The organism is Paenibacillus aceris (genome assembly GCF_017874035.1).
In the GTDB taxonomy this organism is placed as follows: domain Bacteria; phylum Bacillota; class Bacilli; order Paenibacillales; family NBRC-103111; genus Paenibacillus_E; species Paenibacillus_E aceris.
Window position 1 is genome coordinate 1 of sequence record NZ_JAGGKV010000007.1, and the last position, 57,671, is coordinate 57,671.

Sequence of the window (57,671 nt, forward strand, 5' to 3'; positions counted from 1 at the left end):
CCAGGATCAAACTCTCCATAATAGAAAAGCTTAATTGTACTCATTGACTTGCTAGCGAGATTATACAATCTCATTTATAGTCGATTGCTCGACTGCGCTTTACTCACTCGTTGTTCAGTTTTCAAAGATCAATTTCTTCCTTATTCATCCATCGCTTCAAAAGCGACCTGATCAATATACCACATCAGCCTATTCGATTGCAAGAACTTTTTTTCAATTTCTTTTGTTCTTTCGTTCGACCGCCGAAGCGACAAGGAGTAATATAACAAATCTAGAAACAGAATGCAAGCATTTTCTTATATTCTTTTTCAAAATAAGAAAACCCCCTTATTCAGAGGGGGTCATAGCATTTTATATATGTCCGATAACTTCTTGAATAAACAAGCTTCTATCGACAATTAAATTAACGATCGTTCCATTAACGTTCACCCAGGGCCTTGTCGGATGTGAGCGGTCCGAGAATACAATCTCTCCGATACGATTATCGCTGAGTTTAACGAGTGTTCCATTGCTGATTTGCGTAGACTTGTTTATAAAGACCTGAACCAAGGTGGGATCTACTTTACCGAAGGACTCCGTGAAAAGCTGCTCCAGTACGATATAGGGAGACAATGCTGTTTTGTGGAAGCGTTCGTTCGTCATCGCAGTATAGATGTCCGCGATCGCTACTATTTTGGCATACATATGGATCTTGTCGCTTTTGACTCCTAATGGATAACCTGAACCATCTTCACGTTCGTGATGCTGAACGGCAGTTAATTTCACACCTTCATTGATCCCTGAAATATTTTTCAGAATCTGATAACCAATTAGCGTGTGTTGCTTGATCTCCTCCATCTCGAACTCCATCAAGCGGCCCTTTTTCTCCAGAATAGATGAATCCACCTTGGAAATGCCGATGTCATGTAAGAGGCCGGCTAGTGCGATTTGCATTAAATCTTTTTGAGGAAGCCCATGCCATCTGGCTAATGAATAGGAGGTCAAGCTAACCATAATGCTCTTGTGATAAATGTAATCTTGGAGGTTGCGGTTTTTGGGAGTGAAAGTGAGTACTTTGTATGTGTCGATATGCTGAATTAGTGCTTCAAGTCCGTTACGAATATCTAGGATCGGTAATGGTTGTCCACCATTGGCAAGTAAGAAAACGCGTTTTAGAAGCTTTAACATATTCTGATACTCTACGTAAAAAGGAGGAACTGAATGAATCTCTCTCGCCTTCGTTTCCTCCATCGCTTCCGGCTCGATGCCGTTCTTCGAATCAATAAAAACAGAAGGAATGAGAAATGCTTTGAGAACCTCAATATCTCTATCATTGATGACTTTACCTTTATTAAAAAGGACATTCCCCAATTTCGTTACTACATTATCGCCTAGTTTTTCACCATGTTTTAATTGAGAAACGGCAACTGTCGGCACTATCGCTCACTCACCTTACTTTGTCTTATACATCCTATTGTAAATTAAAAGGGATGGGTTTGTAAGCCCATCCCTGCAATTTATTATTCTGTATCCGTTGATTCAGACTCAGTTTCTTCCCAATCGCCGTCTTCCTCATTCTCGGATTGTTCTTCGCTCTTCTGTACCCGAGCCAAGGTTCCAACTTCATCGTCTTCACGAATATTGATGAGGCGTACACCTTGCGTATTACGGCCCATCACTGAAATACCGTCCATACTTGTCCGGATGACAGTACCGGAAGCCGTAATAATCATGAGATCCTCGTCTTCCTGTACAACTTTGAGACCAACAACAGGACCGTTTTTATCCGTGACGTTCAAGGTTTTAATCCCTTTACCACCACGTGATTGGATACGGTACTCGGAAACAGGTGTTCTTTTACCGAAGCCTTTGGACGTTACTATCAATACACTATTATCCTCGTGTACAACGTCCATATCAATTACAGCATCATCCTCATCGAGTTGGATACCTTTTACCCCAGTAGCCGATCTACCCATCGAACGCACATCTTGTTCCGGGAAATGAATCGACATGCCGAGTTTGGTCCCCATAATGATACCTTGATTGCCGTCTGTTAATTTTACGCCAATGAGATCATCGTCATCACGTAAATTGATAGCGATTAGACCGCCTTTACGAATATTCGAGTAATCGTCAATTGGTGTTTTCTTCACAACACCCTGCTTCGTTGCGAAGAACAAATACTGATCCGTTTCGAAGCTTTCAACCGGGATCACCGCATTGATCGTTTCACCTTGCTCGATCTGAATCAAGTTAATGATCGGAGTTCCACGGGCCGTCCGGCTCAAATCTGGAATCTCATAAGCTTTCAACCGGTACACTTTCCCCTTATTCGTAAAGAACATGAGGTAATGGTGTGTATTGGTTACGAACAAATGTTCCACAAAATCGTCGTCTTTGGTTCCCATACCGACAATACCGCGTCCTCCACGCTTCTGGTTCTTATACGTGGTGACAGGAAGACGTTTAATATAGCCAGTATGCGTAATCGTAATTACGACATCTTCACGTGGGATGAGGTCTTCATCTTCGATGCTTTCCTCGCCAATCGTAATTTCAGAGCGGCGATCGTCGCCGAATTTCTCTTTAATTTCATTGAGTTCTTCGCTAATGATTGCTAGAATCAGCTGCTCATCGGCGAGAATCGCTTTAAGTTCAGCGATTTTCTTCATGAGCTCTGCGTATTCAGCTTCAATCTTCTCGCGCTCTAATCCGGTTAAGCGCTGTAGGCGCATATCCAGAATCGCTTGAGCCTGATCGTAGCTTAAATTAAACGTGTTCATGAGGACATCTCTAGCTTCTTCCGTTGTCCGGGAAGCACGGATCAAAGCAATAACTTGATCCAGATGGTCCAGTGCGATCCGCAAGCCTTCCAAAATGTGAGCGCGCGCTTCTGCTTTGCGCAAATCATATTCCGTTCTGCGGCGGATAACTTCCTGTTGGTGCTTAAGGTAGTATTGCAGCATCTCACGAAGATTCAATACTCTTGGTTGGCCGTTAACGAGCGCAAGCATAATAATACCGAAATTAGACTGCATAGCCGTCTGCTTAAACAAGTTATTCAGAACGACATTCGGATTGACGTCACGTCGCAGTTCAATGACGACACGCATCCCGTTGCGGTCGGACTCGTCCCGGAGATCCGTGATGCCATCGATCTTTTTCTCGCGAACGAGCTCTGCAATTTTCTCAACCAATCTTGCTTTATTCACTTGATAAGGCAGTTCATTAACAATGATTCTAGCCTTGTTGTTGTTTTCTTCAATGACGGTTCTTGCCCGCATTGTGACAGAGCCTCTACCCGTGGAATAGGCTTGTCTAATTCCCTCGCGACCTAGAATAAATCCGGCTGTCGGGAAATCCGGTCCTTTGATAGCCTGCATTAAATCCATAGGGGTAACATCAGGATTTTCAATCAGCATTTGGATGCCGTCAATGACTTCTCGAAGGTTATGAGGAGGAATGTTCGTTGCCATCCCTACCGCAATACCTGAGCTCCCGTTCACGAGCAAATTCGGAAAACGCGATGGAAGAACAACAGGTTCTTGTTCTTCACCATCGTAGTTTGGCGCATAATCAATCGTTTCTTTATTGATATCGCGAAGAAGTTCCATCGCAATTTTGGACAAACGAGCTTCCGTATAACGCATGGCTGCTGCCATATCGCCGTCGATCGACCCAAAGTTACCGTGCCCATCAACAAGCATGTAACGAAGGGAGAAGTCTTGCGCCATACGAACCATCGTTTCATAAACGGCTGAATCTCCATGAGGGTGATACTTACCGATAACTTCGCCGACGATTCTCGCGGATTTCTTATATGGTTTATCTGGAGACATGCCTAGTTCAGACATCGCAAAGAGGATACGACGATGAACCGGCTTCAGACCGTCTCTTACATCTGGGAGTGCACGACTGACAATGATACTCATCGCATAGTCTAAGAAGGATGTACGCATTTCGGTAGAAATGTCAATTTCTTTGACTTGCGAACGTAATTCTTCGCTCATGAATGTTCCTCCTGAAAGCTTACATCGTTAACAACGTCTAAGACGTTTAGACATCTAGATTTTTCACGTAAATTGCGTGTTCCTCGATGAAATCTCTTCTAGGCTCTACATTATCACCCATCAAAGAGTCAAAGAGTGTATCCGCTTCAATCGCATCTTCGATCGTCACTTGCAGCAAGGTACGGCTTTCCGGGTCCATTGTGGTTTCCCATAATTGTTCAGGATTCATTTCACCAAGTCCTTTGTAACGCTGTACATTGACTTTGGCACCCTCGCCGAACTCTTGCATAATCGCTTCTCTTTGCTTTTCATTGTAGGCATAACGTACGGTTTTATTTCTCTCCAATTTGAAAAGGGGAGGCTGTGCAATATATACATAACCGGATTCAATCAGCTTTTTCATGTATCTGTAGAAGAACGTAAGAAGGAGTGTACGAATATGCGCTCCGTCGACGTCGGCATCTGTCATGATAATAATTTTGTGATAACGGGCCTTATTGATATCGAAATCATCACTGATCCCTGTACCAAAGGCTGTAATCATCGCCCGAATCTCCGTATTGGACAAAATACGATCTAATCTGGCTTTCTCAACGTTCAAAATCTTTCCGCGAAGCGGAAGAATCGCTTGGAAGTGACGATCACGTCCTTGTTTAGCAGATCCGCCTGCAGAGTCACCTTCTACGATGTAAATCTCACTGATGGAAGCATCTTTGGAGGAGCAATCTGCTAGTTTACCTGGCAGAGCGCTTACTTCCAGCGCACTTTTACGACGAGTCAATTCTCTCGCTTTACGTGCCGCTTCTCTGGCTCTTGCCGCTTGAATCCCTTTTTCAAGGATGCGCTTTGCAACCGCCGGGTTTTCTTCCATGAAAGTTTGCAGTTTCTCAGCAAATAAAGACTCGACAATACCGCGAACTTCGCTGTTTCCTAATTTCGTTTTCGTTTGCCCCTCGAATTGAGGCTCCGGAATTTTCACGGAAATAATCGCAGCAAGCCCCTCACGGACATCATCCCCTGAAAGGTTAGAGTCGCTTTCTTTCAGTGAGTTCGATTTACGGGCATAATCATTCAAGATCCGCGTAAGCGCGCTTTTAAACCCGGATTCGTGCGTACCGCCCTCATGCGTATTGATGTTATTGGCGAAAGAATAAATATTCTCTGTATAGCTATCGTTGTATTGAAGAGCAATCTCAATGGAGATGTTATCCTTTGCGCCTTCTACGTAGATCGGCATCTCATTGACGACTTCCCGATTTCGATTCAAATGTTGAACGAAGGATATAATCCCGCCCTCGTACATATGGGTTGTTACCGTATCCGTGCGTTCGTCGATTAGATTAATCTCAATTCCTTTGTTCAGGAATGCAAGCTCACGAATCCTGGACTGGAGAATATCGAAATCATATTCCGTCGTTTCTTTGAAAATTTCGGGATCCGGCTGGAACGTTACCTGAGTTCCCGTTTCTTCCGTTTCACCAATAACTTTCACGTCATACTGAGGCGCACCGCGGCGATATTCTTGCTGATGAATTTGGCCTTCACGCTTAACTTGAACGGTAAGATGCTCAGACAATGCATTAACAACAGAAATACCTACTCCGTGCAAACCACCTGACACTTTATAACCCGAATCATCTCCACCGAACTTACCGCCGGCATGAAGAACCGTAAGTACTACTTCCAATGTCGGACGCTTTAGCTTCGCATTTTCACCGACGGGAATTCCACGGCCATTATCAATAACGGTAACGCTATTATTCTTATGAACTATGACATCAATCTTGGTACAGAAGCCGGCCAATGCCTCATCAATACTATTATCGACAACTTCCCATACGAGATGGTGAAGTCCACGGGCGCTTGTCGAGCCAATGTACATGCCCGGCCGTTTTCGTACGGCCTCTAAACCTTCAAGTACCTGAATCTGACTGTCATCGTACGCATTTTGATTCACGGACATGTTAATCTCCACCTGCTTTTTTATAGTGAGATAAACCTCTTATACTCTCTTATGTGAACAACAAAAGGTTAGTTCGTTAACAAAAGATGCGCTCTTTTCTTGAGCGTGGTAGAGGAGATCGGGGAATAATACACCTTACTCTTCGTAACAACGAGTGATTTGCATTCTTCCTCACCGATTTTTTCTGTTTTTTTATCCTTAACAGCTTGTTGAATGAATTGTTTCGATATCTTAGAAGATTTCTCTATCGAGATATCGAATATAGCAATCAGTTCGGAAGCTCTAATAATTTTTTCTCCACCCAAATGAATAAACATGCTCCTCAGCTCCTGCCACTTACATTTCCTTTCAAAACATGAAACACGGAAGCATGGTTCAGCTGGTCCAAATGGACACTCTCTAGACCCGTCGTGGTAATAAACGTTTGGACTTTTTCTTGGAACGTGCGGATCAACTGCGTCTGCCTATATTCATCAAGCTCTGAAAGCACATCATCAAGCAATAAAAGAGGATATTCGCCAACTTCCTCATGGATGAGTTCAATCTCTGCCAGCTTAAGGGAGAGTGCAGTTGTTCGCTGCTGCCCCTGAGAGCCGTAGGTTTGGACTTCTTTGTCGTTGATGTAAAAAAGAAGATCGTCGCGATGAGGGCCCACGAGTGTAACGCCTCTTCGGAATTCCTGATCTCTGACCAATGATAACTTTATCATAAATTGGTTTAATAAAACAGATTCATCTTCAAACGGGCCAATGTCAAAAGAAGGGGAATAGCGGATCAGCAGCTCTTCACTGTCATTCGTAATCCCTCGATGAATCGTTTCCGCCCATTGTTGCAGCTTCTTAATAAAGTTTTGACGCTTTTTCATAATTTTAACACCATACAGTGCTAATTGTTCGTTCCAAATGTCCAACATGGCGTCTGGCGAGCCTTTTCCAGCAAAATTTTGCTTTAAATAATTGTTACGCTGCAGCAAAATTTTCTGATATTGCGACAGATCATAGAGATAGGATGGCTGCACTTGGCCAATTTCCATATCCAGAAACCGGCGTCTTACACCAGGCGTTCCTTTGACAATTTCCAAATCTTCCGGCGCAAACATCACGACATTGAGCGCACCGATAAAATTACTGAGTTTCTTTTGCTCGAGACCGTTTATCTTCGCTTTCTTACCTTTGGACGAGATAGTGAGATCGAGCTGGCAAGTTCCGTACCGCTTTTGAATTTGAGCGTGCAGCTGTGTTTGGTCACCGTTCCAGCCAATCAGTTCTTTATCTTGATGGGTACGGTGAGATTTGGTCATAGCCATGACATAAATGGATTCCAGTAAATTCGTTTTTCCCTGTGCGTTAGGCCCTACAAATATATTTACATTGCTATCCGTAGTCAACTCGATCTGATCGTAATTCCGGTAAGACTTAAGCGCGAGTCTGTTCAAAAACATGTTTACTCATCCCCCCGGCTTGGCCCAATCAGGAGCTAACGACTTCGAATTGTCCGAAACCCTCCACGGTAACGATATCCTTCGGAACGAGTTTCCGTCCTCTGCGATTTTCTGCTTGCCCGTTCACTTCAATTTTTGTATCCACAACGAAAAATTTCGCTTGTCCACCTGTGGATATGCAGTCCGATAATTTTAGAAACTGTCCGAGTGTGATGTAGTCCGTGTTAATTGCTATTTGCTTCATTGGTGCACCCCTTAATTCGTTGTTCGATATGGCAAGATCAGCTGTAAAATGTTTGTCGAATCTTGCGGTTTCATGATGATAGGCTGCATAGCTCCAGTAAATCCAATATGAATAAACTCAGAGTCGAGAACTTTAAGCGCATCAAGCATATATTTGGAGTTAAAAGAGATTTTTAATAAATCACCGGCAATATGCTGCAGGTTAATTTGTTCGGTTACTTTGCCTAGCTCGGAGGAGCTGGATGAAATTTCGATCGTTTGGTCTTCCAGCATCATCATTTTTACAATATTCGTCTTATCTTCTTTGGACAAGAGGTAAGCGCGATCGATGGCTTCAGCCAATTCTTTTGTCGGAACGACCATTTCGGTTTGAAAAGACTGTGGAATAAGCTTCGATGTGTCGGGATACGTACCGTCCAAGATGCGTGAATAAAATAAAATGGAATGAATTTTGAATAAAACTTGATTGTCCGAAATAACTATATCAATAAGCGAATTTTGATCTGGCAAAATTTTGCTTAATTCATTCAATGTTCGGCCGGAGATAACAATGTTCGGCAAATTATGCGCGTTATCGTTATCAACGGTCACTTCTCTGGAGGCTAGGCGATGACGGTCACAAGCAATGAATTTCAGTTTATCACCGGTGATATTCCAAAGTACTCCTGTAAGAATCGGCGTTGATTCATTCGTAGATACCGCATAGGAGGTTTGCTTAATCATCGTTTTGAGCAAATCGCTAGGAAGACGAAGCATTTTGCTTTCTTCGATTTCTGGCAGCAGCGGATATTCATCTGGATCGAGTCCCATAATTTGAATTTCGGAAGAACCAGAACGAATAATGGTTTGAAAATTATTACCTACTTCAATTTCGATTAGTTGAGCAGGGAGCTTACGGATAATTTCAACGAAAAATTTGGCTGGAAGCACAACGCTCCCGGCTTGATATAACTGAATAATTTTGTTTGTACCATTTTCGCTTGGCGTAAAGCTTTGAATCGAAATATCTGTATCGCTTGCCGTAAGGGTTACACCGCTTAACGTTGCATCTATTTTGATCCCTGTAAGAATGGGGATTGTTGTACGAGACGAAATGGCTTTGGAAACGTGACCAATGGATTCTATTAAATGGTCTTTAAGGATTGTTAATTTCATGACTTCACTCCTGCAGTTCTTTTTTGGGGTGCGTTAGCATATCTATTTATAATAACATTCTTTATTAGTAATAGCAGTAGGGGCTCTGGATATGTGGATATGTGGATTAACCATATATAAGGCAAGCCTATCCACATGTGCATAGATTGTGTATAGGCTCACCCGGAATCAAATGTTATCAAGAGGGGTTTTTGATGCGCTCCGTAAGATTATGAACGATCTTGTAGAGCTCTTGGTCCGCTTGCAACATTTGCGATATTTTTTCATGGGCATGGATAACCGTTGTATGATCACGGCCTCCAAAATTATCTCCGATTTTCGGCAAAGAGAAGTCCGTTAGCTCACGTGCCAGGTACATAGCGACCTGTCTAGGGAAAGCTACAGCTTTTGTACGTTTACGCGCTTTGAAATCCTCTAGCTTCAATCCATAGAATTCACCAACACGCTGCTGAATATCCTGTATGGTAATGACCTTTGGCCGATTTGACGGAATAATATCCTTCAAGGCTTCGGCAGTCAGATGCACGCTGATATCCTGATTAATAAGAGAGGAGTACGCGACTACGCGTATAAGCGCACCCTCAAGCTCACGAATGTTCGTATCAATTTGGTTTGCGATGTAGATCATGGCTTCATTCGGAATTTCGAGATTTTCCGCTTTTGCTTTTTTGCGCAGAATGGCAATTCGCGTCTCTAGATCAGGAGGCTGAATGTCGGTAATCAAACCCCACTCAAATCTAGAGCGCAAGCGGTCTTCCAGGGTCGGAATCTCTTTGGGAGGCCGGTCACTGGAGATAATAATCTGCTTACCTTCCTCATGAAGTGCGTTAAATGTATGGAAAAACTCCTCCTGCGTACCTTCTTTACCCGCGAGGAATTGAATATCGTCAATGAGTAGCACATCGATGGTTCTATATTTATTTCGAAATCCTTCGCCGCGGTTATCACGGACGGCATTGATGAATTCATTCGTAAATTTCTCTGACGAAATATATAAAACTCGAGCTCCAGGGTTATGTTCCAGGACATAATGGCCGATGGCGTGCATCAAGTGGGTCTTTCCTAAGCCTACGCCTCCATATAAAAAGAGCGGATTGTAAGCTTTCGCCGGCGCTTCGGCTACAGCTAATGAAGCTGCGTGTGCGAACCGATTGCCCGATCCAATAACGAACGTGTCGAAGGTATATCTTGAATTCATCATATTCGTGAAGTTTTCTTCACCAGCTACAATCGCAGGACCCTTGGGCGGTATAACAGCTGGCTGCGCCGCGGCAGATTGAGCTTTCTGCTCATCGGTTTCAATGACAAATTTGACTGAAACGTGTTTGCCGGTGAAATCATAAATCGTGCCCTCAATCAGCTTGGTATATCGGCTTTCCAACCATTCCTGAGCAAAATTGTTGGGCGCACAAATAACGACAGTAGAATCATTAAAAACTGTCGCTTTCGTTGATTTTAACCAAGTATCGAAGCTTGGTTTGCTGAGTTTAGTTTGGATAATCGATAATATTTGCTGCCATAAGTCCGTAGAATGGCCTTCCACAGTAATTCACTCCTTTGAAATCAAACATGTGGCGTAGGGCCAGTTTTTTGAATAATCGATTTGTGTATAAATCATTATGGATGAAACTCTAACTGGAGCGATCCGAATGTTGCTTAGATTGAACTCAATCAGAGTATATTCTGCGCGATTTACGGCGAAATGAACCTTCATGTCTGATGGGGTCAAAAAAGGACGGCTTTTGTCGTTTTATCCACATTATTAAGAATCGGTTAAAATGACTTATTCTTGTAGAGGGAATTTTGTTCACAATGTTATCCACAGACTGTTGATAAATCGGAGAATTGGTCGTGTATATCCACAACAGAAACATTATCATCTTATCAAAAGATAGCTTGTTAATCAACGGATTGTTTGGTATTATCCACAATTACAACAAGTTGTGCATAGAAATTGTTCACAACACAAGATATTGTTAATATTCTGTTGATTTTCGACAAGCTTCTCTTTTTCGAGATGAAATTTTATACACAGGTTATTCTTTTTCGATTTTTTGTAATCCATTTGGCATTTCCTTCTGCACACTCGGGTAGGTTGACTTTCTTTAGTGATGTATGATTTAATGAGTAGTAGAAATTTTGTAGGATGGATATCCTCAGGTAGGGAGGTGCTATAGATGGGTCCGACGTTTAACCCGAATACGAGAAAGCGTAAGAAGAATCATGGTTTCCGTAAAAGAATGAGCACGAAGAACGGCCGTAAAGTTCTACAAGCTCGTCGTCTTAAAGGAAGAAAAGTTCTTAGCGCGTAAAAAGAGGCTCCGGAAGGGGCTTTTTTTTTTGCATTTGGATGGACTGGTTTATATGCCGTCATTTCGGTCAAAAATAAATAAGATGTCTAGTTCTGTTCTGCTTATTTGAATGTTAACGGTCTGGAGCGTAAATTTCTGTGGAAAAAGAATATAGATTAGCTAAAAGAGAAGACTTCAATAAGATTTACCGGTATGGCAAATCAATGGCCAATCATCAGTTCGTTCTATATTATTTGCCTCAGCCTAAATTGGAAAATTTCCGACTTGGCATATCTGTGAGTAAAAAAGTGGGGAATGCGGTTGTCCGGAACCGCTTGAGGCGAATGGTCAAAGAGATCATCCGTTTGAAAAAAGAGAATTTGATGCCACATTATGATTACATTTTGCTCGCCAGAAAACCCGTTGTAGACATGGAATATGCTGAGATGGAAAAGAGCATCTGGCATGTTATCCGAAAAGCTTCTTTATTAAAAAGAAACGACACAATAAAAAAGTGAAGCTATATTTCCTTGCACGCTGAAATTGTGTTATAGTTTATGTTGGAAAAGATATTTAGGAGGATCTCATTTTGACTCGTCGACTCTATTTGCTTGCAGCTGTTTCTGCGTTGATCTTATTGTTGTCAGGATGTAGTCCTAGTAGCTCTGCTATGGCACCAATTGATCCTAATACCGCAAGTTTTTTCGTTAAATATTTCGTGTACCCGCTTTCGCAAACGCTCGACTGGTTCGCCGTTAAGTTATGGGGCCAATATGGTTTATCCATCTTAGTCGTGACCCTCATTATTCGTCTCATCATTTTACCTCTGACACTGAAACAGTATAAGAGCTCTAAGCGGATGCAGGAATTGCAGCCTGAGATGAAAAAGCTTAAAGAAAAGTATAAAGATGATGCGAAGAAACAGCAGGAAGAAACAATGAAGTTATTCCAGTCAAATGGTGTGAATCCGTTAGCCGGATGTTTCCCGATCATTGTTCAAATGCCAATTCTGATTGCGCTTTATCAAGCTATCATGCGTAATGACCACATTCGTGAACATACTTTTTTATGGATGAATTTAGGCCAGCCTGATCACTACTACATACTTCCTTTGATCGCCGCGGCAACGACTTTCGTTCAACAAATGTTTATGTCTTCTCAAATGAATCAACAAATGAAAAGCTTACTATACATTTTCCCGGTAATGATTTTCGTAATGTCCATGAATTTCGCAGCTGCTCTGCCGCTGTACTGGATTTACGGTAATATTTTCACCATTATTCAGTCTTACTTTATTTATGGTTCTCCTGGAAAACAAAAAAATCCTGGATCTCAAAATAATAAGGGTGGCCTGTCCAAATGAAAAAAATTGTGGTGACTGGAAAAACTATTGAGTTGGCGGTGAAAGCCGGTCTTTCTCAATGGCAGGTTTCGGAGGATCGTGTAAAGATTCATATTTTGGAGCAACCCTCGCGAGGGTTGTTCGGGTTTATTGGTTCCAAAGAAGCTAAGGTTGAGCTTGAATTGATACCAGATCCACTTGAGGAAGCCATTGCTTTCTTACAAGATATGTTCGAAGCGATGAAAATTTCCATCACCATAGATACGACAAAGGATCGCGAAGGCTACCTTTTGAATATGAGTGGCTCTGAGTTAGGGATTTTGATCGGAAAAAGAGGACAAACCCTTGATGCGCTGCAGTATTTAGTTAATATTGTCGCAAATCGTTATGCGAACTCGCATTTTCGCATTATCTTAGATGCGGAAAATTTCCGTGACAGACGGAAGAAAACGCTGGAGGAACTAGCCTTAAGGCTGGCGAATCGTGTCATAAAGTCGAAAAAAGAAGTTATTTTGGAGCCGATGAACTCGCAAGAGCGCAAGATTATTCATGCTGAGTTGCAAGGGCACCCTGTTGTCAAAACATATAGCAAAGGCGAAGAACCGAATCGTCGGGTTGTAATCGCCGTCAAATAACGTTAGCCGCAATGACTTATGCTCATGTCATTGCTTTTTCTTTAAGATGAGGTAAATTCGAGGTGTAAATACTATGTTAAATGATACGATTGCTGCTATTTCTACGCCACTCGGCGAGGGTGGGATAGCGGTTATTCGTGTGAGCGGAGATGAAGCCGTTCCACTGGTGGAGCGCGTTTTTCGCTCAAAAACGAAATTATCTGATGCTGTGACGCATACGGTACATTATGGATTCATTGTAGAACCTGCTTCTGCCGAAAAGGTAGAGGAGGTTCTCGTTACTTTAATGAAAGCTCCTCGTTCATTTACGATGGAGGATGTGGTAGAAGTCAGCTGCCACGGGGGCATCGTCTCTGTGAAGAAGGTGCTGGATTTGCTGCTGCAGCAAGGGATTCGATTGGCTGAACCTGGCGAATTCACGAAACGAGCTTTCCTAAACGGTCGAATCGATTTGACACAGGCGGAAGCTGTTATTGACTTGATCCGTGCCAAATCGGATCGAGCTTTTAAGGTAGCGTTGAAGCAGGTTGAAGGAAATTTGTCGAAACAAATCAAGCATTTGCGATATGTGCTTGTCGAATTAATGGCACATGTCGAAGTGAATATTGATTACCCAGAGCATGATGTTGAAGAAATGACGAATGCTTTCATAAAAGGCAAATGCGACACGGTTATGGTTGAAATTGACCGTCTTTTGGTGACCGCTGAACAAGGTAAAATCTTGCGCGAGGGAATTGAAACAGCAATTGTCGGCAGGCCGAATGTTGGGAAATCCTCGCTGCTGAATGAATTGGCGCAGGAAAATAGAGCGATCGTAACGGATATTCCAGGTACAACTAGGGATGTCATTGAGGAGTTCGTGAATGTTGGCGGTATTCCACTCAAGTTGTTGGATACTGCGGGTATTCGAGAAACGACGGATATTGTGGAACAAATCGGAGTCGAACGATCAAAAACGGCGCTAGCTGAGGCGGACCTCATTTTATTGGTGCTGAATAGCAATGAGGAACTCCAATTAGATGAGATTGCGCTAATGAAGCAATTGGCCGATAAGCAAACGATTGTTATTTTGAATAAGATCGATTTGAGTCGAAGATTGGATGTCGAACAAGTTCTGAGTTATTTTCCAAAAGAACGTATTGTCGAGTTATCTCTGATTGAGAATAAAGGTATCGATGATTTAGAAAAAGCGATTGCTGCGATTTTCTTTGAGGGTAAACTAGAATCAAGTGACCTGACGTATGTTAGTAATGTTCGACACATATCTTTGTTGAAGCAAGCGAAACGTTCCTTGCAGGATGCACTCGATGCTAACGAGCAGTATGTGCCGATTGACATGATACAAATCGACATCCGAGCGGCATGGGAGCAGCTTGGCGAAATTATCGGTGATTCTGTTGGTGAATCATTGATCGATCAAATTTTTACACAATTCTGCTTAGGTAAATGAAAACCGACAGCATTTTCGTTTTCATAAAAGAGGGAGGGACTTTGAACGATGGGATATCATGCAGGTGATTATGATGTTATTGTCATCGGCGCCGGACACGCAGGTTGCGAATCTGCTCTGGCTTCTGCCCGCATGGGCTGTAATACACTACTTTTAACAATCAATCTGGACATGGTTGCTTTCATGCCATGTAATCCATCTATTGGTGGTCCTGCGAAGGGCCACGTCGTTCGAGAAATCGATGCGCTCGGTGGCGAGATGGGTCGTAACATCGACAAGACATACATTCAGATGCGAATGCTGAATACAGGGAAAGGTCCAGCTGTGCATGCACTTCGGGCACAAGCCGACAAATTTTCATATCAGCACAAAATGAAAGAAACGATTGAAGCAACAGCTAACTTAACGTTACGCCAAGGCATGGCCGAGGAGCTCATCGTTGAAAACGGAGTAATCAAAGGAGTTATTACAAAGACTGATGCCGAATACTATGCAAAAGCAATAGTGCTTACGACAGGTACTTATCTAAGAGGTAAAGTTATTATGGGTGAGCTTATGTATGAGAGTGGCCCGAATAATCAACAGCCTTCTGTTAAGTTATCCGAGTCTTTGCGTAAGTTAGGCTTTGATCTGGTTCGTTTTAAAACGGGAACTCCGCCGCGGGTTCATAAGGATTCCATTGATTTTAGCAAAACGGAAATTCAACCTGGTGATGATGAACCTAAATTTTTCTCTTTTGAAACAAAGACGGGTTCTAATGAGCAATTGCCTTGTTGGTTAACGTATACGTCTGAAGAAACGCACAACATCATTAACTCGAATTTGCATCGAGCTCCAATGTTTTCGGGAGCCATTGAAGGGACTGGACCAAGATATTGTCCTTCCATCGAGGATAAAATTGTTCGTTTCGCCGACAAACCGAAGCATCAAATTTTCTTAGAGCCAGAAGGCCGCAATACATCCGAGTATTATGTTCAAGGGTTATCTACGAGTATGCCTGAAGATGTGCAGCTTGGCATTTTGCGCTCAATCCCAGGACTTGAAAAAGTAGAAATGATGCGTACCGGTTATGCCATTGAATACGACGCAGTTGTTCCTACACAACTAAAGCCATCTCTTGAGACTAAGCTTGTTAGCGGATTATTTACTGCAGGGCAAATCAATGGGACATCTGGTTATGAAGAAGCTGCTGGGCAAGGGGTTATGGCCGGGATTAATGCGGCTCGTAAAGTGCAAGGCAAAGAGGCGGTTGTTCTGGATAGGTCAGAAGGATACATTGGCGTTCTTATTGATGATCTAGTGACGAAAGGAACGAATGAGCCTTACCGTCTATTAACATCACGCGCTGAATACCGTTTGCTGCTTCGTCATGACAATGCAGATATGCGGTTAACGCCTATCGGCCATGAAATTGGTTTGATTTCTGAGGAGCGCTATGCGACATTTTTAAACAAGAAGGCATTAGTCGATCAAGAAATCGAACGTTTGAATACGGATAAGATTAGACCGGAACCGCATGTCCAACAGTTGTTGGAAAGCTTGGAAAGCGTGATTTTGAATAATTCTGTTCCGGCTATCGCACTTCTTCGTCGTCCTGAAATTGAGTATAAGCATATTGAGCAAATGTCTCCTTCACCACTCGAGCTGGATGATGAAATGAAGGAACAAGTTGAAATTCAAGTGAAATATGCGGGTTACATTGAAAAGCAAAGCAATCAAGTAGAACGTCTGCGAAAAATGGAAAAGAAAAAGATTCCTGATGATATTGAGTACAGCGAGATTCACGGGATTGCGACGGAAGCTAAGCAAAAACTGGCTAAAATCCGTCCGATATCGATTGGTCAAGCTTCGCGTATTGCGGGTGTTACTCCATCGGATATTTCGATTCTTCTTGTTTATTTGGAACACTATAACAGAGTCACTGCGGCTAGAGGTTAATATATGGATGCTACTCAACAACAATTTGTTCAATTATTAGAAAAGCAAAACATTTCTCTTTGTACTCTACAACTGGATCAATTCGAGCAGTACTACAAGACACTTGTAGAGTGGAACGAGAAGATGAATCTTACAGGCATTACAGAAAGAGAGCAGGTTTATTTGAAACATTTTTATGACTCTCTTTCTGTTGCTTTTAATTTTGATGTGGGCTCCGTGTCTACTATTGCAGACATAGGTTCAGGTGCGGGGTTTCCGAGTATCCCTTTGAAAATCGCTTTTCCTCATCTTAAAGTTACGATCGTGGATTCTTTGAATAAGCGAATAATATTTCTGAAAGAGCTAGTTTCACAATTGGGCCTATCTGATACAGAGTGTGTTCATGGTAGAGCAGAGGATATTGCTAGATTGCCTAAATATCGCGATCAGTTCGATCTGGCTACTGCTAGAGCTGTCGCTAGACTTCAAGTGTTGAATGAATTTTGTCTTCCGTTTGTGAAGAAGGATGGCACATTTATCGCAATGAAGGGCTCAGAAATTGAAGAAGAGTTAAGCGACTCTTCCTTTAGTCTAACTGAGTTAAAGGGGAAAGTGGTCAGAGTTCTTAAAATGCAGCTGCCTATTGAGGAATCGTTGCGGCATTTTGTTGAGATTCATAAGCTAGCAGCGACTCCCGCTAAGTACCCTAGAAAAGCTGGGATTCCACTGAAGGAACCTCTTATGAAACTGTGAAAATGTTCCACGTGAAACATTTCGTCTAAGTTTCACAATTTGTAAAAGCAGGAAATCCAGCTTCAATGGAGAATGTTATAATAGTAAGAATCTATTCTATTTGTAGTGAGTTTATGTGATTGCACTTGTCATACTTCGCCGTAATGTTGACAAGCGTTTTCGTTCTGTAGGACGAAGAGGTCGTCTATCTTTGGATCGTATTGGTCGCTTAAACTACGGGAAGAGTTGGTGGTAAGGTTTCTTATGAAAGAACAAATTTCAAAGCTATTTGGACTTGCTGATCGTTCGTCGACGGATGAAGTCAAAAACATACCTGTTAATAATATTATTCCAAGCCCCTATCAACCTAGGACCTTATTTGATGATGATCGAATTGATGAATTGTGCCAAACGATTCGAACGCATGGTGTTATTCAGCCAATCGTTGTCAGAGTCAAAAACAATACATTCGAGCTCATTGCCGGTGAACGACGGTTAAGGGCTGTTAAGAAGCTCGGACTTGATACAATTCCAGCTATCGTACGAGATTTTAATGATTCTCAAGCTGCCTCAATCGCTCTTATCGAGAATCTACAGCGAGAAGGTTTAACTGCTATAGAAGAAGCGGCTGCTTATCAGCAGCTGATTGAAATGCACGATCTAACGCAAGAAAGTTTGGCTCAGCGACTTGGTAAAAGCCAATCAACCATTGCGAATAAGATTCGACTTTTACATTTAAGCGAACCTGTTAAGATGGCTTTGATGGAAAGAAAGATCACGGAGCGCCATGCGAGAGCTTTATTAGCTTTAGATCAAGAAGAGCTTCAAGTGAAAATTCTTGAAGAAGTGATTGCCAAAGAGTTGAATGTTAAACAAACAGAAATTAAGATCAACTTTTTGAAAGAAGCTACGAAGATTAAGAAATCTCGTCGCGTTTCGTTTTCAAAAGATGTTCGTCTTGCTTTGAACACGATTCGGCAATCCGTTGAAATGGTGACCAGCTCGGGTCTAAATATTAATACACATGAGCAAGATCATGAGGACCATTACGAAATCATAATTAAAATTCCTAAAAAATAATGAGCATTTATTGCTACCTTAAACGGCGCAAGCCGTTTTTTTGCATCTTATGAGATAAATCTATCAAATATAGATAAGGTAACTAGCTGGTAGATATGTTAAGATAGATATACTGCTTTATGAATGGCATTTGGAACATAAGCGATTGAGGTGAAATGGTTTTGTCTAAAATTATAGCAATAACGAATCAGAAGGGTGGCGTCGGTAAGACGACAACTTCTGTGAATTTGGGAGCTTCCTTAGCTTCACTAGGGAAGAGAGTGCTGCTCGTTGACATCGATCCACAAGGGAATACGACAAGTGGTATTGGTGTGAACAAGGCCGATGTCGTGAACTGCATCTATGATGTGCTTATTAACGATGTTCATCCCAAAGATGCAACGGTAGATACGAATGTTCCAAATCTTAAAATTGTACCTGCGACTATTCAACTCGCGGGCGCAGAGATTGAGCTTGTTCCAACAATCTCGAGAGAAGTTAGATTAAAGAAGTCTTTGCAACTAGTTAAACATATGTATGATTACATTCTTATTGATTGTCCACCTTCGTTAGGTCTTCTTACGATTAATTCTCTTACAGCTGCGGATTCAGTTATTATCCCAATTCAATGTGAATACTACGCGCTTGAAGGATTAAGTCAACTGCTTAATACAGTTCGCTTGGTCCAAAAGCATCTTAATACAGGGCTTCAAATTGAAGGTGTTTTGTTGACGATGTTTGACGCTAGAACGAACCTCGGCATTCAGGTTATTGAGGAAGTTAAGAAATACTTCCAAACTAAAGTATATCAAACGATTATCCCGCGGAATGTTCGCTTAAGCGAAGCACCCAGTCATGGACAATCGATTATTACTTATGATCCTAGATCAAAAGGCGCGGAAGTGTATTTAGAGCTTGCGAAGGAAGTGATCTCGATATGACCAAAGGCCTAAACAAAGGTTTAGGTAAAGGATTGGATGCTTTAATTACATCACTACACATTGATGAAAGCGATAAAGTCATTCAAATTCCTTTAGCCCAATTGAGAGCTAACCCTTATCAACCTAGAAAGCATTTTAATGAAGATAGCATTAAAGAGTTAGCCGATTCGATTAAAGAGCATGGCGTTATCCAACCGATTATTGTTCGTAAGGTTCTTAAAGGTTATGAAATAATTGCTGGTGAGAGAAGGTACCGAGCTTCTCAGGTTTCAGGACTTGCAACGATTCCTGCAGTTGAACGGAATTTTACAGACCAACAGGTCATGGAAATAGCTTTAATTGAGAATGTTCAGCGCGAAGACTTAAACGCTATGGAGATTGCATTTGCTTATCAAGGGATTATCGACCAGTTTTCGTTAACCCAAGAGGAGCTTTCTGCAAAGGTTGGAAAGAGCCGTTCTCATATTGCAAACTTCCTAAGACTGCTTCAATTACCTGAATCCATCAAGCAATATGTTTCACGTGGAACATTATCCATGGGGCATGCAAGAGCCATTGTCGGCGTGAAGGATGACACGATCAAGAAAGAGCTTGCAGAAACGACGATAAGTAAACAGTGGAGTGTCCGTGAACTTGAAGAAGCTGTGAAAATGCTGGAAGAGACACCTGGACAGGAAAAAGAAAAAACGAAGCAAAAAGAAAAAAATAGAGATCCCTATATCAATCAAGCCGAAGATCAGCTGAGAGATATTTATCGCACAACGGTAAAAATCAAAAATCAGCAGGATAAGGGTAAAATTGAGCTTCTCTACTATTCAAAAGATGACTTGAACCGTTTGCTAGAATTACTTCAAGGTAAAATCTCTTAAAGATTAGATAGCATACCGATGGTTTTCTTTCGAACAGAAAGATCAAACTAAGGTATGCTATATTTATGAGTGGACCTTTGGTTCTATAGGAGAGGGTGGGAATATGAAGGGTGTTATGTATTTTGATCAAGCTGCATCATCTTGGCCTAAGCCGCCAGCTGTTTTGGATGCAATGATGACGTGCATGCAAGATTATGCAGCAAACCCCGGACGTGGAAGCCATCAGATGGCTGTAAAAGCAAGCAGAGTGTTATTTGAAACAAGAAAGAACTTAGCTCGTTTATTCGGTATTAAAAACCCGAATGATCTATCGTTTACATTGAATACAACGCATGCGCTGAATCAAGCGATCAAAGGTTTTGTTAAACGGGGAGATCACGTGATTTGCACAAGTATTGAACATAACTCCGTGCGCAGACCTTTAGAATATTTGAAGGCAACAGCTGGAGTGGAACTTACATATATCAGTAATGACCAAGAAGGTAATATCAAGCTAGATGAGTTAAAGATGGCGTTACGACCAAACACCTCGCTCATTGTTGTCAATCATAGCTCGAATTTGTTGGGGACGATTATGCCAGTGGCGGAGATCGGTGAGATATGCCGTACGCATGGCGCCAAGCTGCTTGTAGACGCGGCTCAGAGTGCCGGTATACTGCCTATCCACGTGGGAGATATGAATATTGATATGTTAGCTTTTCCGGGCCACAAGGGGCTTCTAGGGCCTCAGGGGACGGGTGGGCTGTACATCCATCCTGACATTGATTTAGAACCGTTGTTGCATGGTGGAACAGGCAGTCAGTCGGAAGCTATTCATCAACCGACAGTACGTCCTGATCGGTATGAGGCTGGAACACAAAACACGGCTGGGATTGCCGGATTAAACGAGGGCGTCAAGTTCGTATTGGCGGAATCGATTGAGAAGATTCATGCAAAAGAGTGGCGTCAAACGCAAAGGCTGATGGAAGGGTTACTGGGAATTGAAGGGGTCACGATTCTTGGTCCAGCAGTTGGACAAAATAAAACAGGGATTGTTTCCTTTAATATCAATGATGCGGATTCCTCCGAAGTCGCATTTATTTTGGACCAATCTTTTCAAATTGCTGTACGCTCAGGTTATCATTGTTCGCCGCTTGCCCACGAATCGGCAGGCACATTGGCCAAGGGAGCAGTTCGAGCGAGTATAGGATATTTTACAACGGATGAAGAAGTGGATGCTCTGGTCTATGCAGTGAAAGAGATCCAGTCGCAGTATGCTAAGTAGAAAGAGGGATCAACCATGGGGGAACTGTTTGGCCTTGATGGCAGTTTTGTCGTATTAACAAGTTTCGTGCTAATCTTAATTTTATTCATTTTCGTAATTATCCTAAACGTTAAGTTATCATCATTGCGCAAACGATACACTCAAATGATGAATGGTTCAAGCACAGAAAACATGGAGCAGCTCTTTATTGAAATGCAGCATGCCATCAACGAGCAAAAGGCCGAATCAGCAACGACTTCAGCCCAAGTTGAAACGATTCGTCAATCTTTAATGAAGATGAAATCCAAAGTAGCGATCCACCGATATAATGCTTTCAATGATGGCGGGAGTAATTTGAGCTTTACAATTGCCATATTGGATGACTACCAGGATGGTGTGGTACTTACGGGAATACATAGCAGGGAGCAGATGTATATGTATGCCAAACCGATTCAAAATGGGCAATCTAGCTATACATTGAGTTCTGAAGAGAAAGAAGCCATTAATCAAACTTTAAAGCAGTCTTAGTACTTGGTGCGTAAGCCTGGGTTCGCCGTAAAGCGGAATAAAGCGCATCACCGATTACATTAGCCATATTCATGACCAAGCTCAATCGCGTATTTTGCAGGACGAAATATTCCATGAAGCCGCCTACGTTTACAATACCGGTCACATGGATGTTGCCAACAGGAGGAAGATCTTTATTCACACCGGCACCAGGCTTAAGCGGACCATCGGCAACTTGAATGCAGCCAACGCTGGCAACTTGACCTAAACAGGCATCAACGGCGACGATGAAAGGGTTATCGAATTGCCGCTGTATTTTATCAACGGTTTCAGATAAATTCATTGCATGGACAGGCTCATCTAATGTGCCGAAAAGATGGAGATTGCGAAGATTGCTCGTGCGATTTAGATGAGAGCCAACTAGCGGACCAAGTGAATCACCTGTGGAACGATCGGTTCCTACACAGATAACAACGATAGGTTGATAGGTTGGTAGCTTACTAAAAATCGTTTGCAAATGCTTAGAGAGAAGAAAAGGGGTATCGGCATCTGTGTGCTGGATTTTAAGTGGGGCTAGATCCGTATCTTTCATTCCGTCAAAACCAAATTGGAATTTCATCATATCCCTCCAAGTACTTCTTCTTTTTTACTAGTATATGGATAGATAGAGACATTTATACGTAGGAGAGGAGGGTTTTTCCTTGAATATTTCCGTTATGTTGTTAGCGTTCGATTCAACGCAACAAGCTTTGCGTGCTGAAATGCTGCTAGAGTATGCGGACATTGAAATCGATATTAGACCTACTCCGAAAGAGATTACGGCAGGGTGTGCCCTTTCTATTGAATTTCCGGGAGAGAATCTAGCACAAGTCCAAGAAATTATTAAATCTGAGCACGTAGAAATCAGAGGAATCTATTTTAAAAAGGAAGATAAATATGTTACCATGGAATGAAAAGGGAGGTCTAAAGCGTGGCCTTTATAATGAATTATTTTACGGATTTAACGCAATGGGTACGCGAGCATCTAACGAAACCTGAAATGCTAGCTTCGATATTTTGGATTATCGTAAAGATTATACTAATTTATATTGTTTCAAAAGTGTGCATTAAAATAGCTGACAAGACGATTTCTCATATGATGGCTGCTAGAGATAAGTCACCATTGAAATTTGATAGACGCAGAACGAACACGATAGGAAGCCTCATACATAATCTAATAGCTTATACGGTAAATCTCATCTGTATCATGTTGATCCTTGGACAAGTAGGATTAAATCTAGGGCCTTTACTGGCCGGTGCAGGGGTGCTGGGATTAGCTATAGGTTTCGGAGCACAGAGTTTGGTGAAGGATGTAATTACAGGGTTCTTCATCATTTTTGAGGATCAGTTCGGAGTAGGGGATGTCATTCAAATTGATTCCTTTAAAGGGACTGTTGAGGAGATTGGGATCCGGGTCACTCGGATTAAAAGTTGGACCGGTGAAGTACATATCATTCCTAACGGGAATATTAAACAAGTTACCAATTTCTCCACTTACAACTCTTTGGCAGTCGTGGATGTAACAATACCGCATCATTTGAATATTGATGATGTTACACAGATCCTCAAGGATACGGTTAAACATGTACAAGATCTTACCGAAGATATTGTGAAACAACCCGAAGTGCTTGGCGTTCAGGTGGTGGGTACGACAGATTTGAAAATCCGTATTATCGCAGAATGCAAGCCGACTCGACAATTTAATGTTACGAGACTTTTGAACATAGAGATTAAGAAAAGACTCGACAGTGTACAAATCGATACGATGTAGTTGAAAAAGGCGGTGGCGGACGTATGGAGAAAAAGCAGTATCAGCTTGGCGATATTGTGCAGATGAAAAAGCCCCATCCGTGTGGCACCAATGAGATGGAAATCATACGGATGGGTATGGACATTCGAATTAAATGTGTGGGCTGTAAACACAGTGTTCTAGTACCGAGAACGAAGTTCGAAAGTAAGCTTAAAAAAGTGCTTCGATCCAACGCAAATCAAGAGGAAGAAACGACTTAAAAACGATGTGGAAAAGCACTTGCGAGAGCGGGGTTTTTTTGATATAATAAATCCTGTTCTCGCGTTTTATTGGAAAGGTACCCAAGAGGCCCAAGGGGGCTGACTCGAAATCAGCTAGGCGTCGCGAGGCGTGCGTGGGTTCGAATCCCACTCTTTCCGTACAAGCTATTGGAATGAAGTCTTCTGCAATTGCAGGAGGCTTTTTTATTTTTCCGCAACTTCTTTTTGGCTTTTACATCATGCAGTTCCAATATTTTAGTTCCACGTGAAACAATTTAGCGGCTTTTTACGTCTAGAAGATTGTAGAAGGCTGTTTTACTTTCAGTCTTTTGTCCGCCATGCAGGGATAAAAAGGGTGAAAAGAAAGCAAAATAAGCTCATATCTGTGCATTGGCAGCAAGAAGGAGGTAAGCGTAATGAGAAGTTGGTTGATGATGTTTCTGGTACTAGCGATAGTCGCCACGGGATGCGCTAAAAAGAATGGGGAGACTGTATCGCCTAGTCCAACAGCGGGAGCGACCGTAGCGCCTTCCACAGGGGCTACAGCGACGCCTGGCGCAACAAGTGGGACAAGCGGTGGCACAACGGCTACAGCAACGCCAGCGGCTACATCAAAGGAAGAGCCGCTTCCTCAGATAACTAGGGAACAGGCCGATAAAATAAGCATGACCAGTACGTATGATGATTTGGTGAAGGAGACCGGAGCCAAAGGCAAGCTAGTCAAAGAGGAGAACGGTAAGAGGACGTATGACTTTGCGATTTCTAATCAGCCCGGCTATTATGTAGAGATTGTTTATTTTGCAGATGGCAAGATATCTGAGAAGAAGGTATTTCAGAAATAAAGAGGAAGGCCGTACAGCTTATCAAGCTGTACGGCCTTTTTGAATTGAAAAGAAAGGATAAGTTTTATACTTTAGCTTCGCATCAATCTTGACAAACGCACTCGTCCCAATAGGACGAAGAAGTCGTTTATCCTTGTATAGAGTAGGCCGTGGCATCGCTATTTCTCTAGTAGATCGGAGTTTATACTTTGTTAATAATCCATTTAGATGGATTCAATAAGCTTATATTAAAATAAATAGTAAGGAAACGTTTCCCGCAAATTGTTTTTAAAGGAGAACCAAGATGAAACTTAGTAAAAAATCAGTTACAGTACTTTCGTTTACAATTGGAGCATGTTTATTCGTATCTACTGCATTCGCCGATACACTGCTTGGATCTGGGTATGACCGATTGAAAGGGTCAGCCAAAAACACCGCCACGCTTATGGAAAAAGAGATGAAGAACTATACTTTTGAGACACTGTACAGTTTGAAAGATAATGATCAAACTCTTCTTCAAGTCTCTAGTTCCAACAAAATGGACACGGAAAAACAAATGACTGAAGACAATACGGTGACAAAAAAGGCTAATGGTGAAACGACATCCAGATATTCATATACCGACAAAAAGCTTTCTGTTAACAAAAGCGGAACGGATAGTACATATTACTTAACTGAATATCCGGCTAATGTGAACAGGAAAGGACCTGCCGAGTTTAACAATCCATTTAAAGAGAAGGGCGCAACGGAAATCGAAAAGATTGTTGACGCCGTAGTTGGCGGCTTGAAAGATTACGTGCAGGTAGAGGAAGGAACAGATGGCGGGAAAGTTTACGCGGGCAGCCTGTCTGAGGCGCAAGTGCCGGCCATCTTGAATGCGGTCTCCTCCTTTGGCATTAAAAAGATGCTGAACGACGAGCCCGATTTTCCGGAAATAGAGAGCGATATTTTTGTGAAAAAGGTGGTAGGTTCCGCGGTTGAAAATAAAGCCGGCTATCTGGAAAATGTGACAGGGGATATCACACTCTCAGGAAAAGATAAAAACGGTGCTCAGCACGATTTGACTCTGAATGTAATTGTAAAGCTTTCTGAGATTGGCAACACGAAGATTGCCATGCCGGACCTAACAAGCGCAAAAGTGGAGAAAGTCAGCTACTCAGGCGGATTTAGCAGCAAGTATGTGGGAACCTATAAAAATAATATCGTTATGGAGAAAGACGGCAAGTTCGTAAAAGTCGGCGAGAGAACGGTTGAAATCACAAGCGTAGATAACGATAAGGTGAAAGGGAAATATTCCGAGACTATTATTCCTGGTTTTGAGAGCGAGTTTCCTGAGAAGGATGCATTTGATTTTGAATATGATCCAGCGGCATCCTCAACGTTCACTTATAAGAATGCTAAGGGTGAACAGAAAAACGGTACGATTCATCAAGGCTCCTCAGGCAAGATTTATTTTGAAATGAATATTGAGGTTCTTAACGAGAACTCGTACAAATCAAATTCCAAACCATATTACGAAAGCGAATTTAATCGCATATTTGAATAGAAACAGAGGTTCAGGAGGCTGCAGGTGCGGCTTCCTGAACATTTTTTGGGGAGATGAGATGGAGTGACAATGAAGGCGATCGAAATAAGCGAATTAACCAAGACATTTAAAAATGGCCGGGGTATCAGCGAACTAAACTTAGAGGTAGATCAAGGCGATATATTCGGGTTTCTAGGACCAAATGGTGCAGGGAAAACGACAGCTATGAAGATGATAACAGGACTCATGAAACCGGATCGTGGCGAGGTAAAAATTTTTGGTGCCAGCATTTTTAATGACTATGTTAATGCCATGAAACATGTAGGGTGTATGATTGAGACCGCAGAATCGTTTCCATACTTAACGGCAAATGAAAACCTGAAACTGTTTGCCAGATTCTATCCGCAAGTGGATCAGAAGAGAATTGATGAGTGTCTCGAGATTACAGGTATGTTGAAATATAAAAATGAAAAATCTCAAAAATTTTCGCTCGGGATGAAACAAAGGCTGGGAATAGCGGCTGCGATATTATCAAGACCAAAGCTGTTGATATTGGACGAGCCTTTAAACGGACTAGATGTCGAAGGGATGCTGGAGATGAGGAAATTGATCAAACAGCTTTCCCAGGATGAGGGCACGACTTTTTTTATTTCCAGTCACTTGATTCATGATGTGGAATTAACGTGCACAAGAATTGGGATTATCTACGGGGGCAAACTTGTAAACGTAGAATATACCCAGAATATACTTTCTTATTATTCTTCGCTTGAAAACTTTTTTGTTAGTGAGGTGGACAGGAATGGACGGGTTTAAAGCTGCATTTATAAATGAATCAGTGAAGTTGATGAAAAAGAAAAAAATGATTGCAGCCGCGATTTTATCCATTCTTGCTGTCATAATCGGACAAGTAGCTGTAACGACCATTAAGCATGGTCTTGGATTAAGGGTTGTGGGGAGTTTTGAATTTCCCATCGTGGTTTTATCGTTTATTACGTATTCGCTGTTGCCCTTGTTCGCTATTTTTGTGGCGATTGATATGTTTAACGGTGAAACTTCATCGAATACAATGAAAATAACACTTTTAAGGCCGGTCTCCCGATTTGGCGTTTTTAGTGCGAAGGTGTTAAATTTAGCTTTGTTTATTATTGGGAACCTAATGTTCGTTATGCTTCTTTCTTTGCTTATTGGATTCATATTTAATCCTACATCTGCAAGCTTCATTGGAATAGTAAAGGTGATTTTATCATATGGCTTAACATTTTTCCCCGTATTTGTGTTTGCACTTATCGTCGTCCTGTTGTCAAATGTGATTCAGGGAGGACTAGCCGTATTCTTCCTTTCCATTCTTGTGTTTATCGGATTTAATTTTCTAGGTATCGTTTTCTCATCCTATTCGAGTTTTTTCATAACATCGATGCTTGACTGGTACACCCTCTGGATTTCTGAATCAATTAATGTGTTGAAAATATTCCGTCAGATTTTAATCATGTCAGGCTGTGGTATCATGTTGTTTACATTGGGGTATTACTTGTTTGACAGTAAGGATATATAGAAAGGAATATACATGCATTTAACCAAACGTTTTTTCACGATGAATGCGCTGGCTGTCTTGCTCTCCATTGGTTTGACATTCCTGGCTGTCATTATTTTTATTGCAGCTTATACGAAGGTTTTTGGCCGCGAAGCCGGTATGAAGGAGTTTCAAAAAGTGTTCGAAGTTAGGGCGGCGATCAGTGAAATCAAGACAGAAGCGCAAACCTTTAAGTTCGAGCAGCTCATGGATCATAAATACCAACAACAGCTCTCTGATCGAGTTAACGCTTTGGATGCCAGTGCGATCATTTTACTAAATAGAGAAGTTTTGTACGCCACACAAAATTTTAATAAGATCGATATCGAGAAAAGTCTCATCATGTCCAGCGATAGTTCTAATCGCAGTGAGATAGAGCTTGATGGCAAAACCTACACGTTCACCCGAGCGGATTACAAACTCCCGTCTGGGGATACGGGCATTCTGCTCCTGCTTGCGCCAATCAAGCTGAAGACAAGCTTTTATATGCTGCTTGGCATTTTTACGTTCGGATTTTTCACTATTGTATTTTTGCTCGCGAATTTTTGGGTCTCGTACAGGTTCTCACGCGGAATTATTTTGCCGATTTCCAGGTTGAAGGACGCGGCTATAAAAATCAGTGAAGGGGACTTAAACAACGGGATTGCGGAAGAGGGAGAAGGGGAAGTTAGTGAATTGTGCAGAACTCTGGAGCTAATGAGGATCAAGCTGAAGGAGTCTGTGTATTTGCAGCAAAAATATGATGATAACAGGAAATTTCTAGTTTCAAGTATTTCACATGATTTAAAGACTCCTGTTACATCCATTAAAGGATATATCGAAGGTATCATAGATGGCGTAGCCAAGACGCCTGAGAAACTTGAGGAGTATCTGGAAACCGCACGATCCAAAGCTATTTTGGTGAATGCGATGATTGATGATCTCCTTCTATACTCCAAGCTTGACTTGAACCAGCTTCCTTATCATTTTGAGAAAAGCGATTTAGTAAGTTATTTTGAAGATTGTGTTGCGGATCATAAATATGAGTGTGAAAAGGCTAACGTGTCCTTGGAGTTACTGAATGAACTGGAGGAGCCTGTCAAAGTTTTAATCGATCGCGAAAGATTCAAGAGGGTCATACAAAATATTCTTGATAATGCTGTGATGTATGCAGATAAGGCAGGTGGACAGATTGCCATTGTGCTCAGGGAAACACGAACGTCTGTTATTATAGAGATAAAAGACAATGGAAAAGGAATACCCGAGGACAAACTCCCTTACATATTTGAACGGTTTTATCAGGTAGACCCATCAAGAAAAAGCGGCAGCGGATTAGGTCTAGCTATTGCCAAGCAAATTATTGAAGGCCACGAAGGGAAGATATGGGCTAAAAGTGCTGTAGGAGAGGGGACTCGGATTCTGATATCGCTTAAGAAGTTTTAGCATGTTCGGAGGTTATGATGAAAAAAATTCTAATTGTTGAGGACGACCAAAGCATCGCCAATTTGCAAAGGGATTACTTGGAGTTGAGCGGTTATTCGGTGAAGATGGTGAACAGCGGATCAGCAGGGCTGAAGGCGTTGAAGGAAGAAGAGTTCCAACTCATTATCTTAGATATTATGCTGCCGGATATGGACGGGTTTGAGGTTTTAAAAAAAGTACGTGAGCAGGATGATACCCCAGTGCTTCTGGTGTCCGCGAGAGCAGAGGAGATCTACAAAATTAATGGTTTAGGTCTCGGTGCGGATGATTATATAACAAAACCGTTCAGCTCCGGTGAGCTAGTAGCCCGGGTTGGTGCTCATCTGAAGAAATTCGAGCGGATGAAAGAGCGCTTTGGGAAAGGCAGTGAGGGGAGCTCGATTCAGGTTAGAGGTCTTGAGATTCAAAAGGATGCTAGACGAGTCTTTGTAAACGGAAATGAAGTCGTATTAGCGCAAAAGGAGTTCGACCTGCTTCTGTTCCTTTTGCAGCATGCCAATCGGGTGTTTGGCAAAGAAGAGCTTTTTGAGAGGATCTGGGGGATGGATGCCATGAGCGATGCCTCAACCGTAACGGTCCATATCGCCAGAATTAGAGAGAAAATTGAAGAGACACCATCCAAACCCCAGTATATAGGAACAGTTTGGGGATCCGGATATAGGTTTATGGTGTGACTAGTCAATTGAAAAAAGCTGGCCCTTAAGTAGGTTAACTACATAAAGGGCCAGTTTTTCCTTGTGCCAACCTAATAGTTTCTATTGCGGTTTCTATAGCTAACCGAGAATCGATCGATCACATAGCCGACAAGCGCCCATGTTGCGATCGTCAAGGCATAGATGATGAGCATCCGGAACATGGATATTTCATGGACGTTTGTAAATGTGGATGCAAACCAAGCGGGAACGCTAAGCGCATAGAAAATCATGTAAAAGGCATCATGATCGTGAAATAAATAATGAGCGAAACAGAGGGCTGCACCAAGAAAGGTAAACAGCCAAGTAAACGTGGATGTCCTCATGGTGAATTTCTCCTAGTTAAGGCTTTTTGCGGTGCCATTTCCGATTATGGTTGCTGTTTTTCGGAAATCTGTCTCCTTTTTTTAACGTAACTATTTTCGGGTTTTCAATTCCCATATGAACTGCATTCTCGCCCATCTCGATGTAAACGCCGTCGTTAGGTACATGATCGCCTTCATTGAATACTGTCCATTCACCCACATTGATCACCTCATCGAAAGATTTTCAATCAAGTTTAGATTGCCCTTCCAAAGGGGAAGCATGTACGTAGACCATTGCCATGTTCATCCTTGAGCGAAAGACTTGTAATCTGCCGTTCAATTTGCTATAGTATTCAGGTGCGAGTTTTGAAAAAGAATCCTCGCTCCTTGCTCCTTCACTTGTGAGAACAAGTTAGAACAGGGGCCGCTTAGTCCAAAAGGAGGTGACATACATGCGCAAATATGAACTGATGTACATCATTCGTACTGACGTTGAGCAAGAAGTTGTTCAATCTACAGTAGAAAAGTTCCAAGGCATCATCACGAACGGTGGAGGCGAAGTCTCCAAACATGACCTGATGGGCAAACGCCGTCTTGCGTATGAGATCAATAAGTTCCGTGACGGGCACTACGTGCTTGTACACTTCAACGCAGAACCTGCTGTTGTATCCGAACTTGATCGCGTACTTAAGATTACGGATGAAGTTATCCGTCACTTAATCACAAACGACGTAGCTTAATTGCATGCCAGTATTTTCGTCAGGGGGAATGTTCTATGTTGAACCGTGTCATTCTTATCGGTAGATTGACCAGAGATCCAGAACTTCGTTATACGCCAGCCGGTGTAGCCGTTACGCAGTTTACTCTTGCAGTAGACCGTCCTTTCACAAGCGGAGGTTCGAAAGAACGAGAAGCGGACTTTATCAATATCGTAACGTGGAGGCAGCTTGCCGAAACATGCGCGAACTATTTGCGTAAAGGTCGTTTGACAGCAGTGGAAGGTCGAATTCAGGTACGTAATTACGACAACAACGAGGGCAAGAGAGTTTACGTGACCGAAGTGATTGCCGATAATGTGCGCTTCCTTGAATCCAGTAACAGTGCCGGAAGTCGAGAAGAGGGTGGATCAAACGCAAACGCTAGCTACAGCGGCGGAGGCAGTGGCAATCGTGGCGGTGGGTCACGCGAGCAGCAAGATCCTTTCATCGATGACGGAAAACCGATCGACATTTCCGATGATGACTTGCCATTCTAAAGTAGAAAGGACTGAACAAACTAATGGCTTTCCAAAAAAGAGATAACAATAGTGAAGATCGCGGCGACCGCAAATTTGCTCCTCGTGGCAAAGGCGGTAAAGGCAAACGTCGTAAAGTTTGTTACTTCACAGTTAACAAAATCAAGCACATTGACTATAAAGACATCGAAACTCTTAAAAAGTTCATCAGTGAGCGCGGGAAGATTCTTCCTAGACGTGTAACTGGTACTTCCGCTAAGTACCAACGTGCATTGACGATCGCTATCAAGCGTTCCCGTACAATCGCATTGTTGCCTTACACAACGGAATAGGTTTAAACTTAGAAGGCAGCTGTTTAACGGCTGTCTTTTTTGTATGTCAAAAAGCAGATACGCTTGTACAATCCAGCGGAACCCGTTGAATTCCTTGTCATCTCTGCACCGTCCACCGCGGAGGATCGAACTGCGCTGGAGAGGCTTTCTTTTCTTGCCCTATTTTGTGGTATAATTAACACAATAGTCTTTTGTAGGATGGGGAGAGATGACGGTTGCTGAATAGGGAGAAGGATGTAGACCTAGCCAGACGGGCCAAAGTCATTGAGTGGCTCAAGACAGAAGTCGTAGATCACGTAGCACACCTGCTGAAAGGCATATGGGAAGGCAGCCACGTCAAAATTGTCGACGGGTTAGCCAGTTTGATTTCAAGCGGTTATATTCTAGGAAGAAGATTAGGCATATCTTATCGCAATTTGGATGAAGCCATTGTTGAGAAAATGAAGAAGCACCGCCAAGAGGGCCATCAACTTGAGGACTGGTACGGCGACATTTCATCGCTCGAAGAACATTTACGTAAGAGGTGAGCCCGGTTGGGGAATCGAAGTTGGCAAAGCATCATATGGAGTGCGGTGACGATCTTGTCATTGCTGTCTCTAATGACGCCTTTCATTATTTTCACATTCAGTTTTCTCATGATTCCAGTTTTAATGTTATACGTAAAGTCTAGCACCAAACGCTTCGTCATTAGTTACGTCATTAGCTTGGTTGTCGTTTATTTACTTACCCAGTGGCATGGGATATCCCTCATGTCCGTATCGCTGTTCTTCTTACCGCCGGTACTGGTCATGGGTAATTTATATAAACGCAAAGCAGCCGCTAGATCGGTTCTGACTGCAGGAATTGTTACAATTTTGGCGGAATCGCTACTAAGTCTGCTCATTGGCTACTCCCTCGGATTTGATCCGGTGGCGAAGTTCAAGAATTTCATGATGGCCAGCATTGCGAGTATGCCGCCGGGTATTCGGGAAGTTTTGCCGAAAGATCAGGATTGGTATGTGAATTTCATTGTGCAAGTGATTCCGTTGTATTTAATTTTTGTAGCTTTGTTCTACACCTTTGTGACACACGGCATTAGCCGCTGGTTGCTCAATAAAACAGGTGAAGGCATTCCGGGCTTGCGCCCGATGCGCGAATGGATGCTGCAGAAATCGTTGGTTTGGATTTATTTAGTCGTGTTTGTACTGGATTTGTTCATGAATCCGTCGTCCAATTCGCTGATCCCTACGCTGATGATGAATGCGATGCCGCTCCTGATGCTGGTATTTGCCATTCAAGCGATCTGCTTTCTATTCTTTGTTTCTCATGTGAACAAATGGAAGCCGGTATTGCCGATCGTTGCGATGATTATCGTTTGTTTCATGCCTCCACTTTTTATCGTTTACAGCTTATTAGGGGTATTTGATGTTGCGTTTCCAATCCGTGAACGGTTCAAGAAAAATTTATAGGATTAGGAGCTAGTTCGAATGCCGAAGTTCCTTTTAAAGCGGTGGCACGGTCAACATATCGTGTGGATTTTCGTTCTGCTCATCATCATGTCAGCTACGATTTATATGTTCAAATGGTGGCTGGGCGTTACGGCCTTCCTGATATGCGGGATCCTGGCGTACTTTACGCTGCAAGCGGAAACAGCTTTTCGCAAAGAGCTGAATACGTATGTCGCGACGATTACACATCGGGTCAAAAAGGCTGGCAATGAAGTGATGAGCGGCCTTCCAATCGGAATTATTTTATATAATGAAGAGAAGCGCATCGAATGGCACAACCCGTTTGTGGCCAAAATGCTGGGGCAGGATTCCGTCATCGGCGAGTCGCTCTACGACTATTTTCCAGATCTGAAGAATCGGAAAGATAAGAGCGAGAAGGTAGATCTGACCATCGGTAAGTTTATTTATCAAGTATGGATTCGGCCCGAAGAGAGGCTGCTCTATTTCCGGGAAATCACAGAGCATGCGAATTTGGCGAGGAAGTACGAAGATGAGAAAACGGCGATCGGAATCGTCATGATGGATAATCTAGAGGAGTCGACGCAGGGGTTGGATGACCAAACGCGCAGCATCATGCTCGCTAAAGTAACGGGCGAGATTACGGAATGGGCTCAGAAGCACCAGCTGTATTTGCGCCGAACGTCTTCAGACCGCTTCCTTATACTGATGGATCAGAAGGCACTGCGCCAATTAGAGCAAACCCGATTTGAAATCCTGGACGATGTACGGGATCTGACGATCGAGAACAAGCTGCCGATGACGCTGAGCATCGGGATTGCTTCAGGCGCCGAGCAGCTGACGGAGCTTGGTCAAATGGCGCAGATGGGGCTCGATATGTCCTTGGGCCGCGGCGGCGATCAGGTGACGGTTAAAGTGGGCCAGAGGCTGTCCTTTTATGGCGGAAGAACCAATGCGGTTGAGAAGCGTACTAGGGTAAGGGCAAGGGTCATCTCCCATGCTTTGAGGGATTTGATGAAGGATAGCGATAAGGTGATCATCATGGGTCATCGGTTCCCGGATATGGATTGTATCGGCGCATCGATTGGTATCCTGAAGGCTGTGCAAGTCGTCGGCAAGGAAGGCTATATCGTGCTGGAAGGCGTGAATCCGTCGATTCACAAAGTGATGGAAACCATCGCCGGCGATGAGCGGCTGCACCGCTGGTTTATTACACCTGAACAAGCGATGCAGATTACAACTCAGCGTACCCTGGCCGTTGTGCTGGATACGCACAAGGCATCCATGGTAGCCGAGCCTAAGCTGCTCCAGCAGACGCACAGGGTCGTTGTAGTCGATCATCATCGCCGCAGCGAGGAATTCATCCATGACGCGACGCTCGTCTATATGGAGCCTTACGCGTCCTCTACGTGCGAGCTGGTGACTGAACTGCTCCAGTACATCAACGAGAAGCTGACGATGGAAGTGTTGGAGGCTACGACACTGCTGGCCGGCATCGTAGTCGACACGAAGAGCTTCAGCCTTCGAACTGGGGCGAGAACTTTCGAAGCCGCGTCGTATTTGCGCCGAAATGGCGCCGATTCCGCGCTCATTCAGCGTTTGCTGAAGGAAGATCTCGATTCGTATATCGAGCGCGCGGAAGTGATTAAGCATACAGAAACGATCTATGAGCACATCGCTTTGGCAGTTGCTGAGCCTAATCGCAAATATTCTCAGTTGATGATCGCGCAAGTTGCTGATACATTGTTGAATATGACGAATATTATGGCTTCCTTTGTCATTGCCGAACGGCCAGATGGACTTATCGGCATTAGTGCCAGATCACTGGGGCAGATGAATGTCCAACTGGTGATGGAGCGGCTGGGGGGCGGCGGTCATTTGACCAATGCGGCGACTCAGCTTGACGGCACGACATTAGAGGAAGCAACGAGCCGATTGAAGAAAGTACTTAATGAGATGCAGGAAGAGGAGGGACTTTTCGAATGAAAGTCATTTTATTGAAGGACGTTAAAGGCCAAGGGAAAAAAGGCGAAATCAAAGAAGTATCCGAGGGCTATGCACAGAACTTCCTCATTGCGCAGGGGCTTGCGGCTCCCGCGACAACAGGAACGGTAAAAGTGCTGGATAATCAGAAGAAAGCTGAGCAGCGCCGGAAGGATCAAGAGAAAGCCGATGCGAAAACGCTAAGCGAGAAGTTGAATGAAATGACCGTTCAAATCAAAGCGAAAGCCGGTGAAGGCGGGCGACTGTTCGGTGCTATTCCGAGCAAGCAAATCGCAGAGGTACTGGAGAAGCAGTACAAGATCGTGATTGATAAGCGCAAAATCGTGCTCGAAGAGCCCATTCGTACGCTTGGCGTAACGAAAGTGCCTGTGAAGCTGCACAGCGAAGTTACAGCAAGCTTGAACGTACAAGTTCTGGAAGAAAAATAAGTGACAGAGAAGGCTGATGGGAGTCCCTAGGAGGGGCTCTTATCTATTGTCTGGCGTCAAGGCATTAAAACGATTGATTCGAGAAGATTGCTAGATATTAACTAGATTTGATGTATAAAATATTTAATTCGACACTAATCGGCAAAATCACATAGATTTGCTGTATAATAGATATCTTGCCGTGTGCAAGACTACTAAACTATGAAAAGAAAGGCGGGTACTGAAGCATGAGCGGAGACAATATGTTTATGGATCGCGTACCCCCACAAAATATAGAAGCTGAGCAAGCCGTGCTTGGCGCGATTTTGATTAACAGTGACGCTTTGATTACGGCGATGGAACGGATTACAAGCGATGACTTCTATCGGGGAGCGCATCAACGAATTTTTGAGGCGATTGTTGAGCTGGCTGAAGATCAGGAGCCTGTCGACCTGATTACGCTCACGTCGCTTTTGCAGAACAAGCAGCAGCTGGAGGAGATCGGCGGCGTTACGTATCTCTCCGAGCTCGCGAATGCGGTGCCGACGGCGGCAAACATCGACTACTATGCGGCTATCGTCGAGGAGAAGTCGATGCTTCGCCGCTTGATCCGCACAGCGACCCAAATCGTCACCAATGGCTACGCCAATGAAGAGGATGTAGGGTCCATGTTGAGCGAGGCGGAGGCGAAAATCCTTGAGATTTCGCAGCGCCGCAGCTCAAGCGGATTCGTGGTCATTCGCGATGTGCTTATGGAAGTATTCGAGAAAGTAGAGTCCCTCTACTCGAATAAAGGGGGAGCCACGGGCGTTCCTTCGGGTTTCGTCGATCTCGACAAGATGACATCCGGCTTCCAGCGCTCCGACTTGATTATTTTGGCGGCGCGTCCTTCTGTAGGTAAAACCGCGTTCGCGCTGAACGTAGCGCAGAACGTAGGGGTGCGCGCTAAGGAAACCGTCGCGATCTTCTCGCTCGAGATGGGCGCGGCGCAGCTCGTTCAACGTATGGTCTGCGCCGAGGCGAATGTCGACGCGAACCGCATGCGGACGGGGTATCTCGAAGGCGACGACTGGGAGAAGCTGACGATGGCGATTGGCGCCTTGTCAGAGGCGAATATCTTCATTGATGACTCAGCCCAGATTACCGTCGCGGATATCCGTGCGAAATGCCGCCGTCTCCAACAGGAGAAGGGGCTCGGCATGATTCTCATCGACTACCTGCAGCTGATTGCCGGCCGCGGTAAAGGCGATAACCGTCAGCAGGAGGTCTCTGAGATCTCCCGTACGCTGAAGCAAATCGCGCGTGAGCTCAACGTTCCGGTTATCGCGCTCTCGCAGCTCAGCCGGGGTGTTGAGCAGCGGCAGGACAAGCGTCCGATGATGTCTGACCTTAGGGAATCGGGTTCCATCGAGCAAGATGCCGACATCGTAGCGTTCCTATACCGGGACGATTACTACGATAAAGAGTCCGAGAAGAAAAATATTATCGAGATTATTATTGCCAAACAGCGTAACGGCCCCGTAGGAACGGTAGAGCTGGCGTTCTTGAAGCAGTTCAATAAGTTCGTGAACATGGATCGAAGTCATCAAGAAGCGGCGGCCGGGCAGTATTAACGGCCTGCTGCTTTTTTTTCGTGCTCGTGCAAATAAGGGAACTACAGTTAAGGAACACGCGGTCTTATCTCCTTGTGACAGGCAAAGTTTCGTAAGACTAACTTCATAGTTTGACCAATATCCGAACGATTATACAGGTGCCTTAGTAATTGTTCGTTTTTCATTGACTTTGCTTAGGGGGACTGCTACACTAGAGACGGTGAAAAAAAACCTTGTTCGTCTGCCTGCACGACCAGATCTAAGCAGGGCAGCTTCGAGTTAAGGTCGTTTTTCATGCCGAAAGGTAGGTCCCCTTCCTGCAGATCACTGCCGAAGAGACCTAAGTTCCTTCGGTGAGTAGTGGACGTTGAACACTTTAGTGCTTTAATGAGGTCCAACTTTTGCTGTGGTACGAAAGCCTTAACGGCTCATTATGGGTGACTTGTCACCGTACGGAGGTAAGTGCATATGTCAACGGTTGTTGTTGTCGGAACGCAATGGGGAGATGAAGGGAAAGGTAAAATCACGGATTTCTTAGCGGAATCTGCTGAGGTTGTTGCTCGTTACCAAGGTGGTAACAATGCAGGCCATACGATCATTATCAGCGGCAAAAAGTATAAGCTGACCATGATTCCTTCCGGTATTTTTTATCAAGATAAAGCTTGTGTCATCGGGAATGGTATGGTTATTAATCCCGCTGCACTCATTGAAGAAATTAACTACATTCATGATAATGGTTTTTCGACAAAAAATTTAAACATCAGTGACCGCGCGCATGTTATCATGCCGTATCATCTGTTGCTTGACGGTCTAGAAGAAGATCGTAAAGGTGATAGCAAAATTGGTACGACCCGCAAAGGGATCGGACCTTGTTATATGGATAAAGCAGCACGCAACGGGATTCGTATCGCGGATTTGATGGATGCTGAAGAGTTTGAATTGAAACTAAGACGCATCATTGCAGAGAAAAACGTGTTGATTGAGCAAGTGTACGGTTCCACAGCTCTAGATGTAGAGCCGATTCTTAAACAGTACCTCGAATACGCAGAAGTTATTCGCCCTTATGTAACGGACACTTCTGTCGTTCTGAACGAGTACATCGATCAAGGACGCAGAGTATTGTTCGAAGGTGCGCAAGGCGTTATGTTGGATATCGACCAAGGCACATACCCTTACGTAACTTCCTCCAACCCAACGGCTGGCGGCGTGTGTATCGGATCCGGCGTAGGTCCAACGAAGATCCATAACATCATCGGCGTAGCCAAAGCGTACACGACTCGTGTCGGCGACGGTCCGTTCCCAACGGAACTCGACAACGAAGTTGGCGCTTGGATCCGTGAAAAAGGCTTTGAATACGGCACAGTAACTGGCCGTCCGCGCCGTGTTGGCTGGTTCGACAGCGTTGTTGTCCGTCACGCAAGACGCGTTAGCGGCATTACAGGCCTGTCTTTGAACTCTATCGACGTTCTAACAGGGCTTGAAACGGTGAAAATTTGCACAGGCTACATGTACCGCGGCGAGCTTATCGAGCACTACCCGGCTAGCTTGAAAGCCATCTCCGAATGTGAAGCTGTTTACGAAGAGCTTCCAGGCTGGACAGAAGATGTATCCGGTGCGCGTACGCTGAGCGATCTGCCTGAGAATGCAAGACATTATGTTGAGCGTGTTTCACAGCTAACAGGCATTCCAATCGCTATTTTCTCTGTAGGTCGTAACCGTGAGCAAACAAATTTGGTTCGTCCAATCTACGCTTAATCCAATTGAGATAAATACAAAATCCTCTAGGCTCATTAGCAGCTTAGAGGATTTCTTTTTTTGCCAAAAGGGATTTAATGGGCACGATTCCGTCAATACTGGGAAGGAGGAAACAGATTTAAGCGGCAGGAGTGATAGCGGAAATGAAAGTATTAACATGGCTTGGCAAAATCGTCATTAGCACTGTTCTTATTACATCAATCACGATGTTTACAACATGGTATGTCGTAAACATGTATGTAGAGGATATATTTCGACAATATCAGATACCAGCCTTGGGTAAAAAGATTCAATTTGGTGAATTTGCATCAAGATTGGCGGGTGAGCTGAATATAGTTATGCGTAGAGACGGGGGGAAGCAAGCTGCCCCAGAGGAAACACCTTCAGCAGCAAAGCCTATTCCTAGTCCCAGCCCGTCTGGAAACGTGCCTAGTTCTAATCCGAGCGATTCTTTGCATTCGGACGCAGGAGCTGATGGAGCAGCCGTTTCCCAAGGAGTTAAGGATGATGATGCCGTAGCCGTCATGGGGCGAGTGAGTGATGCAAACGAGCAGAAGAAAGAACTCGTCATGTCGACTGAGGATTTCGCTAAGAAGAAAGAAGCGTTATCCAGCGATGACAAGATGAAAATATTTTCTCTTGTCGTTGCGAAGCTGCCGCAAAATGAGGTGCAGCATTTGTCTGTTTTGTTGGAAGATGGAATTACGACCGATGAGCTCAAACAGGTCAATGATACGCTCAAAAAGTATTTGAACGAAACGGAATTAAAGCAGTTAACGGATATCTTGAACAAATACTAGCTTCGTAGGCGAGACTGAGGACTAGCGTCCTAATGGAGCTGTCCGCCGAATTTCATAATGGTATCCTCGGCTTGACGGTAGCGCGATTTCTCAACACTCACTGTGAGTGCATAAGAGGGCTCGGCTGCCGAATAGCTATCAAGCGATTGAACCAGACTGCCTGGAAGATCACTGGCTTGTGGCTCACCGCCATAATTGAATTTAATGTCCAGTACGCCTTGAGATCGAAGGACTTCAGCTGTTTTCTCCATTGTTGACCGATCTGTAAATGTAGCTTCCAAGTTAATTTCCATGCCTAAGTTCCCCTTTCAAATTTTCACTCAAATTCGTCATTTCTCGTAATTGGGTGCAAAATCTTTTGGATTTATATACAATAAAATGGAAATTTATCGTCTTCTTTTGGCGGTGGACACGAATCTATCACATGGATATCGAGTATTTTGTTGAAATAGGCAGAGAAAGTGTGTTAAATTTAACAAAAGGAAGACAATCCTTTTATGGATATTATGTCTAATCAAGGTTTATTTATGTACTTTGAAGTAATTAATCAGCAGCGAGTATTTGGATAATTACTTCATGGATGCAAAACCGTTCAAAGGGAGAAGATCATGACAGGTTTCAGGGGTATGCGCTTTGTCAAGGATCTCATCAAGAGATTCACGCCGAAGCGAGAAAGCTTGACCGGAAATGAATCAGTATCAGACAAGCAGCTGGAAGTAACGACATCTACGACGCTAACGGTAATCAAACGACATAAATGGTCTCTAGTTCTGGGAGTTAGTGCAATCGCGCTAACAAGTGTAATTACGTTTGCAGGTCATCAGTATGTGCAAGCGAATATGGTTAATGTCTATCATGTGATGCTCAACGGCAAAGAAATAGGAGTCGTGAGCGATAATAAATTGATTGATGAATATAAGCAGCAAAGACCACAAGAAGTACAAAAGAATTTCCCAGATGTTCATGTCGTGCTTAAAACGAATGGAGTCACCTACAAGCCTGAAAAGGCTTTCAATGCGCCAACGGATGATGCAGCTGTGATCGCTACACTTAATAAGGCGTTAGTGCCCCAACCGGTCGGGGTCGAATTGAAGGTAGATGGCAAAGCCATCGCGATTGTGAAGGATCAGCAGACGGCTGATCAAATTCTTGAACGGGTAAGAGCGCCTTTTGCGCCAAAAGCCAAGGAAACCTCTAAGGTTGCTGCTCTATCCGCAAACTTGGGCGAAGATATTTCCACTGCGCCTTCAGAGCTTGAGAAGGTAGAATTCATACAGCAAGTAGATAAAGAAGAAGTGCCGATTGAGCCAGAGGATTTGGCTAAACCTGAAGATGTCGTGAAGAAGTTGACGACTGGCGATGTGACGCCTGCGAAGTATACGGTTGTCGAGGGAGATTGCGTCTCCTGCATCGCGAAGAAATTAGGAATTACGAAGCAATTCATCTATGATAAAAATCCTGGTATTCAGGATGATAAGCTGAAGATTGGTAATCAGCTTGATGTAACGGTGCTTAAACCAACGTTGTCAGTCAAAACGACAGAAAAAATTGTGCAGAATCAAGAGATTCAGTACGATACGGAATATGTGAAGGATGATTCGCTTCGCGTCGGCGTTGTTCAACCGATTTCACCAGGAAAGAACGGGCTGAAGAAGGTTACGATCCAAGTAACGAAGGTTGATGGATTAATGACCAACGAGCAGCTGGTGGACGAAGAAATCATTGATCAGCCAGTTACGGCGAAGGTGACCAAAGGAACGAAAGTCATTAAAGGCGAAGGCACAGGGAAATTCGCGTGGCCTGTCGTTTCCCCTAGTATCTCGAGTACGTTCGGGGTGCGTTGGGGCAAACTCCACAAAGGAATCGATATTACAGGTAATAAAAACATCATGACAGCGGATAATGGCAAAGTAACGGAAACCGGCTACAAATCGGATTACGGCAATTATATTATTATTAATCATTTGAACGGTTACGAGACGTTATATGGCCATTTGAGCAAAATTACCACAACCGAGGGTACAATCGTTGAAAAAGGCGACAAAATCGGTATTATGGGAAGTACAGGCGATTCCACAGGTGTTCATTTGCATTTTGAAATTCACAAAAGCGGCAGCTTGGAAAATCCTTTGAAGTATTTAAATCGTTAATTTACATAGAGGCAAGGTCAAACCGGACAATCGGGGGCCTTGTCTCTTTTTAGTTGAATATATGATAAAATAGAGGGTAGTATGCAAGGAAAAGGACGAGGTCGCAGTTTATCTTGAAGTAGGCGGTGGTAGGTTTGTTTGGGAAAATTCTCGTGGTGGATGACGAACAACCGATTGCAGATATTTTGAAATTTAATTTGGAAAAAGAGGGCTATCAGGTGATCTGTGCCTATGATGGTGGCAGCGCTGTAGAGCTTGCTTTCTCTGAGCAGCCCGATCTCATATTGCTGGATCTCATGCTTCCCGTAAAGGATGGCATGGATGTGTGCCGGGAGGTTCGCTCGAAGCTGAACACGCCGATTATTATGTTGACGGCCAAAGATACCGAGCTGGATAAAGTGCTTGGCCTGGAGATGGGGGCAGACGACTATGTGACCAAGCCCTTCGGCACAAGAGAGCTCCTGGCCCGCGTGAAGGCACATTTACGCCGGCAGACGAAAGCGCAGACGGCTCCGAGCGAGTCGGACACGCAGCGCAACGGGATGCGGATTCATGCCTTATTCATCGATAACGACATGTACATGGTGTATAAAGATGGGGTTCCGCTCGATTTGACGCATCGCGAATTCGAGCTGATCCAATATTTGGCCAAAAATTCCGGCAAAGTGATGACGCGCGAGCACCTGCTGCAAGCGGTGTGGGGCTTTGAATATTTCGGCGATGTGCGAACCGTCGACGTGACGATACGCCGGCTGCGCGAGAAGCTGGAGACGGACCCAAGCCGTCCGGAGTACATAATGACGCGTAGGGGGCTTGGCTATTTGATGCGCAGCCCTAAAGCCGGAGGCTTCTAAATATGAAGGGCATCCGCTTCTTCCAATCGATCCAAGCGAAGCTGATTATTGTGTATGTCCTCCTCATTTTGATTGCGATGCAGCTCATTGGGGTGTATTTCTACAAGACCGTAGAGACGTATTTCAAAAATGACTTCTTAGTTTCGCGCAACAGCCAGGTTACTCTACTGGCCGGCTTCGTGGGGCCCTACCTCACTGGCGATCAGGACAGTAAGAACGCTGCCGAAGGCAAGAAAACATACGCGGATTTGAACGAGTTCGTCAGCAATTTATTTTCAATTAATAATGCGGAAATTCAAATTATTGATGCCAACGGGAATGTCATAAGCACGTCGGTTCCCAATCATTTGAAGCAAAAAAATACACAGCCCGAAGTGATCAGGGCGCTGCAAGGGATCAAGGATAACCAGCGGATCTTCACCGATGAGGACGGTTATCGAAAGGTGATCATCGCCAAGCCTGTGGGCAGCGGTGTGCGTGTCCTGGGCGCTGTTTATCTGATCGCGTCCATGGAAGATGTCTATAAAACCATCCGGTCCATTAACCGGATCCTCATTTCAGGCACGTTGATTGCCCTAGGGCTAACAGCTATTCTTGGTGTGCTCCTTACCAGCACGATTACGAATCCGATCAAAGAGATTACGAAGCAGGCAACAGCGGTTGCGGAGGGGAACTTTGATCAACAGGTCATTATTCAAGGGACCGATGAGATTGGGCAGCTCGGTCAAACGTTTAATTTTATGATGAATCGGCTCAGGGAAGCCCTTTCTCTTAATGAAGAAGAGAAGGAGAAGCTGGCTTCCATCTTGACGAATATGAACGACGGAGTCATCGCAACGGATGACAAAGGGCATGTTATCGTCCTGAACCGCAGGGCGAAGCAAATCCTGCAGGCGGAGGAAGAGACGACCATTGGCCTCGACATCTCGGAGGTGCTCGGCATCCCGAAGGAGACGATCCAAGGGCTGCTTCAAGGAGAGGTGCGGACGACGCTGCTTGATATTGAGCATCCCGATGACGACGAACAGCTGTCAGTCCGAATCACGTTCACGCCGATTCACCGCCGGGGTGAAGGGCAGAGCGGGATTATAGCGGTGCTGCAGGACGTGACGGATCAGGAGAAGCTGGAACAAGCCAGACGCGAGTTCGTCGCGAACGTGTCGCATGAGCTGCGCACGCCGCTTACGACGATCAAGAGCTATCTCGAAGCGCTTGACGATGGCGCCATTGAGGAGCCTCAGCTGGCCTCACGCTTCATCAGCGTCACACGCAGCGAGACAGAGCGGATGATCCGCTTGGTGACGGATCTTTTACATTTATCGAGGCTGGATTCCAAGCAGTCGATGATGAGTAAATCAACGACACTTGTGAGCGAGATGCTGGAAGAAGTGGCTGATCGGTTTTCTTTCCAGCTGCAGCAGCGCAAAATTGAGATTGTGATTCGAGTGGAGAAGGGTGTAACCAACCTGCTGCTCGACCGCGATAAAATTGATCAGGTACTCGATAACCTGGTATCGAATGCAATTAAGTATACGGGCGATGAAGGCGCTATCCGTCTGGAAGCGCGGAAGATCGAGAAGGATATGCTGGAGATTTCTGTTCAAGATAACGGTATAGGGATTCCAAGGAAAGATTTAACCCGTATTTTTGAGCGTTTCTACCGGGTGGACAAAGCGCGGTCGCGGAATATGGGCGGTACTGGGCTAGGCCTGTCCATTGCCCGGGAAATAGTCAAAGCGCATGGGGGAACGATTAATTTAGAATCCGAATTAGGACAAGGAACCCGTGTTGTGTTCACGTTGCCGATTCAGCAGGAGGAGGAGGATGAGCTATGATTGAGAGTTTAAAATCTATCGTGCTTGTCGTCCTGATTGGTACCTCGCTGTATCAAAGCTTTTTGCTGGCGTCGTATAATCCGCCTAAGATTGAACCTATCCAACAAAGCAATTATGTTCAAACGGAGACGCTTGGGAAGCAAGCGGAGCTTCAGGATATGCTTTTTCCAGATCAGATTATCGTTCATTTGGGCAATCAACAGCATTCCGTGCTATATCCAAGCAATTACTATTACACAAGACTGTTCGATAATATTAAGCAGCGAAGCTTTAAGGGCTTCCGCAAAACATCGATGTATTTGGTGAATGTGAACTGGGAAGATGTTCGATCGAAACAGCAGGGCGTCGAAATGCGGTTCCGGGACGGTATCCCTTTCACCATTCTTCAGCAGGTGCTGCGGATTGAAGGAGAGCTGCCGCCGGACAATGAAAAAGTGACGCGGATTTGGATTTACTCCAAAGGCAACAACGAAGATGTTCGCACTTTCTTCTTTACGGATTCTCCGGGCGTAGGGTATGAGGTGATCGGGGCCGATTTTACAAGTAAAGACGTGGAAAATTTCGCTGCTTTCGGCGATGTTACGAATTTGTATAAGACGACGAATAACGGTGATTACTATCTTCCGGTTAAGCCGCTCAAGCTGCCGAGCTATACGTTCAATTACAGCCAGTTAACGGCCGATCAATTGAAGCAAAGTCTTTTCGTGGACCCTGGGATTACCCGCTATCTCAAAGAGCGTGATGGATCGGAAATCTACACAGACAGCAAACGCGGTTTTCAGCTTAATCGAGATCTTCGATGGATTACGTATTCCGATCCTGTCGCCCCCGTTGAGAGCAAAAGTGAAGTGCTTGAAAACTTACTGGCCGGCATCAAATTCATAAACCAGCATATTGGCTGGGATGGCAAATATATGGTGGCGCGAACGCCGCAGAAGCAGCTTTTTGACAATCAGACCTTTACATTTCGCCAGTATTATGAATCCTTGCCTATTGTGGCCTCTCAGCCAGAAGGTTTTGGTTCTCTGAAAATGCAGGTACAGAAGGGGATCATTTCCGGCTTCGAGCGGACTATGATTATTCCTGATTTAAAGTCCGCCCAGCGGCGCGATGCGGAGATCCTGTCGGGTGACGCATTAGAAGAACGGCTGCAGTATTATCAGCGCCGATCCAGTATTGTCGCTATTTTCCCAGCCTATCACCCGGTTGTTTCGGAAAAGACGCTCATGTTGGTCCCAGTATGGACCTTGGAGCTGCGAGACGGCACCTATGATTTCATTGAATAGGCTTGATTAAGCAAATCCTTATGGAAAGGTTGGTGAGATCATGAATTGGAGCAGGGCCAAAACGATCCTGATTTGTTCTTTTTTGCTGCTCAATATGATTCTTGGCTTCCAGCTGTGGTCCACCAATCGCTCCAACCAGACGGAAATATCGTTGGATACCTCAGGAACGATTGAAGAGATGAACCGTGCGCTCCAAAGTAAAAATATTCGGCTGACCGATGAATTGCCGACAGATGTAACGAAGATGAAGGTTATTACGGTGAAATATGACGATAGTATAAAGCCCGGAGACGAGAAAGCGTTGAAGACGCCTATTAGCATGAGTACGCTGCTCGGCAAAGGGGCCAGCAAAGAAGTACAAGCCCAATCGGAAATTCCGAATTTTAACCTGTATCAGTTGGATTCGGCGGTAAGAAAAAAAGGTATATATGTATTTAATCAGTTGTACGGCAAGCTTCCTCTCTTTGATGTGACAGTAGAGCTGAATGAGGAAAATGGAGAAATTACCAGTTACCGTCAAGCCTACGTTGAAGTAGAATCAGGAGTAGAACAAACGGAGCAGAAACTGATTCCCGCTCAGTTAGCGGTGCGTAGTTTAGTGGATAATTATTTGAGTGAAGGCTCCATTATTACCGAAGTCAGACTTGGGTATCATGGACAGCCGTACAATTCCCAGACACAACCTATGTTTCCGCACTGGCGGATCACGGTTGATAATGGAGATACACGAGATATTTATTATTTGCAAGCTTTCAACGGCGCAGTGGAATCTCCGCAAAAAGGGTCGGATGTTGCTCCCTTCGGAACACAATCGGATGGCGAGAAGCCGGGAAATACGAAAAGCCCCGATGACAAGAGCAAGCCAGATAAGAAGTAGACCATAAACGGCTTACATAAACATTCAAGATACGTTGATTAAATAGCATGTGTACATGTACGCATAGAGGAGCAGGGTAAGATGGGTATTAGGTTTACAGTGCTGTCGAGCGGTTCGACGGGGAATGCGACGGTCGTCGACAATGGGGAGACCAAGGTGCTTATCGATGTGGGCTTCAGCGCCAAGAAGATGGAGGCGTTGATGAAGGAACGCGAGCTCGCGGCGAACAGTATTGACGCCATTGTAATCACGCACGAGCATTCCGATCATATCAAGGGCTTAGGCGCGCTGGCGCGAAAATATGATTTGCCCATCTATGCGAACGAGAAGACGTGGGTGGAATTGGATCGCCAAATCGGCGTGATTGCGGAAGAGAACAAGCGGGTCATGGAAACCGGCGGCTTCGAAGAATTCGGCACGCTGCGCGTGGAGTCATTCGGGATCTCCCATGATGCAGCGGAGCCGGTGGGCTATTGCTTTTATGAAGGAGAGCAGAAGTTAAGTGTCGTAACGGATTTGGGCTATATGAGCGAGAAAGTGAAAGAGAAGATTATAGATTCGGATGCTTTGGTGCTGGAGACGAATCATGACGTGGACATGCTGCGCGTTGGGCACTATCCTTGGAGCATTAAGCGCCGTATTCTTGGGGATAAGGGGCATTTATCCAACGAAGCGGCGGGAGAAGCGCTCTGTGACGTGATGACGAATAAGACGAAGTCCGTCTATATGGCTCATTTAAGCCGTGACCATAACTTAATGGATTTGGCCAGGCTAACGGTGAATAACATAGTACAAGAGCGCGCCCCCGAGTCTAAGCAGCTTAGATTAATGGATACGTATTTTGATCGTTCTACGAAATGGGATGTATTGGATTCGGAGTAAGCGCAGCGTCAATTTCTTTGGATTTGAGCTGTATTTCCTGCGGCGTGATCAGGCCCTTATCAATCAGCGTTTGAATGAGAGATGAGAGTATGAGGGATTGGTGGTAGTGGCTCTCTTTGAGGTCAGCGAGCTTACCAATCAGGTTGATTTCTTCGATATGGGATGGAATACGATTCATAATGTGCATTCTCCTTTGGTTTTCTGATTTAAAGTTACTGTTAACTCTAGTAATTCCTTGAGAGATTTGGTTTACTATTATTGTAGGCAAGAACGGAACGAAACATTCCTATTTTTTGCAAATAAGATTCTGAGGCAAGAGCGGCATTACCCGCCCCCTGTCAGCAAGGAGGGACACCCTGTGAGTTTGTTTGATGATGATTTTTACTCGACCAAAAGAACCAAGCAGCGCCAACCTGTGTGGCGTCCTAAACGTTCGGGTGGATTTACAGGCTTTACGGAACGCAAGCGAAATGTGGCCCTATTAGCTGGAGTAGGCGGGGCTTTAGCGATGCTTTTGTTAGTCGGAATAGTTAGCGGTTTGGGCAAAAGCGAATCGCAAGCCGATGCGATAGCGGTACCGGCATCTGTGGCGATTGCAGAGACGCATCCCATGAACATTAACGATTCTGTCGTGGCGGCAACGGAGAAAATTAAGCCAGCCGTGGTCAGCGTGATCTCTTCTAAGAAGGATGACAAAGGCCAGGAGAGCGGGATTGGGATCGGATCGGGTGTTATTTTTGCCCGTAATGGGGATAAGGTCCGCATTGTAACCAATAGCCATGTCGTTGAAAATGGAAACCAGTTTGAAATCGTGAATTTTCAAGGTGAGCACCGCAAAGCTACATTGGTCGGTCGTGACCGGATTACGGATTTAGCTGTTTTGGAAGCGGATGGCAAGGACATCAAGGTGATTGCTGAGTTCGGCGACTCCGAGACGCTGCGCGCGGGTGAAATGGCGATTGCGGTAGGCAACCCGTTAGGGCTTGGCTTCTCGCCGACGGTCACGCAAGGCATCATTTCATCGCCTAAGCGGACGATACCGGTTGCTTTGTCCCGGGAGGGAACGGATTATGACTGGGAGATGGATGTCATCCAGACCGACGCGGCGATCAACCAAGGCAACAGTGGCGGCCCCCTAGTGAACATTGACGGCAAAGTGGTTGGTATTAACTCGATGAAAATTTCGGATACGGGCGTTGAGGGGTTAGGATTTGCGATTCCCATTAACAGCGCGAAGCCGATTATCGACAATCTGATCACGGATCATAAGGTCAAAAGACCGCTAATGGGCGTGTCTACGCAGGAATTGCAAGCTTTTAAAGGGACGGATGTATTAAAGCTGCCTGCAGATGTGAAAACTGGAGTTATCGTCTTCGATGTGTCCGGACCTTCCAAAGAAGCGGGTCTCAAACCGCAGGATGTCATTGTGCTGCTGGATGACCGGAAGATTGACAGTACGATCAGCCTGCGGAAATATTTATACAACGAGAAGCACATCGGTGATAAAGTGAACGTCACCTACTACCGCGGCGGCAAGAAAATGAATGCGGTGGTCACCTTGGTGGAAGCAACCGATAAATAAGTATACAGAACCATTGCGGATGAGAGGTAGTTGCATGCACGTAGTTTGTAAGGATCATGTAGAAATCGCGATTGATGAGTTTGTCGATGAATACGAGGAAGCGCCGGATGTTGTGGATTTGCAGAAAACCCACTTCGCCAACTGGGAGCCTCCTTCACACTGTGAGCATTGCATGGAGTTAGCGCGATTTTTAGTTGTTTAAGGAAGGCTGATGCCTTCCTTTTTGTTTTCTTGGGGAAGGGATAGATAAGGAAAAGATGAAGAAATAGATGAAGAAATAGATGAAGAAATAGATGAAGAAATAGATGAAGGAAAAGGAGCATTCGTTTATGCAGATACAGATTTTAACGGTTGGGAAGTTGAAGGAGCGCTATCTTGTGGATGGGATTGCGGAGTACGTCAAGCGCCTTGGGCCGTATGCCAAGGTGCAAATGATTGAGGTGCCGGATGAGAAGGCACCGGAGAACATGAGCCCTGCCGAGGAGCAGCAGGTGCGGGTGCGTGAGGGCGAGCGGCTGCTGGCCAAGCTCGGCTCGGACGTGTACGTCGTGGCGCTGGCCATCGACGGCGAGATGTGGTCTAGCGAGCAGCTGGCGGGCTCGCTGGATCGATTGGCCACATATGGGCGCAGCCAGGTGGCTTTCGTGATCGGCGGCTCGCTGGGGCTCTCTAGCGAGCTGCTGCGCCGTGCGGACGTGCGGCTGAGCTTTGGCCGCATGACGCTGCCGCACCAGCTGATGCGGCTGGTGCTGGTGGAGCAGATTTATCGCGCTATGCGGATAAATCGGGGGGAACCTTATCACAAATAACGGCACTTTTTAGTGAACAGCATTAAGTTTCGAGGGGGTGGCCCATGAACAAAACAGACCGTTTATTAGCCATCGTGCTGGAGCTGCAAAGTAGAGAAGTGATACGGGGCGAAGACTTGGCGGCCCTATTTGAAACCAGTGTGCGAACCATCTATCGTGACATCCAGGCGCTTAGTGAAGCGGGCGTACCGATTATAGGTGCCCCAGGCACAGGGTATTCCTTGATGGAAGGCTATTTCCTGCCGCCGATCAGTTTCACGGTAGAAGAAGCCGTGACCTTGCTTATAGGAGCGGACTTTATCGAGCAACGATTTGATGATGAGTATCGTCTCAGGGCTCAAGCCGCTCGGAGGAAGATCGAGGCCATTCTATCGGAGGGCGTTCGAAATGAGACCTCTCGTGTACGCAAGACATTGCGCTTGCTCTCTCCTAGTAAACCGGTCACGCTGTCAAAAGAAAGGCAATATTTCGAAAAGATCCGTCGATCGATATTAGATAAGCGAAAGATCAGATTTCATTATTTAAAAGGGATGGCGGATTCCAAGGGAAATCACCATAGTGATCGTACCGTTGCTCCCTATGGCCTGGTTCTCGTTGAAGGCTCGTGGATGCTCGTGGCCCATTGTGATCTACGCCAAGAAGTTCGCCATTTCCGTCTATCCCGAATGACCGAACTTCTCGAACTGGAAGATCGATTCGAACAGCCGACCCAATTTAATTTGAGAGAGTACCAGCCTTCGGATGATCGGCACCTGCAGGTTCGCCTTCGATTTAATCATGACGTGGTGGATAAAGTGAAGGAATCGAACAATCGTTTTATAGAGGAAATGGAAGAGCACCAAGATGGATTGGATGTGATCTTACGCGTTCGTCAACTGGACGAATTACTGCAGTGGGTGCTGGGCTGGGGAGCGAATGTGAGGGTGGTGGAGCCTGAATCATTCCGAAATCGGATTCGTGAGGAAGCTGAAAAAATGTTAAAACGCTACTGACATCCCGTTGTCAGTAGCGTTTTTGTATAGTTGGAGTATGCGAATATCGCAGTGTTTTGGAGATAGGGTGACCTTTCTCATAATCTTATCGTAGAGGTGGAATTTAATCGTGAGCAATGTCAATTGGGAAGTGGATCCGGATCACAGCTCCGTCGAGTTTTCGGTGACACATTTAATGATTAATAGAATCAAAGGAGTATTCGAGCATTTTCAAGCGAATTTGAACTTTGACCCCAACGATTTAACAACCATGGGGATTCAAGCTTCTATAGACGCGAACAATTACGTTTCAAAGCACCGGCTGCGTCCTTACTGGCGAACGGCAGTATGAACTTACGGGCAATCTATCTCTGCATGGTGTAACAAAATCAATCACTTTTCACACGGCTTTGGAAGGACTGAACAAAGACCCCCGCGGACGGGAACGTGCAGGGTTTCATTCAACGGCCAGTATCGAACGCAGCGAATTTGGCTTGACATTTAATTCACCGCTGGAAACAGGTGGTATAATTGTCGGAAATGAAGTGAGGATTGAGCTTTATATTGAGGCAATTAAAATAGATTAGGGATTCGGAAGGCCATCCTTTTAGCGGGATGGTCTTTCTTCAACATGTTCATTTGAAGAAATATAGATAGGGTCCAAGGTAATTTATGGTAAGATATTAGGTGAGGAGTACCATTTCTATTTCAACTAATGGAGGCGCTTACTTATGGACCAGCAATTGCAGCAAGAGGGATACTTTGGAGAGTTTGGCGGCAGCTTCGTCCCGCCGGAATTGCAGGAAGTGTTGAGTTATTTGAGTGAGCAATTTTACAAGTTTAGAGACGACCCGGAGTTTAAGGAAGAGCTTCGTTATTATCTGCGCGAATATGTCGGCCGCGAGAATCCGCTGACGTATGCGGAGCGGCTGACCAAAGCTTGGGGAGGACCGAAGATATACTTAAAGCGCGAGGATCTGAATCATACCGGAGCGCATAAGATCAATAATGCGATTGGCCAGATTCTGCTCGCTAAGCGGATGGGTGTCAAGCGGATCATCGCTGAGACCGGTGCCGGACAGCACGGTGTTGCTACGGCAACGGCCTGCGCTATGTTTAATATGGAATGCGTCATCTACATGGGAGCTGAAGATACGCGCCGGCAGGCGCTTAATGTGTTCCGAATGGAGCTGCTCGGCGCGACGGTTGTACCGGTTCATAAAGGCCAAGGACGATTGAAGGACGCGGTAGATGAGGCGCTGGACGATCTGGTTCGCAATTATAAAAATACGTTCTATTTGCTCGGCTCCGCGGTTGGTCCGCATCCGTTTCCGACGATGGTGAAGCACTTTCAGGCCATTATTAGCGAAGAATCGAAGCTGCAGATTATGGAGAAAGAAGGCCGTCTGCCAGATGCGGTAGTGGCTTGCGCAGGCGGTGGCAGCAATGCGATTGGTGCATTCGCTCACTACATCGACGAGCCGACTGTTCGCTTAATTGGCGTCGAGCCCGATCAAGCGCCGTCCTTAACGCAAGGCGTGCCGAGCATCATTCACGGCTTCAAGTGTTTAGTGCTGCTGGATGAGGAAGGCCAGCCGAAGAAGACCTATTCGATCGCCGCGGGACTTGACTATCCGGGCATTGGGCCGGAGCATAGTCACCTGAAGGTGACGGGCCGGGCTGAATATGCAACTGTCACCAATGAAGAAGTGCTGGAATCCTTCCAGGAACTGTCTCACACGGAGGGAATTATCCCTGCCCTAGAGAGCGCGCATGCGGTTGCATACGCGAAGAAGCTGGCGCCGACGATGGGTCAGGATCAAATTATTATTGTTAATCTGTCTGGCCGCGGGGATAAGGATGTCGAACAAGTGTATCAAATGCTCAAATAGAATAACGGGTGTGTCACCTATTACATTATACTAAAATCAGACATGCAAGACGGGAAGGGCGTCCAAATGGGCGTCCTTTAATTTCGACCTATAGATGATATGCTGAGTCGTACACAAATGAGGCAAATTTTATTGTGGGAGACATAAACGTTTATATTGAATTATTTTTGGTATAATATTTGGTAGATAAGAAAGAATAAATTTCTTTTTTTAGAAAATAGTGAGAGAAAACGAGGGATGAAAATGTCGTATATCGTTGATTTTAAAAATGTGTCTACAGTCGGTTTAGAGTCTTCACCTGTAGTAGAAGCGCTCGCTGGTTTACGTGCTAATGAAGCCCGTTACTTTATGAACAAATACAAGCATGAATTTACGGTTGTGCCAGCTAGCGAAAGTCAGGAGAGCATTGATTATGTGAATCAGATTTTGAAAGAACGTGATATTGCGTTTGCGGCCAAACCTTTAGAAACGTCGCGTTTTCAAGTGGAAAATATCCAATTTACCTACGTTTTTTATGAGGATGGTCTTGCGCTCAATGTTATGTATACAGTTGATGATCCTAAGAAGCGGGCCGTTGGGTTTAAGCTTTCTGAGGGGATGGAGATACCAAAGGAGTTGGAAGAGAAGTTTAAGTTTGCTAGGCAGAAATCTAAACTAGCTGGAACAATTCGGGGCTCCTTTTTCGTAATTAAAGGACAATATTAAAGTAAGCAAAAGCGCAATAGGAGGAACCCAGCCATTGTGGTCTTTGAGTCATTAGTTATCGGCTCCTCTTGCGTGTGAAAGATATAAGCCTCTATCCCGTTTGGCGGAATAGAGGCTTTATCAATTTGTTTGCTCCCTAAGCTAAGCTTCAAATCAGTTTTTTGCAGATATCATCACGATATTTCCATCCTGCTGTTTCGGATCGTTCCAACAAAGATATCGACCAAATCAGGATTAAATGAAAAGCCCTTTTGTTCGATTAAATAGTGTAACACTTTCTCCTCCGGCCAGGCCTCTTTATATGCTCTCCTGCTTGTTAGGGCATCGTATACGTCTACCAGGGATACTACCTGAGCTTCGAATGGAATTTCATTTCCTTTCAAGCGATGAGGGTACCCCGAGCCATCCCATTTTTCATGGTGGAATTCAACAATTGACTTCGATATATCAAGTTCTTGTCGAAAAAGGTCATCATTTAATTCGTGTGAAATTTTATTTAAGATATCGACCCCAATAAGTGGGTGTGTTTCAATGATATTTCGTTCGTAAAAAGTTAACTTTCCCGGTTTGTATAGGATACCCTCGGGGATGCCTGATTTACCTATATCATGCATGATGCTAGCATTAATGACGTGCTGAATATATTCGTCAGATAATTTTAATTGATTAGCTGCATTGTATTCCTGAAGTAATGTAGCGGTTAATTGCTGAACGCGAAAAAGATGGTTTTCAATTTCTGGATCTCGAATCTCACAGGAAAGAGCCAGCACTCTAAGAATTTCATTCTGTATTTTTGATTTTCGAGTTTCGGAGACATAGACGCCTTCACTAATTTGGCCCAAATCTCTAAATATACCGACATAGTAGCTGTCCCCAGCTATTTCTACAGGTGTTATTGATATGTTAGAGTGCCAGAGCTCCTTGTTTCGTTTTCTATTTATGAACACACCCGACCATGCCTGATTATTGTTTAATTGTGTTTTCATCTGATCATATGTATTCTTGGGTGTTAATCCTGATTTCAAGATGCCTGCCGTGTGCCCAATAATCATGTCGCGTTGGTATCCAGTAATTTCTTCATATCTATGGTTAATATCCACAATGTTATGGTTCGTATCGGTGATAATGACCGCATCAGATAACATTAGAAAATAAGAAAGTCCAGTCGTCATTCCAATTCCAATCCCCTCGAATATCCCGTCTTGGTGGAATGGCTTCATCCTAAGTTTTGCGCCATTCTCCATGAAGTATCATAATTGAAAATCAGAAATAAATACAGTGGCTTCATAGCTTGAGTGCACCGAGGGAAGCGATAACTGGCCGGATCTCCAGTCTGGGCTTAGCGAATTTTGGCGAGTGGGAACGACGATCCCTTATTTTGCAGATTTATATTCAATTGTAAGCATTTTAGGAAAATAGTGCCCTGTAGTTTCGCTCCCATGCTACATATAGATCGAACACCCCCAAAGGCTGCCGAAACCCGGCAGCCTTTAACTATTTTTGCCTACGCTTAGACGTGCATATCTCCAGCTTGACAAGTGTGGATTACAAATGTAATACTAAGTCTGTATTACATTTGTAATCCTGAATGGAGAGGAGGTAACGATGTGAAAAATGTCCCTCATATTACCGATGCTGAATGGGAAGTTATGAAAGTGCTTTGGAACCAATCACCGCGCACAGCAAATGAAGTGATCGAAGCTATGCAGGACCAGACGGAGTGGAAGCCCAAAACGATTCGAACTTTGTTAAATAGGTTAGCTCAGAAGCAGGCAATAGCTTTTTCACAAGAGAACAGAGTCTATGCGTATTTCCCTTTGGTTTCTGAGGGGGAATGTGTGAAGTCAGAGACGCAATCATTTCTGAAAAGAATTTATGGCGGAGCTTTTAAGCCGATGCTCGTTAATTTTTTGAAAGAGGAGCAGTTGTCGGAGGAAGATATTAAGGAGTTAAGAAGTATTCTTGAGGATAAAACCAAATGAGAATAGCCGAGAATGCGTTGTGCTGCTTAAGGAAGGTTCCATTTCTAGGAAAGAAAGGAAAGGGTGAAAGTGAACCGAACCAATGAACTCCTCACGGGTCTTTATGATTGGATTTTGTCTGTGTCGGTCATGGCTGCCGTTACGGTCGTGTTGATCATGCTGGCCCAGCGCATCTTGCATAAACGGATAAAACCTAGATGGCAGTACCTCATGTGGTTGTTGGTGATAGTAAGACTGCTCTTACCTTGGGACCTGGAGAGCAATTTAAGCATTTATAATTGGCTAACGTACCCGGGTACGATTCACGAACTCGATCCAGCAGCTCAGTTAGGAACACAATCAGAACATGTTGTGATAGAGTCAGCAAAGGGTTTCTTCTATCGGTATTCGATGTATATATGGCTGCTAGGCACTGCAATTTTCGGGATCTACACAATTGTGATCAACCGTAGGTTTTCGTTGAAACTGACAAATGAAACGAGACCGATGACGGATATCGGTGTGCTGACATTGTTCTCTCAATGTCAAAAGGTAATGTCTGTACATAAACCTGTCGCGCTAGTCGTATCGGACAAATTAAGTACGCCGACGCTTTTTGGATTCAAGCGCCCTCGGTTAGTTATGCCGCAAACGGTTTTAAACAGCTTAAGCCAGGAACAGCTAAGGCATGTATTTCTGCACGAATTAGCCCATTGCAAACGCAATGATATTGGAATCAATTGGATCATGCAATTTTTGTTGATTATTCACTGGTTTAACCCTGTTCTTTGGTACGCACATCAGCGGATGCGTGAAGACCAGGAGATTGCAAGCGACGCTCTAGCGCTTACTTACCTTGATCCTGATAAAAGAGAAGATTACGGATATACGCTTATTCAACTACTTGAAAGCTGTGCACGTCCCGTGAGTGTGCCGGGCAATGTTAATTTATCCGGGAGCAAAGCACAGTTAAAAAGGAGGATTATCATGATAAAGCAGTTTCAATTTAACTCGTATCGTTGGTCGTTCGTTGGTTTAGCAGCCGTTCTCATCATTAGCGGATGTTCATTAACGAATGCAAAAGTGGATCAAAAGTCCGCGGAGTCAACTTCGTCGGTTGTTGATCAAAAAACTGTTGATCAAAAAACGACAGACACAAGTACGCCAAAACCGGAGACGGGCAAAACGACAGAATCGGGAACAGTCGTTGAAACAAAGCCTGGCGAAACGACCGCGCCAACGCCGTCAGAAGAGCCGAAGCCAACGTCGACATCCCCAGTCGTGAAGGAGACATCGCCGCAAACGGCAGCCCCATCTACGCCTGAGTTAAGGCCAGCTCCTACAGCAGCACCTGCTGGGCAGCGAGTAGAGGAATCAAGATCAGCGACTGCTGAGCAGCGGCGGGCAGAGGAATCAAGACGAGCGGCGGCAGCCGTGCAGCCGGTGAGCGAGCCAAGGCAAGCGCCAGTAGTGAAGCCAGCGGAGGAATCAAGACCGGCGCCAGTCGCTCAGGTAGTGTCGCAATGATGCTACGTAGCGGTTAGCTAAATACGAAGGCACCCTGGATGGGTGCCTTCGTCATTTTCTAAACTTGCAGCCTACCGTTCAAGCAGCTAAAGTTAAACAAGGCCCTACCTGAGTTGCCAGATGTCGAATGGATATACTAGGTGATGTCGCGGGGGAACAATAATAAGAGGTGAAAGTAATGAGAAACCTATATACGATTGGTTTTGCTGAGAAATCCTTACGGACCTTTGTGAATCATCTGCGCGAAAATCAGGTGACCAAGGTTGTTGATACTAGGCTGAATAATATATCGCAGCTAGCGGGTTATGCGAAAAAGGAAGATTTAACATACATTTTGGAGCTAGTGAACATCAAATATGCGCATGAGCTTGATCTAGCACCAACCAAGGAGATTCTGGAAGCGATTAAGAAGAAGCAAATCTCCTGGGGAGAATTTGAAAAAATCTATATAGACTTAATCGCTGAACGAAAGATAGAACGGAAGATAGATGTCTTTTTGGAAAAAGAAGAGGCCGTATGCTTCTTGTGCAGCGAACATAAGCCGCATCAGTGCCATAGAAGGTTGATC

60 protein-coding genes, 1 tRNA gene and 1 pseudogene (1 of these 62 running past the window's edge) are annotated in these 57,671 nt (G+C 44.5%); 48 read left to right on the forward strand and 14 right to left on the reverse strand.

Annotated features, from left to right (window positions below):
- Positions 1 to 351: 351 nt before the first annotated feature.
- From J2Z65_RS14595 to dnaA, 8 genes are all read right to left on the reverse strand, one after another.
- The gene (locus J2Z65_RS14595; protein WP_167054972.1) at positions 352 to 1,416 is read right to left on the reverse strand and encodes an HD domain-containing phosphohydrolase; all 1,065 of its coding nucleotides are present in this window, start codon (positions 1,414 to 1,416) and stop codon (positions 352 to 354) included.
- Between the two features lie 83 nt (positions 1,417 to 1,499).
- Positions 1,500 to 3,992 carry a DNA gyrase subunit A gene (gyrA, locus tag J2Z65_RS14600; RefSeq protein WP_167054970.1) on the reverse strand — a complete coding sequence of 831 codons (2,493 nt, stop codon included), beginning with the start codon at positions 3,990 to 3,992 and terminating at the stop codon, positions 1,500 to 1,502.
- A gap of 46 nt (positions 3,993 to 4,038) precedes the next feature.
- On the reverse strand, positions 4,039 to 5,955 hold the full coding sequence (gene gyrB / locus J2Z65_RS14605) for a DNA topoisomerase (ATP-hydrolyzing) subunit B (protein WP_209855886.1): 1,917 nt from the start codon (positions 5,953 to 5,955) through the stop codon (positions 4,039 to 4,041).
- Positions 5,956 to 6,023: 68 nt separating this feature from the next.
- Positions 6,024 to 6,272: an extracellular matrix regulator RemB gene (gene remB, locus J2Z65_RS14610; RefSeq protein ID WP_127454100.1), complete on the reverse strand. Its 249-nt coding sequence runs from the start codon at positions 6,270 to 6,272 to the stop codon at positions 6,024 to 6,026.
- 5 nt (positions 6,273 to 6,277) lie between these two features.
- Positions 6,278 to 7,396: a DNA replication/repair protein RecF gene (gene recF, locus J2Z65_RS14615; protein ID WP_167054968.1), complete on the reverse strand. Its 1,119-nt coding sequence runs from the start codon at positions 7,394 to 7,396 to the stop codon at positions 6,278 to 6,280.
- Between the two features lie 28 nt (positions 7,397 to 7,424).
- Positions 7,425 to 7,640: a S4 domain-containing protein YaaA gene (gene yaaA / locus J2Z65_RS14620; protein ID WP_127454096.1), complete on the reverse strand. Its 216-nt coding sequence runs from the start codon at positions 7,638 to 7,640 to the stop codon at positions 7,425 to 7,427.
- Between the two features lie 11 nt (positions 7,641 to 7,651).
- A complete protein-coding gene (dnaN, locus tag J2Z65_RS14625) occupies positions 7,652 to 8,794 on the reverse strand; it encodes a DNA polymerase III subunit beta (RefSeq protein ID WP_167054966.1) in 1,143 nt (380 codons plus the stop codon).
- A 178-nt stretch (positions 8,795 to 8,972) separates the two neighbouring features.
- Positions 8,973 to 10,337: a chromosomal replication initiator protein DnaA gene (gene dnaA / locus J2Z65_RS14630; protein WP_167054964.1), complete on the reverse strand. Its 1,365-nt coding sequence runs from the start codon at positions 10,335 to 10,337 to the stop codon at positions 8,973 to 8,975.
- 634 nt (positions 10,338 to 10,971) lie between these two features.
- Between dnaA and rpmH the strand changes: the two genes are divergently transcribed.
- The 12 genes from rpmH to J2Z65_RS14690 all read left to right on the forward strand — a co-directional run bounded on the left by rpmH (position 10,972) and on the right by J2Z65_RS14690 (position 21,801).
- On the forward strand, positions 10,972 to 11,106 hold the full coding sequence (gene rpmH, locus J2Z65_RS14635) for a 50S ribosomal protein L34 (protein ID WP_028557239.1): 135 nt from the start codon (positions 10,972 to 10,974) through the stop codon (positions 11,104 to 11,106).
- 137 nt (positions 11,107 to 11,243) lie between these two features.
- Positions 11,244 to 11,603: a ribonuclease P protein component gene (gene rnpA, locus J2Z65_RS14640; RefSeq protein WP_167054962.1), complete on the forward strand. Its 360-nt coding sequence runs from the start codon at positions 11,244 to 11,246 to the stop codon at positions 11,601 to 11,603.
- A 71-nt stretch (positions 11,604 to 11,674) separates the two neighbouring features.
- Positions 11,675 to 12,448: a membrane protein insertase YidC gene (gene yidC, locus J2Z65_RS14645; RefSeq protein ID WP_240159580.1), complete on the forward strand. Its 774-nt coding sequence runs from the start codon at positions 11,675 to 11,677 to the stop codon at positions 12,446 to 12,448.
- Complete coding sequence (jag, locus tag J2Z65_RS14650; RefSeq protein WP_167054960.1) at positions 12,445 to 13,062, forward strand: RNA-binding cell elongation regulator Jag/EloR; 618 nt, start codon at positions 12,445 to 12,447, stop codon at positions 13,060 to 13,062. The genes yidC and jag overlap by 4 nt, the downstream gene beginning before the upstream one ends.
- A gap of 73 nt (positions 13,063 to 13,135) precedes the next feature.
- Positions 13,136 to 14,512, forward strand: a complete 1,377-nt coding sequence (gene mnmE / locus J2Z65_RS14655) for a tRNA uridine-5-carboxymethylaminomethyl(34) synthesis GTPase MnmE (protein ID WP_167054958.1) — start codon at positions 13,136 to 13,138, stop codon at positions 14,510 to 14,512.
- Positions 14,513 to 14,560: 48 nt separating this feature from the next.
- Positions 14,561 to 16,450, forward strand: a complete 1,890-nt coding sequence (mnmG, locus tag J2Z65_RS14660) for a tRNA uridine-5-carboxymethylaminomethyl(34) synthesis enzyme MnmG (protein ID WP_167054956.1) — start codon at positions 14,561 to 14,563, stop codon at positions 16,448 to 16,450.
- A 3-nt stretch (positions 16,451 to 16,453) separates the two neighbouring features.
- Complete coding sequence (gene rsmG / locus J2Z65_RS14665) at positions 16,454 to 17,182, forward strand: 16S rRNA (guanine(527)-N(7))-methyltransferase RsmG (RefSeq protein ID WP_167054954.1); 729 nt, start codon at positions 16,454 to 16,456, stop codon at positions 17,180 to 17,182.
- A gap of 243 nt (positions 17,183 to 17,425) precedes the next feature.
- Positions 17,426 to 18,241, forward strand: coding sequence for a nucleoid occlusion protein (gene noc, locus J2Z65_RS14670; RefSeq protein ID WP_167054953.1), 816 nt, complete (start codon positions 17,426 to 17,428; stop codon positions 18,239 to 18,241).
- Between the two features lie 161 nt (positions 18,242 to 18,402).
- Positions 18,403 to 19,161 (forward strand): ParA family protein, encoded by a 759-nt coding sequence (locus J2Z65_RS14675; RefSeq protein WP_127454079.1) that lies wholly within the window; start codon positions 18,403 to 18,405, stop codon positions 19,159 to 19,161.
- On the forward strand, positions 19,158 to 20,030 hold the full coding sequence (locus J2Z65_RS14680; protein ID WP_167054951.1) for a ParB/RepB/Spo0J family partition protein: 873 nt from the start codon (positions 19,158 to 19,160) through the stop codon (positions 20,028 to 20,030). The genes J2Z65_RS14675 and J2Z65_RS14680 overlap by 4 nt, the downstream gene beginning before the upstream one ends.
- A 103-nt stretch (positions 20,031 to 20,133) precedes the next feature.
- Positions 20,134 to 21,294, forward strand: a complete 1,161-nt coding sequence (locus J2Z65_RS14685) for an aminotransferase class V-fold PLP-dependent enzyme (RefSeq protein WP_167054949.1) — start codon at positions 20,134 to 20,136, stop codon at positions 21,292 to 21,294.
- 15 nt (positions 21,295 to 21,309) lie between these two features.
- Positions 21,310 to 21,801, forward strand: a complete 492-nt coding sequence (locus J2Z65_RS14690; RefSeq protein WP_167054947.1) for a DUF4446 family protein — start codon at positions 21,310 to 21,312, stop codon at positions 21,799 to 21,801.
- Here J2Z65_RS14690 and yyaC read toward each other — a convergent pair.
- A complete protein-coding gene (gene yyaC / locus J2Z65_RS14695; protein WP_167054945.1) occupies positions 21,776 to 22,399 on the reverse strand; it encodes a spore protease YyaC in 624 nt (207 codons plus the stop codon). The two genes, J2Z65_RS14690 and yyaC, sit on opposite strands and share 26 nt — an antisense overlap.
- A gap of 97 nt (positions 22,400 to 22,496) precedes the next feature.
- On the opposite strand from yyaC, the gene J2Z65_RS14700 reads away from it, so the two are divergent.
- The 10 genes from J2Z65_RS14700 to J2Z65_RS14745 all read left to right on the forward strand — a co-directional run bounded on the left by J2Z65_RS14700 (position 22,497) and on the right by J2Z65_RS14745 (position 29,880).
- Positions 22,497 to 22,733: a putative Se/S carrier protein gene (locus J2Z65_RS14700; RefSeq protein ID WP_167055043.1), complete on the forward strand. Its 237-nt coding sequence runs from the start codon at positions 22,497 to 22,499 to the stop codon at positions 22,731 to 22,733.
- Positions 22,734 to 22,750: 17 nt separating this feature from the next.
- Positions 22,751 to 23,590: a mechanosensitive ion channel family protein gene (locus J2Z65_RS14705; protein ID WP_338111615.1), complete on the forward strand. Its 840-nt coding sequence runs from the start codon at positions 22,751 to 22,753 to the stop codon at positions 23,588 to 23,590.
- A 23-nt stretch (positions 23,591 to 23,613) separates the two neighbouring features.
- Complete coding sequence (locus J2Z65_RS14710; protein WP_167054943.1) at positions 23,614 to 23,829, forward strand: DUF951 domain-containing protein; 216 nt, start codon at positions 23,614 to 23,616, stop codon at positions 23,827 to 23,829.
- A gap of 71 nt (positions 23,830 to 23,900) precedes the next feature.
- Positions 23,901 to 23,988, forward strand: a tRNA-Ser gene (locus J2Z65_RS14715).
- 257 nt (positions 23,989 to 24,245) lie between these two features.
- Positions 24,246 to 24,671, forward strand: coding sequence for a hypothetical protein (locus tag J2Z65_RS14720; protein ID WP_167054941.1), 426 nt, complete (start codon positions 24,246 to 24,248; stop codon positions 24,669 to 24,671).
- Positions 24,672 to 24,954: 283 nt separating this feature from the next.
- Entirely contained in the window at positions 24,955 to 26,196 is a 1,242-nt protein-coding gene (locus tag J2Z65_RS14725; RefSeq protein WP_167054939.1) for a hypothetical protein, read from the forward strand.
- 69 nt (positions 26,197 to 26,265) lie between these two features.
- On the forward strand, positions 26,266 to 26,988 hold the full coding sequence (locus J2Z65_RS14730) for an ABC transporter ATP-binding protein (protein WP_167055038.1): 723 nt from the start codon (positions 26,266 to 26,268) through the stop codon (positions 26,986 to 26,988).
- Entirely contained in the window at positions 26,975 to 27,727 is a 753-nt protein-coding gene (locus J2Z65_RS14735) for an ABC transporter permease (RefSeq protein WP_167054937.1), read from the forward strand. The genes J2Z65_RS14730 and J2Z65_RS14735 overlap by 14 nt, the downstream gene beginning before the upstream one ends.
- A 12-nt stretch (positions 27,728 to 27,739) precedes the next feature.
- Positions 27,740 to 29,167, forward strand: a complete 1,428-nt coding sequence (locus J2Z65_RS14740) for a sensor histidine kinase (RefSeq protein WP_167054935.1) — start codon at positions 27,740 to 27,742, stop codon at positions 29,165 to 29,167.
- Positions 29,168 to 29,184: 17 nt separating this feature from the next.
- Complete coding sequence (locus J2Z65_RS14745; protein ID WP_167055036.1) at positions 29,185 to 29,880, forward strand: response regulator transcription factor; 696 nt, start codon at positions 29,185 to 29,187, stop codon at positions 29,878 to 29,880.
- Between the two features lie 71 nt (positions 29,881 to 29,951).
- On the opposite strand, the gene J2Z65_RS14750 is transcribed toward J2Z65_RS14745, so the two are convergent.
- Together J2Z65_RS14750 and J2Z65_RS14755 are read right to left on the reverse strand one after the other, a co-directional pair.
- A complete protein-coding gene (locus tag J2Z65_RS14750) occupies positions 29,952 to 30,224 on the reverse strand; it encodes a hypothetical protein (protein ID WP_167054932.1) in 273 nt (90 codons plus the stop codon).
- A gap of 16 nt (positions 30,225 to 30,240) precedes the next feature.
- Positions 30,241 to 30,423: a YjzC family protein gene (locus tag J2Z65_RS14755; protein WP_167054931.1), complete on the reverse strand. Its 183-nt coding sequence runs from the start codon at positions 30,421 to 30,423 to the stop codon at positions 30,241 to 30,243.
- Between the two features lie 232 nt (positions 30,424 to 30,655).
- On the opposite strand from J2Z65_RS14755, the gene rpsF reads away from it, so the two are divergent.
- The 10 genes from rpsF to J2Z65_RS14805 all read left to right on the forward strand — a co-directional run bounded on the left by rpsF (position 30,656) and on the right by J2Z65_RS14805 (position 39,772).
- Complete coding sequence (gene rpsF, locus J2Z65_RS14760; protein ID WP_167054928.1) at positions 30,656 to 30,943, forward strand: 30S ribosomal protein S6; 288 nt, start codon at positions 30,656 to 30,658, stop codon at positions 30,941 to 30,943.
- A gap of 35 nt (positions 30,944 to 30,978) precedes the next feature.
- Positions 30,979 to 31,458, forward strand: a complete 480-nt coding sequence (gene ssb, locus J2Z65_RS14765; RefSeq protein WP_167054926.1) for a single-stranded DNA-binding protein — start codon at positions 30,979 to 30,981, stop codon at positions 31,456 to 31,458.
- 23 nt (positions 31,459 to 31,481) lie between these two features.
- The gene (gene rpsR, locus J2Z65_RS14770; RefSeq protein ID WP_029196139.1) at positions 31,482 to 31,769 is read left to right on the forward strand and encodes a 30S ribosomal protein S18; all 288 of its coding nucleotides are present in this window, start codon (positions 31,482 to 31,484) and stop codon (positions 31,767 to 31,769) included.
- A gap of 215 nt (positions 31,770 to 31,984) precedes the next feature.
- Positions 31,985 to 32,296, forward strand: a complete 312-nt coding sequence (locus J2Z65_RS14775) for a MazG-like family protein (RefSeq protein WP_167054924.1) — start codon at positions 31,985 to 31,987, stop codon at positions 32,294 to 32,296.
- A gap of 6 nt (positions 32,297 to 32,302) precedes the next feature.
- The gene (locus J2Z65_RS14780) at positions 32,303 to 33,217 is read left to right on the forward strand and encodes a DUF2232 domain-containing protein (RefSeq protein WP_167054922.1); all 915 of its coding nucleotides are present in this window, start codon (positions 32,303 to 32,305) and stop codon (positions 33,215 to 33,217) included.
- Between the two features lie 18 nt (positions 33,218 to 33,235).
- Positions 33,236 to 35,200 carry a DHH family phosphoesterase gene (locus J2Z65_RS14785; protein ID WP_167054920.1) on the forward strand — a complete coding sequence of 655 codons (1,965 nt, stop codon included), beginning with the start codon at positions 33,236 to 33,238 and terminating at the stop codon, positions 35,198 to 35,200.
- Complete coding sequence (gene rplI / locus J2Z65_RS14790) at positions 35,197 to 35,646, forward strand: 50S ribosomal protein L9 (RefSeq protein ID WP_167054918.1); 450 nt, start codon at positions 35,197 to 35,199, stop codon at positions 35,644 to 35,646. Before J2Z65_RS14785 ends, rplI begins: the two co-directional genes overlap by 4 nt.
- Positions 35,647 to 35,873: 227 nt before the next feature.
- The gene (gene dnaB, locus J2Z65_RS14795; protein WP_167054916.1) at positions 35,874 to 37,238 is read left to right on the forward strand and encodes a replicative DNA helicase; all 1,365 of its coding nucleotides are present in this window, start codon (positions 35,874 to 35,876) and stop codon (positions 37,236 to 37,238) included.
- 447 nt (positions 37,239 to 37,685) lie between these two features.
- Complete coding sequence (locus J2Z65_RS14800; RefSeq protein WP_167054914.1) at positions 37,686 to 38,972, forward strand: adenylosuccinate synthase; 1,287 nt, start codon at positions 37,686 to 37,688, stop codon at positions 38,970 to 38,972.
- A gap of 143 nt (positions 38,973 to 39,115) precedes the next feature.
- Positions 39,116 to 39,772 carry a hypothetical protein gene (locus J2Z65_RS14805; RefSeq protein ID WP_167054912.1) on the forward strand — a complete coding sequence of 219 codons (657 nt, stop codon included), beginning with the start codon at positions 39,116 to 39,118 and terminating at the stop codon, positions 39,770 to 39,772.
- A 29-nt stretch (positions 39,773 to 39,801) separates the two neighbouring features.
- On the opposite strand, the gene J2Z65_RS14810 is transcribed toward J2Z65_RS14805, so the two are convergent.
- Complete coding sequence (locus tag J2Z65_RS14810) at positions 39,802 to 40,065, reverse strand: hypothetical protein (protein ID WP_167054910.1); 264 nt, start codon at positions 40,063 to 40,065, stop codon at positions 39,802 to 39,804.
- Between the two features lie 315 nt (positions 40,066 to 40,380).
- Here J2Z65_RS14810 and J2Z65_RS14815 point away from each other — a divergent pair, with 315 nt between their 5' ends.
- The 6 genes from J2Z65_RS14815 (at position 40,381) to J2Z65_RS14840 (ending at position 47,656) form a co-directional block, all read left to right on the forward strand.
- Positions 40,381 to 41,922 carry a M23 family metallopeptidase gene (locus J2Z65_RS14815; protein WP_167054908.1) on the forward strand — a complete coding sequence of 514 codons (1,542 nt, stop codon included), beginning with the start codon at positions 40,381 to 40,383 and terminating at the stop codon, positions 41,920 to 41,922.
- 134 nt (positions 41,923 to 42,056) lie between these two features.
- Complete coding sequence (gene yycF / locus J2Z65_RS14820; protein WP_167054906.1) at positions 42,057 to 42,776, forward strand: response regulator YycF; 720 nt, start codon at positions 42,057 to 42,059, stop codon at positions 42,774 to 42,776.
- A gap of 2 nt (positions 42,777 to 42,778) precedes the next feature.
- Complete coding sequence (walK, locus tag J2Z65_RS14825; protein WP_167054904.1) at positions 42,779 to 44,611, forward strand: cell wall metabolism sensor histidine kinase WalK; 1,833 nt, start codon at positions 42,779 to 42,781, stop codon at positions 44,609 to 44,611.
- A complete protein-coding gene (locus J2Z65_RS14830) occupies positions 44,608 to 45,897 on the forward strand; it encodes a YycH family regulatory protein (RefSeq protein ID WP_167054902.1) in 1,290 nt (429 codons plus the stop codon). The genes walK and J2Z65_RS14830 overlap by 4 nt, the downstream gene beginning before the upstream one ends.
- A 40-nt stretch (positions 45,898 to 45,937) precedes the next feature.
- On the forward strand, positions 45,938 to 46,774 hold the full coding sequence (yycI, locus tag J2Z65_RS14835) for a two-component system regulatory protein YycI (RefSeq protein ID WP_167054901.1): 837 nt from the start codon (positions 45,938 to 45,940) through the stop codon (positions 46,772 to 46,774).
- Between the two features lie 81 nt (positions 46,775 to 46,855).
- A complete protein-coding gene (locus tag J2Z65_RS14840; RefSeq protein WP_167054899.1) occupies positions 46,856 to 47,656 on the forward strand; it encodes an MBL fold metallo-hydrolase in 801 nt (266 codons plus the stop codon).
- Here J2Z65_RS14840 and J2Z65_RS14845 read toward each other — a convergent pair.
- A complete protein-coding gene (locus J2Z65_RS14845) occupies positions 47,625 to 47,834 on the reverse strand; it encodes a hypothetical protein (RefSeq protein ID WP_240159579.1) in 210 nt (69 codons plus the stop codon). The genes J2Z65_RS14840 and J2Z65_RS14845 overlap by 32 nt on opposite strands.
- A 180-nt stretch (positions 47,835 to 48,014) precedes the next feature.
- Here J2Z65_RS14845 and J2Z65_RS14850 point away from each other — a divergent pair, with 180 nt between their 5' ends.
- From J2Z65_RS14850 to J2Z65_RS14880, 7 genes and pseudogenes are all read left to right on the forward strand, one after another.
- Positions 48,015 to 49,238, forward strand: coding sequence for a S1C family serine protease (locus J2Z65_RS14850; protein ID WP_338111614.1), 1,224 nt, complete (start codon positions 48,015 to 48,017; stop codon positions 49,236 to 49,238).
- A 34-nt stretch (positions 49,239 to 49,272) separates the two neighbouring features.
- Entirely contained in the window at positions 49,273 to 49,440 is a 168-nt protein-coding gene (locus J2Z65_RS14855; protein WP_167054897.1) for a CxxH/CxxC protein, read from the forward strand.
- A gap of 127 nt (positions 49,441 to 49,567) precedes the next feature.
- The gene (gene rlmH / locus J2Z65_RS14860; RefSeq protein WP_167054895.1) at positions 49,568 to 50,047 is read left to right on the forward strand and encodes a 23S rRNA (pseudouridine(1915)-N(3))-methyltransferase RlmH; all 480 of its coding nucleotides are present in this window, start codon (positions 49,568 to 49,570) and stop codon (positions 50,045 to 50,047) included.
- Between the two features lie 44 nt (positions 50,048 to 50,091).
- Positions 50,092 to 51,039 (forward strand): helix-turn-helix transcriptional regulator, encoded by a 948-nt coding sequence (locus J2Z65_RS14865; RefSeq protein ID WP_167054893.1) that lies wholly within the window; start codon positions 50,092 to 50,094, stop codon positions 51,037 to 51,039.
- Positions 51,040 to 51,148: 109 nt separating this feature from the next.
- Positions 51,149 to 51,605, forward strand: a pseudogene (locus tag J2Z65_RS14870) (YceI family protein).
- Between the two features lie 144 nt (positions 51,606 to 51,749).
- Positions 51,750 to 52,910: a tryptophan synthase subunit beta gene (gene trpB, locus J2Z65_RS14875; protein WP_167054891.1), complete on the forward strand. Its 1,161-nt coding sequence runs from the start codon at positions 51,750 to 51,752 to the stop codon at positions 52,908 to 52,910.
- 243 nt (positions 52,911 to 53,153) lie between these two features.
- Complete coding sequence (locus J2Z65_RS14880; protein WP_167055030.1) at positions 53,154 to 53,615, forward strand: phage tail protein; 462 nt, start codon at positions 53,154 to 53,156, stop codon at positions 53,613 to 53,615.
- 173 nt (positions 53,616 to 53,788) lie between these two features.
- Here J2Z65_RS14880 and J2Z65_RS14885 read toward each other — a convergent pair whose 3' ends face one another.
- On the reverse strand, positions 53,789 to 54,787 hold the full coding sequence (locus J2Z65_RS14885) for an HD domain-containing phosphohydrolase (protein ID WP_167054889.1): 999 nt from the start codon (positions 54,785 to 54,787) through the stop codon (positions 53,789 to 53,791).
- 435 nt (positions 54,788 to 55,222) lie between these two features.
- On the opposite strand from J2Z65_RS14885, the gene blaI reads away from it, so the two are divergent.
- From blaI to J2Z65_RS14900, 3 genes are all read left to right on the forward strand, one after another.
- The gene (blaI, locus tag J2Z65_RS14890; RefSeq protein WP_167054888.1) at positions 55,223 to 55,597 is read left to right on the forward strand and encodes a penicillinase repressor BlaI; all 375 of its coding nucleotides are present in this window, start codon (positions 55,223 to 55,225) and stop codon (positions 55,595 to 55,597) included.
- A 69-nt stretch (positions 55,598 to 55,666) separates the two neighbouring features.
- Positions 55,667 to 57,103 (forward strand): M56 family metallopeptidase, encoded by a 1,437-nt coding sequence (locus J2Z65_RS14895; RefSeq protein ID WP_167054886.1) that lies wholly within the window; start codon positions 55,667 to 55,669, stop codon positions 57,101 to 57,103.
- A 178-nt stretch (positions 57,104 to 57,281) separates the two neighbouring features.
- A protein-coding gene (locus tag J2Z65_RS14900; RefSeq protein ID WP_167054884.1) for a DUF488 domain-containing protein crosses the window boundary here: on the forward strand, positions 57,282 to 57,671 show its 5' portion. 54 nt of this gene lie beyond the right edge of the window; 390 of the gene's 444 nt are visible here — the first part of the coding sequence; its start codon is at positions 57,282 to 57,284; its stop codon lies off the right edge, out of view.

Bases quoted from the DNA above. Each gene is read 5' to 3' on its own strand.
- mnmE (WP_167054958.1), top strand. From the start codon at position 13,136: ATGTTAAATGATACGATTGCTGCTATTTCTACGCCACTCGGCGAGGGT.
- rpmH (WP_028557239.1), top strand. From the start codon at position 10,972: ATGGGTCCGACGTTTAACCCGAATACGAGAAAGCGTAAGAAGAATCAT.
- J2Z65_RS14745 (WP_167055036.1), top strand. From the start codon at position 29,185: ATGAAAAAAATTCTAATTGTTGAGGACGACCAAAGCATCGCCAATTTG.
- J2Z65_RS14800 (WP_167054914.1), top strand. From the start codon at position 37,686: ATGTCAACGGTTGTTGTTGTCGGAACGCAATGGGGAGATGAAGGGAAA.
- J2Z65_RS14725 (WP_167054939.1), top strand. From the start codon at position 24,955: ATGAAACTTAGTAAAAAATCAGTTACAGTACTTTCGTTTACAATTGGA.
- J2Z65_RS14720 (WP_167054941.1), top strand. From the start codon at position 24,246: ATGAGAAGTTGGTTGATGATGTTTCTGGTACTAGCGATAGTCGCCACG.
- ssb (WP_167054926.1), top strand. From the start codon at position 30,979: ATGTTGAACCGTGTCATTCTTATCGGTAGATTGACCAGAGATCCAGAA.
- walK (WP_167054904.1), top strand. From the start codon at position 42,779: ATGAAGGGCATCCGCTTCTTCCAATCGATCCAAGCGAAGCTGATTATT.
- J2Z65_RS14885 (WP_167054889.1), bottom strand. From the start codon at position 54,787: ATGACGACTGGACTTTCTTATTTTCTAATGTTATCTGATGCGGTCATT.
- J2Z65_RS14880 (WP_167055030.1), top strand. From the start codon at position 53,154: ATGTCGTATATCGTTGATTTTAAAAATGTGTCTACAGTCGGTTTAGAG.
- J2Z65_RS14840 (WP_167054899.1), top strand. From the start codon at position 46,856: ATGGGTATTAGGTTTACAGTGCTGTCGAGCGGTTCGACGGGGAATGCG.
- remB (WP_127454100.1), bottom strand. From the start codon at position 6,272: ATGTTTATTCATTTGGGTGGAGAAAAAATTATTAGAGCTTCCGAACTG.
- gyrB (WP_209855886.1), bottom strand. From the start codon at position 5,955: ATGTCCGTGAATCAAAATGCGTACGATGACAGTCAGATTCAGGTACTT.
- mnmG (WP_167054956.1), top strand. From the start codon at position 14,561: ATGGGATATCATGCAGGTGATTATGATGTTATTGTCATCGGCGCCGGA.
- J2Z65_RS14865 (WP_167054893.1), top strand. From the start codon at position 50,092: ATGAACAAAACAGACCGTTTATTAGCCATCGTGCTGGAGCTGCAAAGT.
- J2Z65_RS14740 (WP_167054935.1), top strand. From the start codon at position 27,740: ATGCATTTAACCAAACGTTTTTTCACGATGAATGCGCTGGCTGTCTTG.
- J2Z65_RS14680 (WP_167054951.1), top strand. From the start codon at position 19,158: ATGACCAAAGGCCTAAACAAAGGTTTAGGTAAAGGATTGGATGCTTTA.
- J2Z65_RS14750 (WP_167054932.1), bottom strand. From the start codon at position 30,224: ATGAGGACATCCACGTTTACTTGGCTGTTTACCTTTCTTGGTGCAGCC.
- J2Z65_RS14845 (WP_240159579.1), bottom strand. From the start codon at position 47,834: ATGAATCGTATTCCATCCCATATCGAAGAAATCAACCTGATTGGTAAG.
- rplI (WP_167054918.1), top strand. From the start codon at position 35,197: ATGAAAGTCATTTTATTGAAGGACGTTAAAGGCCAAGGGAAAAAAGGC.
- rpsF (WP_167054928.1), top strand. From the start codon at position 30,656: ATGCGCAAATATGAACTGATGTACATCATTCGTACTGACGTTGAGCAA.
- yyaC (WP_167054945.1), bottom strand. From the start codon at position 22,399: ATGAAATTCCAATTTGGTTTTGACGGAATGAAAGATACGGATCTAGCC.
- dnaN (WP_167054966.1), bottom strand. From the start codon at position 8,794: ATGAAATTAACAATCCTTAAAGACCATTTAATAGAATCCATTGGTCAC.
- dnaB (WP_167054916.1), top strand. From the start codon at position 35,874: ATGAGCGGAGACAATATGTTTATGGATCGCGTACCCCCACAAAATATA.
- gyrA (WP_167054970.1), bottom strand. From the start codon at position 3,992: ATGAGCGAAGAATTACGTTCGCAAGTCAAAGAAATTGACATTTCTACC.
- rlmH (WP_167054895.1), top strand. From the start codon at position 49,568: ATGCAGATACAGATTTTAACGGTTGGGAAGTTGAAGGAGCGCTATCTT.
- trpB (WP_167054891.1), top strand. From the start codon at position 51,750: ATGGACCAGCAATTGCAGCAAGAGGGATACTTTGGAGAGTTTGGCGGC.
- J2Z65_RS14730 (WP_167055038.1), top strand. From the start codon at position 26,266: ATGAAGGCGATCGAAATAAGCGAATTAACCAAGACATTTAAAAATGGC.
- noc (WP_167054953.1), top strand. From the start codon at position 17,426: ATGAAAGAACAAATTTCAAAGCTATTTGGACTTGCTGATCGTTCGTCG.
- jag (WP_167054960.1), top strand. From the start codon at position 12,445: ATGAAAAAAATTGTGGTGACTGGAAAAACTATTGAGTTGGCGGTGAAA.
- J2Z65_RS14810 (WP_167054910.1), bottom strand. From the start codon at position 40,065: ATGGAAATTAACTTGGAAGCTACATTTACAGATCGGTCAACAATGGAG.
- rpsR (WP_029196139.1), top strand. From the start codon at position 31,482: ATGGCTTTCCAAAAAAGAGATAACAATAGTGAAGATCGCGGCGACCGC.
- recF (WP_167054968.1), bottom strand. From the start codon at position 7,396: ATGTTTTTGAACAGACTCGCGCTTAAGTCTTACCGGAATTACGATCAG.
- J2Z65_RS14815 (WP_167054908.1), top strand. From the start codon at position 40,381: ATGACAGGTTTCAGGGGTATGCGCTTTGTCAAGGATCTCATCAAGAGA.
- J2Z65_RS14785 (WP_167054920.1), top strand. From the start codon at position 33,236: ATGCCGAAGTTCCTTTTAAAGCGGTGGCACGGTCAACATATCGTGTGG.
- J2Z65_RS14830 (WP_167054902.1), top strand. From the start codon at position 44,608: ATGATTGAGAGTTTAAAATCTATCGTGCTTGTCGTCCTGATTGGTACC.
- J2Z65_RS14805 (WP_167054912.1), top strand. From the start codon at position 39,116: ATGAAAGTATTAACATGGCTTGGCAAAATCGTCATTAGCACTGTTCTT.
- J2Z65_RS14685 (WP_167054949.1), top strand. From the start codon at position 20,134: ATGAAGGGTGTTATGTATTTTGATCAAGCTGCATCATCTTGGCCTAAG.
- J2Z65_RS14710 (WP_167054943.1), top strand. From the start codon at position 23,614: ATGGAGAAAAAGCAGTATCAGCTTGGCGATATTGTGCAGATGAAAAAG.
- yaaA (WP_127454096.1), bottom strand. From the start codon at position 7,640: ATGAAGCAAATAGCAATTAACACGGACTACATCACACTCGGACAGTTT.
- J2Z65_RS14700 (WP_167055043.1), top strand. From the start codon at position 22,497: ATGTTGTTAGCGTTCGATTCAACGCAACAAGCTTTGCGTGCTGAAATG.
- yycI (WP_167054901.1), top strand. From the start codon at position 45,938: ATGAATTGGAGCAGGGCCAAAACGATCCTGATTTGTTCTTTTTTGCTG.
- J2Z65_RS14855 (WP_167054897.1), top strand. From the start codon at position 49,273: ATGCACGTAGTTTGTAAGGATCATGTAGAAATCGCGATTGATGAGTTT.
- J2Z65_RS14690 (WP_167054947.1), top strand. From the start codon at position 21,310: ATGGGGGAACTGTTTGGCCTTGATGGCAGTTTTGTCGTATTAACAAGT.
- J2Z65_RS14735 (WP_167054937.1), top strand. From the start codon at position 26,975: ATGGACGGGTTTAAAGCTGCATTTATAAATGAATCAGTGAAGTTGATG.
- rsmG (WP_167054954.1), top strand. From the start codon at position 16,454: ATGGATGCTACTCAACAACAATTTGTTCAATTATTAGAAAAGCAAAAC.